This is a genomic window from Xanthomonas sp. LF07-6 (genome assembly GCF_034105445.1).
Classification (GTDB): Bacteria; Pseudomonadota; Gammaproteobacteria; order Xanthomonadales; family Xanthomonadaceae; genus Xanthomonas_A; species Xanthomonas_A sontii.
In genome coordinates this window covers 1-57,671 of the sequence record NZ_JAXGGI010000012.1, presented here as the reverse complement: position 1 = coordinate 57,671, position 57,671 = coordinate 1, and the positions used below count along the sequence as shown (strand labels likewise).

The 57,671-nt window shown below is 66.7% G+C and carries 33 protein-coding genes and 1 pseudogene; 11 read left to right on the top strand and 23 right to left on the bottom strand.

Annotated elements, in window-relative coordinates; genetic code table 11:
• Positions 1–390: 390 nt before the first annotated feature.
• Positions 391–2,817 (top strand): AAA family ATPase, encoded by a 2,427-nt coding sequence (locus SLW56_RS16450; RefSeq protein ID WP_320695181.1) that lies wholly within the window; start codon positions 391–393, stop codon positions 2,815–2,817.
• Between the two features lie 266 nt (positions 2,818–3,083).
• Complete coding sequence (locus SLW56_RS16445) at positions 3,084–3,578, top strand: gluconokinase (RefSeq protein WP_320695200.1); 495 nt, start codon at positions 3,084–3,086, stop codon at positions 3,576–3,578.
• 240 nt (positions 3,579–3,818) lie between these two features.
• On the opposite strand, the gene SLW56_RS16440 is transcribed toward SLW56_RS16445, so the two are convergent.
• From SLW56_RS16440 to SLW56_RS16400, 9 genes are all read right to left on the bottom strand, one after another.
• Positions 3,819–4,433: a DNA-3-methyladenine glycosylase gene (locus tag SLW56_RS16440; RefSeq protein WP_320695180.1), complete on the bottom strand. Its 615-nt coding sequence runs from the start codon at positions 4,431–4,433 to the stop codon at positions 3,819–3,821.
• 384 nt (positions 4,434–4,817) lie between these two features.
• Positions 4,818–6,965, bottom strand: a complete 2,148-nt coding sequence (locus tag SLW56_RS16435) for a S46 family peptidase (RefSeq protein WP_320695179.1) — start codon at positions 6,963–6,965, stop codon at positions 4,818–4,820.
• Positions 6,966–7,237: 272 nt separating this feature from the next.
• A complete protein-coding gene (locus SLW56_RS16430) occupies positions 7,238–7,684 on the bottom strand; it encodes a hypothetical protein (RefSeq protein WP_157835421.1) in 447 nt (148 codons plus the stop codon).
• A complete protein-coding gene (locus SLW56_RS16425; protein ID WP_320695178.1) occupies positions 7,681–8,673 on the bottom strand; it encodes an RHS repeat-associated core domain-containing protein in 993 nt (330 codons plus the stop codon). Before SLW56_RS16425 ends, SLW56_RS16430 begins: the two co-directional genes overlap by 4 nt.
• Positions 8,674–8,809: 136 nt before the next feature.
• Positions 8,810–9,118, bottom strand: a complete 309-nt coding sequence (locus tag SLW56_RS16420) for a hypothetical protein (RefSeq protein WP_152238365.1) — start codon at positions 9,116–9,118, stop codon at positions 8,810–8,812.
• A 66-nt stretch (positions 9,119–9,184) separates the two neighbouring features.
• Positions 9,185–9,613, bottom strand: coding sequence for a hypothetical protein (locus SLW56_RS16415; protein ID WP_152238364.1), 429 nt, complete (start codon positions 9,611–9,613; stop codon positions 9,185–9,187).
• A 10-nt stretch (positions 9,614–9,623) separates the two neighbouring features.
• Positions 9,624–13,835 (bottom strand): RHS repeat domain-containing protein, encoded by a 4,212-nt coding sequence (locus tag SLW56_RS16410; RefSeq protein ID WP_226977731.1) that lies wholly within the window; start codon positions 13,833–13,835, stop codon positions 9,624–9,626.
• 102 nt (positions 13,836–13,937) lie between these two features.
• Complete coding sequence (locus SLW56_RS16405; RefSeq protein ID WP_320695177.1) at positions 13,938–17,780, bottom strand: translocation/assembly module TamB domain-containing protein; 3,843 nt, start codon at positions 17,778–17,780, stop codon at positions 13,938–13,940.
• Positions 17,777–19,558: an autotransporter assembly complex family protein gene (locus SLW56_RS16400; protein WP_267093154.1), complete on the bottom strand. Its 1,782-nt coding sequence runs from the start codon at positions 19,556–19,558 to the stop codon at positions 17,777–17,779. The genes SLW56_RS16405 and SLW56_RS16400 overlap by 4 nt, the downstream gene beginning before the upstream one ends.
• A 215-nt stretch (positions 19,559–19,773) precedes the next feature.
• On the opposite strand from SLW56_RS16400, the gene SLW56_RS16395 reads away from it, so the two are divergent.
• Both SLW56_RS16395 and SLW56_RS16390 read left to right on the top strand, forming a co-directional pair.
• The gene (locus tag SLW56_RS16395) at positions 19,774–20,310 is read left to right on the top strand and encodes a GNAT family N-acetyltransferase (RefSeq protein WP_320695176.1); all 537 of its coding nucleotides are present in this window, start codon (positions 19,774–19,776) and stop codon (positions 20,308–20,310) included.
• Positions 20,311–20,312: 2 nt separating this feature from the next.
• The gene (locus SLW56_RS16390) at positions 20,313–20,855 is read left to right on the top strand and encodes a DinB family protein (RefSeq protein WP_320695175.1); all 543 of its coding nucleotides are present in this window, start codon (positions 20,313–20,315) and stop codon (positions 20,853–20,855) included.
• Between the two features lie 160 nt (positions 20,856–21,015).
• On the opposite strand, the gene SLW56_RS16385 is transcribed toward SLW56_RS16390, so the two are convergent.
• The 8 genes from SLW56_RS16385 to SLW56_RS16350 all read right to left on the bottom strand — a co-directional run bounded on the left by SLW56_RS16385 (position 21,016) and on the right by SLW56_RS16350 (position 39,577).
• Positions 21,016–21,666: a DUF480 domain-containing protein gene (locus tag SLW56_RS16385; RefSeq protein WP_320695174.1), complete on the bottom strand. Its 651-nt coding sequence runs from the start codon at positions 21,664–21,666 to the stop codon at positions 21,016–21,018.
• 19 nt (positions 21,667–21,685) lie between these two features.
• Positions 21,686–22,192 (bottom strand): hemagglutinin repeat-containing protein, encoded by a 507-nt coding sequence (locus SLW56_RS16380; protein ID WP_320695199.1) that lies wholly within the window; start codon positions 22,190–22,192, stop codon positions 21,686–21,688.
• A gap of 84 nt (positions 22,193–22,276) precedes the next feature.
• The gene (locus SLW56_RS16375; protein ID WP_320695173.1) at positions 22,277–22,558 is read right to left on the bottom strand and encodes a colicin immunity domain-containing protein; all 282 of its coding nucleotides are present in this window, start codon (positions 22,556–22,558) and stop codon (positions 22,277–22,279) included.
• Positions 22,559–22,676: 118 nt separating this feature from the next.
• Complete coding sequence (locus SLW56_RS16370) at positions 22,677–22,931, bottom strand: hypothetical protein (RefSeq protein ID WP_320695172.1); 255 nt, start codon at positions 22,929–22,931, stop codon at positions 22,677–22,679.
• Entirely contained in the window at positions 22,928–23,176 is a 249-nt protein-coding gene (locus SLW56_RS16365) for a hypothetical protein (protein WP_320695171.1), read from the bottom strand. Before SLW56_RS16365 ends, SLW56_RS16370 begins: the two co-directional genes overlap by 4 nt.
• Positions 23,177–23,311: 135 nt before the next feature.
• Positions 23,312–23,656: a hypothetical protein gene (locus tag SLW56_RS16360; protein ID WP_320695170.1), complete on the bottom strand. Its 345-nt coding sequence runs from the start codon at positions 23,654–23,656 to the stop codon at positions 23,312–23,314.
• A gap of 53 nt (positions 23,657–23,709) precedes the next feature.
• Positions 23,710–37,857, bottom strand: coding sequence for a hemagglutinin repeat-containing protein (locus tag SLW56_RS16355; protein ID WP_320695169.1), 14,148 nt, complete (start codon positions 37,855–37,857; stop codon positions 23,710–23,712).
• Positions 37,858–37,936: 79 nt separating this feature from the next.
• A complete protein-coding gene (locus SLW56_RS16350; protein WP_320695198.1) occupies positions 37,937–39,577 on the bottom strand; it encodes a ShlB/FhaC/HecB family hemolysin secretion/activation protein in 1,641 nt (546 codons plus the stop codon).
• A 343-nt stretch (positions 39,578–39,920) separates the two neighbouring features.
• Between SLW56_RS16350 and SLW56_RS16345 the strand changes: the two genes are divergently transcribed.
• The 3 genes from SLW56_RS16345 to pyrF all read left to right on the top strand — a co-directional run bounded on the left by SLW56_RS16345 (position 39,921) and on the right by pyrF (position 42,280).
• On the top strand, positions 39,921–40,544 hold the full coding sequence (locus SLW56_RS16345; RefSeq protein WP_320695168.1) for a hypothetical protein: 624 nt from the start codon (positions 39,921–39,923) through the stop codon (positions 40,542–40,544).
• 90 nt (positions 40,545–40,634) lie between these two features.
• Positions 40,635–41,549 (top strand): 5'-nucleotidase, lipoprotein e(P4) family, encoded by a 915-nt coding sequence (locus SLW56_RS16340; protein ID WP_153751376.1) that lies wholly within the window; start codon positions 40,635–40,637, stop codon positions 41,547–41,549.
• Positions 41,546–42,280 carry an orotidine-5'-phosphate decarboxylase gene (pyrF, locus tag SLW56_RS16335; protein WP_152238352.1) on the top strand — a complete coding sequence of 245 codons (735 nt, stop codon included), beginning with the start codon at positions 41,546–41,548 and terminating at the stop codon, positions 42,278–42,280. Before SLW56_RS16340 ends, pyrF begins: the two co-directional genes overlap by 4 nt.
• A gap of 187 nt (positions 42,281–42,467) precedes the next feature.
• Here the strand turns inward: pyrF and SLW56_RS16330 are convergent, their stop codons facing one another.
• From SLW56_RS16330 to SLW56_RS16315, 4 genes are all read right to left on the bottom strand, one after another.
• A complete protein-coding gene (locus tag SLW56_RS16330) occupies positions 42,468–43,985 on the bottom strand; it encodes a tryptophan halogenase family protein (protein WP_320695167.1) in 1,518 nt (505 codons plus the stop codon).
• 118 nt (positions 43,986–44,103) lie between these two features.
• On the bottom strand, positions 44,104–47,133 hold the full coding sequence (locus tag SLW56_RS16325) for a TonB-dependent receptor (protein ID WP_295909569.1): 3,030 nt from the start codon (positions 47,131–47,133) through the stop codon (positions 44,104–44,106).
• 90 nt (positions 47,134–47,223) lie between these two features.
• Positions 47,224–48,267, bottom strand: a complete 1,044-nt coding sequence (locus SLW56_RS16320) for a LacI family DNA-binding transcriptional regulator (protein ID WP_295909755.1) — start codon at positions 48,265–48,267, stop codon at positions 47,224–47,226.
• 14 nt (positions 48,268–48,281) lie between these two features.
• Complete coding sequence (locus SLW56_RS16315; protein ID WP_320695166.1) at positions 48,282–51,347, bottom strand: discoidin domain-containing protein; 3,066 nt, start codon at positions 51,345–51,347, stop codon at positions 48,282–48,284.
• Positions 51,348–51,725: 378 nt separating this feature from the next.
• Here SLW56_RS16315 and SLW56_RS16310 point away from each other — a divergent pair, with 378 nt between their 5' ends.
• The 3 genes from SLW56_RS16310 to SLW56_RS16300 all read left to right on the top strand — a co-directional run bounded on the left by SLW56_RS16310 (position 51,726) and on the right by SLW56_RS16300 (position 56,394).
• Complete coding sequence (locus SLW56_RS16310) at positions 51,726–52,664, top strand: hypothetical protein (protein WP_295909571.1); 939 nt, start codon at positions 51,726–51,728, stop codon at positions 52,662–52,664.
• Positions 52,664–55,336 (top strand): glycerol-3-phosphate 1-O-acyltransferase PlsB, encoded by a 2,673-nt coding sequence (plsB, locus tag SLW56_RS16305; protein ID WP_295909573.1) that lies wholly within the window; start codon positions 52,664–52,666, stop codon positions 55,334–55,336. The genes SLW56_RS16310 and plsB overlap by 1 nt, the downstream gene beginning before the upstream one ends.
• Positions 55,337–55,551: 215 nt before the next feature.
• Positions 55,552–56,394 carry a DUF2884 family protein gene (locus tag SLW56_RS16300; RefSeq protein WP_320695197.1) on the top strand — a complete coding sequence of 281 codons (843 nt, stop codon included), beginning with the start codon at positions 55,552–55,554 and terminating at the stop codon, positions 56,392–56,394.
• Positions 56,395–56,464: 70 nt separating this feature from the next.
• Here SLW56_RS16300 and SLW56_RS16295 read toward each other — a convergent pair whose 3' ends face one another.
• Both SLW56_RS16295 and SLW56_RS16290 read right to left on the bottom strand, forming a co-directional pair.
• On the bottom strand, positions 56,465–57,043 hold the full coding sequence (locus SLW56_RS16295) for a DUF488 domain-containing protein (protein WP_267098896.1): 579 nt from the start codon (positions 57,041–57,043) through the stop codon (positions 56,465–56,467).
• On the bottom strand, positions 57,040–57,243 hold the full coding sequence (locus SLW56_RS16290; protein WP_017908896.1) for a DUF465 domain-containing protein: 204 nt from the start codon (positions 57,241–57,243) through the stop codon (positions 57,040–57,042). Before SLW56_RS16290 ends, SLW56_RS16295 begins: the two co-directional genes overlap by 4 nt.
• Before the next feature lie 165 nt (positions 57,244–57,408).
• Here SLW56_RS16290 and SLW56_RS16285 point away from each other — a divergent pair.
• A pseudogene (locus SLW56_RS16285) lies at positions 57,409–57,671 on the top strand (hypothetical protein); the annotation flags it as partial.

The following is a 57,671-nucleotide window of genomic DNA, read 5'->3' as shown; positions in this document are numbered from 1 at the left end:
CCGCGGAAGGGGCATCCTGCCCCTGCCGCGGACGGCGTACATCCATGTACGCCGCCCTTCGGGTTTTTCCCCGCGCTGGCCGCCGCTTCGGAAGGGAACCCGATAAGGCAAAGGCAACAACCAAAGCAACCGCAACCGCCATCATGGAACTGCAAGCCCCGCGTAGGAGCGGCTTCAGCCGCGACGAACGAAGCCGCGATGGTCTAAAGACCCCACGTGCGCCTCGCGCCCTATCTTTCTCCAAGATTCGTCCTCCAATGGCAGCGAACGCTTCACGCGCCAGCCTGCCGTGTCCAGCAAGGGCAACATCCAACCTGCCTCCAGCCACCGCAGCCCCACCGGCGCTCGGGCTAAGATGCGCGCGGTGACCACCTGCGCCCGCTCCCGCTGATGTCCGGCATCCCGGCCGCCGTGCCGACGCCCCCACCGTCGCTGCAACAGCAGACGCAGCGCCTGCTCGCGCAGGTGCAGCAGGCGCAGGCGCGGCAGGCACAGGCCGAGGCGGAGGTGGAGCGGCATCTGCCGGCGGTGGACCAGGCGGTTGCCGCGATCCGGCGCCGGTTCGCTGCGCACGCCAGGATCGCGGCGCGGGCGGCGGTACGGCGCGAGCGCCGCCGCGCCTGGGGACCGGCGCTGCTGCTGCGGCCGCTGCTGCCGGACTGGCGCTGGCGCGCGGCCTTGATCGGCATGCTGGTGCTGGTGCTGCCGTGGACCAGCGCACACTGGCTGGGCGAGACGCGCAGCTTCCTCGTCTGGTGGCGCCAGGTCGGCCTGCACGGCGATGGCGGCCTGCTGCTGCAAAGCCTGCTGCCCTCGTTGCTGGCGTACGGTCTGCTGGTCGTCGCCGGTGCGCAGTTGCTCGCCTGGCACCACAGCCATGACGAGCGGCGCGCGCTGCAGACGTTCGCACGCCTGCCGCTGGCGCTGGTACAGGTGGCCGATGCTGGGTCGCGCGATGCAGGGACGACGTATACGGTGACCCGCGCGCCATGGCCGCAGCGCGCCCTGCACGGGCGCTGGTCCATTCCCGCCACGCAGGGCGACCTGTCCGCTGCGCGGCTGCTGGCCTTGCACGACGGCAGCGAGGACCCGCGCCTGCAGGCGCTGATCGTGCTGCCCGATGCCCGCCATGCAGCGGCCCTGATCCTCCTCGACGCCGATCTGGCCGCCGACGCTGCGCCGTCGCTGCAATCGCTGGCGCTGGCACTGGCCGAAGACGCCGCCGTCGATGTCGCACCGATCGCTGCGCTGCACGACCACGTGCAGGCCTGGGAGGTCGCGCGCGGCCAGCAACGCGCGCTGCAGCAGCGGCTGCAGAGCCTGGATGCGGTGCAACGGCACTGGGCCGACGTCGCCCTGCCCGACGCCACGCTCGACCAGATCCTGAAACTGGTGGACCTGTTCGTGTCCGGGCGCCAGCCAGCACCGAAAGGCATGCTCCTGCACGGGCCGCCGGGCACCGGCAAGACCCTGATCGCGCGCAAGCTCGCGCGTCATGCCGGCTGTCATTTCGAGGCGCTGGGCGTGGCCGACCTGAAGGCTGCGCACGTCGGCCACACCGGCCCCAAGGTGCAGGCGATCTGGCAGCGCTGCCGCGAGTACGCACCGGCGATCCTGTTCATCGACGAATGCGAAAGCGTGTTCGCGCGCCGCGGCGGCGCCGACAGCGACAGCTTCGGCGCCGAACTGGTGCAGACCTTTCTTGCCGAATGGGACGGCTTCCATGCCGCGCACGGCCAGGTGCTGGTGATCGGCGCGACCAACCGCCCGGCGCTGCTGGACGACGCGATCCTGTCGCGCTTCACCGCCAGCATCGCCATCGGCCTGCCCGACGCCGCGGCGCGCGCGCGCATTCTCGGCGCCGAACTGCGACGGGCCGGTTTCGCGCTGGAGCCGGACGCGCAGGCGATCGCCGACAGCACCGGCCTGTCCGGTCGCGACCTGCACACGCTGGTCGCGCGCGTCGCCGCCGAGTGCGTGGACGGCACGCTGGACAACGCCACCCTGCTCGCGCACCTGCGCGCGCTGCGCGGCAAAGGCTCCACTGCCGTCGCCACGCTCGGCTGGGACGACATCGTGCTGCCGGCGGCCACCGTCGAGGAGTTCGTCGGCCTGGGCAAGGAACTGCGCAATGCCGAGACCCTGGCCACGCTCGGCGTGCCGGTGCCGCGCGGGATCCTGATGGTCGGCCCGCCGGGCACCGGCAAGACCCAGGTCGCACGCATCCTCGCCAGCCAGTCGGGCCTGGCCTTCATCGCCCTGAGCAGCGCCGACCTCAAGGCCGGCTACCTCGGCCAGTCCGGCCAGCGCGTGCAGGCGGCGTTCGAGCGCGCGCGGGCGCAGGCGCCGTGCATCGTGTTCGTCGACGAACTGGACATCGTCGCGCCGGCGCGCGGTGCCGACGGCGACGACGCGTTCACCCGCGAGATCGTCGGCCAACTGCTGCAGGAACTGGACGGCGTCGCCAGCCACGCGGGCCAGGTGTTCCTGCTGGCCGCCAGCAACCATGCCGCCGCGATCGATCCGGCACTGCTGTCGCGGCTGGACCGGCAGATCGTCATCGCCCTGCCCGACCACGCGGCGCGCGTCGCCATCGTCGCGCGCCTGCTGCGCGGCAAGCCGCTGGACCTCGATGCCGACGCTGCGGCGGCCTGGGTCGCCGAGCGCAGCGAGGGCCACTCCGGCCGCGACCTGCACAACTGGATCAGCCGCGCGATGCGTCGCGCCGTTCGCCGCACCTTGCAGCACAGCGACGATGCGTCCGGCACGCGACTGCAGTGGGACGATCTGGTCGAGACGGCGAACGCGACGATGTAGACGCCGAGCCGGAAGAGCCAAGCGCGCGCTGTGCGATCGGAAGAGCTGGCCGAAGCTCCTGTGGGAGGGGCTTCAGCCCCGACGCCAGGATCCACACAGAACCCAGTTGCCACGGCGCACATCTCAACAACAGCGCAAGACCCAGTACAGAAGCGCTGACGTCCACACAACGCCCACGCTGGCATCATGCGGGCGACCCCACGGGACCGCAGCACGTGACTCACATCCCCTCATCCCCGCCGCCGCGCGCCGAAGCCATCGTCGTGATGGGCGTGTCCGGCAGTGGCAAGACCAGTGTCGCCCGGGCACTGGCGGCGCACTACGGACTCACCTTCCTGGACGCCGACGACTTCCACAGCGCCGCCGCCAAGGCGCAGATGGCGCATGGCATCCCGCTCAGCGACTCGCAGCGCGCGCCCTGGGTCGCGGCCCTGGCGCAGCGCCTGCGCGCGTCGGTCGATGCCGGGCAGAGCGTCGTGCTGGCCTTCTCCGGGCTACGCAAGGCACATCGGCAGCAATTGCGCGACACCGGCGTGCCGATGCGCTTCGTGTTCCTGCACGCAGCCGCGCACGTGATCGCCGAACGCCTGGCCGCGCGCCACGGCCACTTCATGCCACCAGCCCTGCTGCAAAGCCAGCTCGACACGCTGGAACTGCCGCTGGACGAGGCAGACGTGATCTCGGTGGACGTGGACGCACCGTTTGCCACGGTCGTGGCCGATGCCATCGCGCAACTGGATGCGAGCGCCGCGATCGCCTAGCGTGTGCCTTGTCGGCATACCCTCAGCCATGCGCCCGTTTGTGGCGATGGTGACGCAGGTTGCCCACCGTAGGAACGGCGTCAGCCGCGACGAACGAAGCGAAAGTCCCTGAGGAAATGCGTTCGTCTCCGGGCCAAAGCGCCTTCCGTCACGACCGCATTGCGGCCTTTCACTCGTGACGGCGGGCGAGGCGCCGACTCTCTTGCAGCGTGTAGTGCGACGATGCCTACAAGCGCCACGCTACCCGCGGCGCTTCGCCCGACTTACCACAAAGCGCGACACGTTCGGCTCGTCGGGCACATGCCAGCGCCACGGCGCGTCCATCGCCTTGCTGATGCCGATCCGTGTGGTGACGACCGGCGCGGCAGGCGGCGGCGTCCCGTCCTGCCCCAGCCACAGGCGCGACTGCCGCGTGGTCAGGTCCAGCCCGTTGTCCGCGCCCGACACGCCCAGCGCCTTGGCCAGCCGACCCGGCCCACGCGTAAGATCGGCCACGCGCACCGCACCGCGGGCCAACTGCATCGCCTCGATCCCGGCCACAGGCGCCAAGGCGCGGATCAGCACCGCATGCCCCGGCGCGCCACCGCATACCGCATTGAGCGCCCAATGCATGCCGTAGATGAAGTACACGTACAGATGTCCAGGCGGGCCGAACATCACCCGCGTGCGCGGGGTCATGCCGCGAAACGAATGCGCCGCCGGATCCTCTGCACCGCAGTAGGCCTCCACCTCGACAATGCGCCCGCAGCGACCATCGGCTGTGACAAGCAGCTTGTTCAACAGCTTCGGCGCCACCACGCGGGCATCGCGGGCATAGAACGCACGCGGCAAGGGCTTGGCGACAAGCAACTCCATGCGATCAGTCTAAGCCCTGCAGCGAGGTCGCTTCGTGAGTCACCACCGGTGCATCCGCATCTCCACGGTCTCAATCGAACACGTCATCTCGCCAACCGCAGCGCATGCTGCCGCTTGTGGGAGGGACTTCAGTCCCGACGCATGGAGGTTTCCAGGACCACGATCATCTTCCTGGTCTCCGATCGCGGCAGCGCAGCGCGGTGAGCGGTGACGAATTCCTTTATTGAGACAGCGCCCGAGCCGCAGAGCATGTTCGGCGCTGTGACGGCGAGCGGACTGCACCAGGCCATGTGGCCGTCGCATCAGGACAAAGCACATCACATGCCCTACCCTATTCTGCTCGAAGCAACGCCAAACGACGCCCGCATCCCCAACCTGCCCCACTCACTCCTGCGGAACGTTCAACTCCTTCAGCAACTGCGGCGCCGGATACACCTTGGCCATCAACCAGCGCAGATAGCGCATGTCCACATGGATCGCACGTTTGTAGCGCGGGTCGTACCACCAACTGGCGCTGACCGCCTCCCAGTTGCTGTCGAAGTTCAGCCCGATCAATTCGCCGCGCGCATTGAGCACCGGCGAGCCGGAATTGCCGCCGGTGGTGTCCAGATTGGTCAGGAAGTTCACCGGCTGCGTCTTCGACTGCGGATCGACCGTGCTGCCGAAATCGCCCTTGGCGATCGCCGCCAACAGCGGCTTGGGCGCATCGAACGGTTCCTTGCCGGTGTTCTTCTCGACGATGCCGGCCACCGTGGTCAGCGGCGCGAAGCTGACCGCATCGCGCGGTGCCAGCGGCTCGACGCGGCCATAGCTGATCCGCAGCGTGCTGTTGGCGTCCGGATACACCGCACGACCCTGCTGCCTGCGCCAGGCGAACAGCGCACGCATGTAGGCCGGGCGCAGCCGCAACTGCTCGCCCTCGCGCGCCTTGCGTTCGTCGTCCAGCCGCAGCTGCGCCGGCACCAGCGTGGCGGCCAGCGCCAGCAACGGATCGGCCGCAGGCGCCTTGCCTTCGCGCGCAGCGGCGAAGCGCGACAGCCGCTCGGCCTCGGTGCCCAGCGCCGTGCCGGCATAAGCCTTGTCCAGCGCCGCCTGCAATTGCGCCGGGGTCCGCCCGAACGCCGCATCGAACTCCGGCACCCGCTGCGCATCCGGCAACTGCTGGTAGCGCGTCAGCAGCGTGGTCAGCAGCGCCTTCTCCACGGCCGGCGAATAGCGCCGCTGCACCTGCTTGAGCATCCCTTCGATCAGCGCCAGGTCGCGCTGCTGGTAGCCGCTCTCGCGCCGATCGTCGGGCTTACCCGCCTCCAGTCGCAGCCGCTCCAGCGTCAGTGCCGAGCGCAGCGCCTGGGTCTGCGTGGCGATCAAGCCCAGCAGCAGATCGCGCTCGCGCAGCGCCGAGGCCTGGCCAAGTACCTTCTGCAGCGCCGCGATATCGCGCGCATCGCTGCCGCGGGTCGCCGCAAGCATGCCGCGCTCGTCCTCCGCACGCAGCCGCACCGCATCGCTGCGCTGCAGCCCTTCCAGCTCACCGGCGGCCCGCTTACGGTTGTTCTTCAGCGACTGCAGCTGCGACGCGTAGCGCGTGCGCGCTTCCGCGTCGGCCTTGCCCGATGCTTCGATCACCTCGATCAACTGGTCCAGTACCGCTACCCGCTGCGGCAGCGTCGCCTCCACCTGCTCGGCGAACTCGGCCGCCGTGCGATGCCGATAGGTGATGCCGGGATAGCCGGCCAGCATGGCGAAATCCCCGGTCTTCGGCCCATCGGTGGCGATCTGCAGATGCGCCGGTGGCTGGTAGGGCACGTTGTCGGCGCTGTAGTCCGCCGGCTTGCCGTCCTTGCCCACGTACGCGCGCAGCAAGGTGAAATCACCGCTGTGCCGCGGCCACATGAAATTATCGATCTCATCGCCGTAGTTACCGATCGCCCGCGGCGGCGCATACACCAGGCGCACGTCGCGTAGTTCCAGCTGGCGGATCCGGTAAAAATCGGTGCCGTAATACATGTTGGCGACACTGCAACGCACCCCGGCCTCGCGCTCGCAATCGGCGACGATGCGCTTGCTCGCCGCATCCACCGCATCGTAGTAAGCGCGCCCGGTCTTGCCCTTGGCCGACCCCAGCACCTGATCGGTGACCTTGTCGAAACCCACCGTCACCAGCACCCGGAAGTCCGGATTGGCCGCGCGCTCGTCGGCACGATCCCGCGCGATGAACCCATTCTCGATCAGGTTCTCCTTCGCCGACGTGTTGTACTGGATCACCCCGTAGGCGACGTGGTGATTGGTCAACAGCAACCCGTCCGCGGACACGAACGCCCCGGTCCCGCCGCCGACCTTCACCACTGCACTCAGCGGCGGCTGCGTCACCTCGGCCAGCGTCTGGGGATCGCCTTGGAAGCCTGCCTCATGCAGCGGCTTGGCCAGCTCCGGCATTTGCGACGGCATCCACATGCCTTCGTCGGCGTGGGCGGTAGTGGTGAGGGCGAGGCTTAGGGCAAGAGAGGCGGCAAGGGAATTGGGCAAGGGCATGCGGAAATGGAGGCAAAGAACGTAACCGCGACCTTAGCCGGCCAATGCGATCGCAGCAACCAAGACGCCGATCCATTCATCGGTGGATGTGATCTTTACCAAGAAAGGTCCAGAATGCTCCCGACAAAAACGAGCGCACGGTCAGCTCACTTCCTACGAACATATATACAGATGCATACCATTGAATAAGTGATCCTACCCCGTCACCAGAAAGCCACGACCTAACGAGCCCCCATGAACCATCTAAAATAATTTGTCTGAAATGCAAAAAATTATTCGTCTCTACTAGAGCGCAGCTCAGTCAGTATCCTGTCTGCCTCTGCCTTATCTAATTCCCGAAAACTTTTTACATCTGTGAGGGTCACCAAGTTTTTATTTGGATTGACCCTCACCAGTCCATCAAACTCAAACATGCCGCTTTTTTTTGATACAGACGCGTAAACCGCCATATTAAATTTCTTGATTCTCATGCTGCGTTCCTGTTCCGTGGGACTAGGCGCATCAAAGCTCCAAAAGTTAAATGCTGGTTTCATACATTTGGTGGAAATAGCAATGCTTGGATGATAAATATTACCGTAGATTTTCAGGCCATGAACCTCAACATTCTGAGTAGAAAATCTTGAGTGGATTGCTTTACAAAAATCCTCTCCTTCACCGCTCTTGGAGCATGAAGAACACGATGCGGCAGCAAAGAAAAAGACCGAAAACAAAAATTTCATGGCTTGTAACCAGAGCAGCTTGAACTTTGCTTACCATTACACGCAGATTCCCACGACTGTTTTGCACTTTCCCATATGCGCTGTTCCCGTTCCTGGAGTGACATTCCCGGAATATTAACGCCATTATTTATTCTTAGAACGTTGCCAATAGCTGACGTCATCCCATATGCACGTAATTCAGTAAGCATTCGCTCAAGCCCGGTAGCCGGATAAAAATTCCTGTTGAATCCCGGCTGCATTGAGTCCAATTTATGGGAGCCCTCATGCCCAATTATTCCGGCAGCCAGCATTTTCGCTGAAATATTGAGTCCAGACGCGACTGCTGATATTTGACTAGGATCTAAATCCATGCCCTTAGCCGTCAATTCCCCCAAATGGTCATCACTAAGATTAGTTAAATTTATTGAAAATCCATTTCCATCGTTGGCTGTGCCTACCATTCCAAGAATCTTCCCAAGTCGATCCTTAGCAGCGCCTTCTGCCATTTTTTGATAGCTTCTCTGCGCCGTGGAGACATAAGATTCAGCAATTTTGGCATCGTGGAAATTGCAAGTTCCGCCTTTTCGGGTGCACTCATAGCGACCGTCTGGATCTACAAATAGGTAGGGGTTATTCGCTGCGTAATTATATCGATTAAAATTTTTCCCGGGCTTGCTGTACGGCGTGACCGGATCAACTGAAAGAAATTTACCAATTTGGGGATCATAATACCTTTGCTGCATATAATTAAGTCCAGTCGCAGCATCGTTCACATGGCCCGTGTATCCAGGCCCATCCGATATTGGATGATTCAGTAAATTTCCGTAGGGTTCATATTCACTACGTTCAACAATATTACGATTATTGTCTGTCACCAGCACAACAGACCCTAATCCGTCCGTATGAACATAGCGGACAGTTTGCGCCGATGCAGTGAAAGCAACTACAGAATAGAGAGCGGTAGCGGCCATCAGACGCAATATCGCACGAATCCCCTGGAAATTTGACATCACTCGTCCTTGCGAGTTGGAACCATCGATACGCGATGTAGAGTCGACTTTTCTCGTAGAAGCCGGATCGACAACGCTTCCCATAGCAACATTTCGGTACAACGGAATCTACGGAGCAGACTCCGCCAGAGCAGGCTTACTTCAAGTAGATCTCGACAATGTCGCAGCCATTGGTCTGCACATCGATCTTGCGCTTGTTCACCAGTGCAGTCATCAACACTGCCAGCAGCGCCTTACCGCCGGGCTGGTCGTCTTGGAAATGCAGGACGTGGTTTCCGGATGTGGCCTTGCATTCCGCTGGCGTGTCCGACAGCCAGACAAAATGATCGGTATGAGCTTGATACGTTCCCAACTGCACGACGTCGACATTCTGCATCGATTCGTTTGCCGATGCTTGCCAGCTCAGCAAAGCGAGCATCAACGGCAGGCCCATTTTATATTTCATATTTCTTCTCTTCTTGAAACTGGATCAATCTGCGCCGTGCAAAAAAGCGCGACGCCCTCCAGATCATTACTTCTTCAGCCGTATGGAAATGACTTTGGTGCGATTACCGAAAATGCATACGCCCGAGTCGACCAGGAGTTCAACATCCGAATTACTGGTGTATGCAGCCAGCGCCATCGCCGTCAGCTCCTTGTACGACGGATGATCCTTGTCGATCGCGAAGTCGTTCAGGGGAGCCGAACACCCGGATGGGCCATCGTTGGAGGTATGAATCACCATGCCTTCGCCGTACCAGCCGTTCTCGACGTAGGTGATTTTCCCCGTCCAGACCACTTGCATGGCGGCGTCCGCCTCGTAAGAAAAACATGATGCTGCAATTGCCAACAGCAACCCCATCATCTTCAAGCTCATTTCATCCCCTTTTTTTATCCGTTGTTCGTCGCTTTTAATGCCTACAGCTTTTCTGGCCGCGACAGCAAAGAGCTCAACCGTCACCCAGCTGGACCTAGCCGTTCAACAGCAGCTGATACAGCAACGGCACGATGTCCACCGCAGGTCGCTGGTCGTGCGTCACGTTCGAAGCCGCGGTGCAGTTGCCGTCCGCCGTGCAAGCGGTCACCCGGTACGAATAGGTCCCTGCCGGCCTGGCCAACGAGGTCCAGTTGCCCTGGCCGCCGTCGTACACCGAGGTCCAGGTCACGCCATCCACGCTCTCCTCCACCACGTAGCGGGTCGCGCCGGAGACCGGGCTCCAGTTCACGTAGTCTTTGACCGAAGCGAGCTGCCCCAGCGGCCAGTCGGCTTCGGCGACCAGGCTGCCGCCCAACAGGATGTAGTCGGTGGACTTGGACTGGCGCTGGTTCTTCTGGAAACGCAGTGCGCCGGACTGATCGTACAGCGAGCCGATGTTGCCGGCGCTCTGCAGCGCTAGCGTGCGGCGGCCGTTGCCGTCGTAGCGGTAGGTCTCCTTGCCGGTCGCCTGGCGCAGGCGGTTGCCGTAGTCGAACACGAAGGCCTGGCCGTTCTTGTTGCTGAGGTTACCCTGCGGGTCGTAGCTCATGCCGATGACCGTGCTGCCGCCGCAACCACCGGTCTTGACGTTGGTCAGCTGCCAATTGACGTCATAGCAGTAGTAGTGATCCCGGCCGGGGGCTACGACGTGGGTCAGGTTGTCGAGGACGTCGTAGCTATAGGTGGCGGTTCCGAACATCGGCGACTCGGCCTTGGTCAGCCGATCCATGCCGTCGTAGGTCATGGTGCGGTTGCCGCGCTGGTTGCGGCCGGTGGCGCCGTCGCTTATACCTGCGACATTGCCATTGGCGTCGTAGTCGTAGCCATCGCTGAGGAACGCCGTGCCGCCGTAGGCATCCTGGCTGGTATCCGGCAACTGACGTGCGTTCTGCGTCATGGTGTGGACGATGCCGTTGCCGTAGGTGAACTGCTTGATCGCGCCATTCGGGTAGTAGCTCACGCCGGTGGCATAGCTGCCGGCCTGGGTCGGTTGACCCAGGGCATTGGGCGCGTAGTCCACCGTCTGCCCCGACGGATAGCGATGCGCGGCAAGGTGGCCATTGGCATCGTAGGCGTAGCCCAGCGCCCAGGTCTCGCCATCGGCCTGGCCCTGGCTTTCAGCAATCAGCAGGCGACGCTTGTTGTAGGCGTAGCTGTTGTAGGTGGCGACGCCGTTGTTGGTGGTGGTGATCTGCTTGACCGCCCCGTCCGGCCAGTAGCTCCAGGCCTGATTGCCGTTGCCGTCAGGGAAGCTCAGCGCCTTGATCCGGTTGCGCACGTCGTAGCTGCGATCGACCCGGCGGCCGGAGGCAAAGGCCGAGTCCGCATCGCATGAGGTGGTGCTGGGCAACGACAGGCCCGCCGCACTCCAGGCGAGATTGCCGGCAGCGTCGTAGCCGTTGGCGGTGGCACCGGTTTCCGGTTCCACCGTCTTGCACAGCTGCTGGTAGGTGTCGTAGACGTAGCTGCGGGTCACCGACACGGTGCCGTTGGCGTCGTGGCGGCGGATGGACAGCGGCTTGCCGAAGATGTCGCGGTTGATCTCGGTGGTGGCGCCTTCCGGATGCTGGATCCAGACCGGCGTCTTGTAATCAGGCTGATCGAACACTTGGTAGCCAGCTACCGTCTTGTTGCCACGCGGATCGGTAACGCGCGTCTGATTTCCCGCTAGGTACTCGGTCAATGTTGTCAGCGTGCCCAGCTCTGAATCCAGAGACACAGACGTCGTCCGACCTAATGTGTCGTACTGCGTTCTAGTACCGGCGCTGAGGGCATCAGTGGTTCCCGCGAATGACGCAAAGGCCACTCGACCCTTATAGTCATAAGAGAAACGTTGATAGCGCCCAGTTGCTCCTGGATTACCGGCGTCATATTCATATGTAACAATCGGCCGCAGAAATCCATCGAAATACAGGACCTTCCGCGCATTTCCAGTAGCGGTTGTTTGCCGCCAGTGGCCGGCAGGCAAGCCATATTCCGACGACCCAACTTGCTCGAAGGTCGCCGTTGTCGTGTTCCAGTTCTGACTATCCCCTGTCGGATAGGTGACGCTCGTCAGGCGCCCCATCACGTCGTAGCTATAGCCTGTCGTCGCGCCTGACTCATCGGTAACGGATGTGATCCAGCCATAGTCGTTTACATTCGCGCTGATAGCCGCTCCATTAGCGAAGCGGATAGATGTAGGCACCCCCCGTTTCCAATTCGAAAAGCTTGTGGAATTGTTAGCCCCGTCAACGGAAGAGGAGAGTGTTCCATCAGAGTTGTAATAGAACTTCTGCCGTAACTTTCCATACTCATAGGAAATTGCAGGCAGACTGGTTAACGGATCGTAGTCGACCTGCGACTCCACTAACCCAGTGTCACTATTAGTGCGCTTGGCTACCTGGCCCAGGATCCACTTCTCGTAGTTATCGCTGTAATCCAAACGATCGGATCGCTGGTGCCAAGGGCTGTAGCGATTAGCAGCCGACATCCGGCCAAAGACGTCGAAACTAGTCACTTTATAATTATAGGAAGAACCAGATTCAGTGATGGCTCGACCTGAGACCGGAGAAATCGTGCCGACCTGAGCGCTATTGATATTATCGAGTAGCACACTTCCTATTACTTTGGGCCACGGGCCTGTCGAAGGTGACGCATATGTCGAGTCTTCACGACGCAGCAGTGTCGATCCAACTGCACCGTCATAAATTTCGGTGCTCAATAGTTGACTTTCTGTAGAGTCGTAACGATTACTGAAGGTATACCGGCTTACCGCTCCCGTTGGCGACTTAAGATCTGTCCAGACAGTGGTAGCGCAGCCAGATGCGCAGTCCTTGGCCCAGCTCCCCTGGGGGGCCGAGTAGCTATATGTCCAAGTCTGCTCCGACACACCGGGACCGGAAATGCGCTCAGACAGAATGTTGATACCCTTTGTAATATTGGGGATTTCGAGGGTCAACTTTCCAGGGGAGCTAGAGTCACATAAAAACGGAACATAAGAGCGCCCGCGGATCAAAGTTCCAACACTAAAGTTCCCTATCAATCCGGAAGGATGTTTCAGCGAGATGTTTGCGGAGCCCCCACTTTGACGATAACTGAACGAAGAACACCCGTCATAAGCATCATAAGTGATGGTTGAAAGATCACTAAACCTCGCGAGCCCAGAGACGTCCATCGCCCAAGAGCTGCCATCCGGGAGGATCGCACTGGTCAAGTGCACCTTGGAGTCAGAAAGCGTGGCATACGAGTAACTCCAGGTTCTGGACGGAGCGTCAGAGGCCTGAAGTGTCGCGGTGGTTATTCTGCTTCCTACATCAGACGTATTATTTCCGGTCCACGTTTCATAATTCAGGACCAGCGAACGCCCATCACTCGACTGGATCTTTACGAGATTTCCGTTAGCGTCGTACTGATAAGAAAGGCTGTTACCAAAGCGGTCCTCAATGCGGGACGTCATCATCATCGCCATCTGGCGGGCAACGCCCCCGAATCCGGGTTGCGCGAATCCGACATTGTCGTAACCTCGGTAGATCAGCCAATCCATCCAGTATTTGGTACCATCGGGCGAAACCACCAGGAATCCCTGCCCGCCTTGCCCATTGGAAGTCTGCGCAAGGCAAGTGACCATCCAATGTTGTCGCGTGACGATCGGGAATGACATTTGATTGCCACTGGCATCTTTCATCCGCGGCGAAAGCGTATTTGAACTATCTCGGCGCAGCAGATCCTGGCGCCCCATTCCGGGAATAATGAGCTGGTAGCCGCCCCACCATTGCTCGGCAGTATAGATAACCGGTGCTTGACGGCCGACATTGAGCACCACTGCAGGCGCTTTGGTAAAATTCGAGCAACGATCACCACGAAAGAATTGATTTTCGTTCGTGGTCAGCGTTTGAATACTAGGAAGTTCCAGCCGCCAATCGGCAAAGGCCCGTGCCGCTCCTTCTCTTGGGCTTGAGTCGGACGGATCGAACGTACGTATCAGTTGAATCGGCAACCCAATACCAGGCTGATCGATATCCACCTGCCTGAAGGTCAGTGCGCCGTTGTAAAGGCTGATTTCTTCGCCAAAAGGCTTGTCGCCCAGGGGCTGTATCTCACGAGATGTCCGAATGCGCTTGTCGAACTCGTCTTCCGGCGTGACCGCCAGAGCGTTCTGCAGACCAGATACGGACAGACACACGAATAGGACGACGGTGCGCCATCCCTGCCGCTGAGTGAACATTGATTGCCCCTGTAGACGTGCCAACGCGACGCTGGCAGCACTGTCAATTACACAGTACCGCCGGAATTTGTCAAGGCAGTTTCATCGTCGCAGGGCCGCGCACTACTTCTCCTTCCGCCAATTCACCGACCCACGGTTCTCCACCGTGCTCGATTCCACCTCGGCGTCGAAGCCGCGGCCCAGCAGATATTTCAGCGTCAAGACCGAGCCGCTGCCGATCAGCGACACGCCGTAGCTGACGTAGAGTTTCGGCGAGAGATATTTGCCGAAGCCCACCACCGAGCCGCCGAGGGTGCGCGACTGGCTGACGCCAGCGTCGTCGAAACCGAGCCTGGCGCCGAGTTGCGAGGCGAGCAGGCCGCTGCCGGCCGACAGGGCGCTGGCCGCGGCGGTGACCTGGTCGGCCTCGGCGCTGCTGGTGTTGCTGAGGCTGCGGCCCAGCACCAGGTAGGACATCGCCTCCGATTGCGACATCGACGGGTCCGACCACACGTCCGCATGCGGGGCGGTGGCGCGGCCGGTGACGTCGATGCCGGCGGTGACGTCGCCGACCTGGCGCTGCGCGCGGATGTTGATGCGCGGGTCGGAGACGATGTTGTTGCTCCAGGTGAGTTGGCCGCGGGTGATGGTCAGGTCCTGCCCGTACGCCTTGTACTTGCCGCTGACGTCCAGCCCGCCGGTGGCGGTGGTTTCGCGGCCCGGCCGCGAGCGCACCTGCATCGCGCCGGTCAGCGCACCCTTGAGGCCGAAGCCGGCCATCCTGACCTGGTCGCCCAACGTCACGCGCAGGTCCATCTCCAGCGGCGAGGTCGGCGTGGCCTCGGGGTCGGCCGGGTCCAGCACCACCACATCCTCGGACAGCGAGGTGCCGCGATCCAGCCGCTCCAGGTCGATGTCCGCCGAGGGCACGGTGACCTGGCCGCTCAGCATCATGGTCTTGTTGGCGATGCCGAACTGCAGGTCGGGATTGGCCACCGCGCGCAGTTCGGCGGTATTGGACACCAGCACGTTGGTGCCGCGGATGTTCAACTGCAGCGGCGTGCGGTCGCCGTACCAGGAGAGGCCGCCGTCGACGTTGAGCGTGCCTTCGCCGGACTTCACCGAGGCGACGATGCGCGCCGAGCCGTCCGGCTGCGCGTCGAAACGGCCCTTGCCTTCGCTCAGGGTCAGGCCCAGCGCCGGCAGTTCGCCGGTGAAGTTGCTGAGCGTGGCGTCGCCGCCCATCGCCGGTTGCGAGCGGGTGCCGCGCAGGCTGACGTGGCCTTCGACCAAGCCCTTGGGCCGGACCAGATCGGGCGAGAACAGCTCCAGCCAGTACAGCCGCGCCATGTTCATGTAGATCTCGCCGTTCAACGGCGCATACGCATCCCAGCCGGTGTCGACGGTGGCGTCGACGAAGCCGTCGCCCTGGAAGCCGATGCCGAGCTTGGAGTGGATGTGCTGCGCGCTGAAATCGGTGACGAAACTGAACTGGTCGTAGCGCAGCAGTTCGCCGCGGGCGTTGTCGCCCAGGCGCAGGCCGCCTTCGCGCGAGGCCAGGCGCAGCGAACCCTGCCAGGCATTGCCGGCCGGCTTGAAGTTGCCGTCGATGGACAGGTCGCCGCGCAGGTACATCTTGCGGCCGCTGTTGGGCGGCAGCCACGGCTGCACCAGGGCCAGCGGCAGGGCGTCGCCGCGCAGGGTCAGGCCCTGCTTCGGCCAATCGGCGGACACGCACAACGCACCGCCGCTGCCCGGGGCCAGGCAGCTCTCGGACAGGCTGAAGGCGCTGCCTGCCACGCTGAAGTTGGCCGCCTGCCGCAGCTGCCACGGTTCGCCCTTGGCCGGGGCGATGCGCAGCGTGTTCAACGCGCCCTGCCAGCGCGCGCCGTCGCGGCGCACCTGCCCGGCCAGGGCCAGCGCGCCCATGTCGTTCTCGGTCTTGGCATCGAGTTGCAGGTTCTCGACCGCGCCGCGCGCATCCACGCTCAGCGTCTGCAGCAGCACGCCAGCATTGATCGCGCTGCCGCGCAGGGCGAGTTCGCCGCCGTTGCCGCGCCAGGGCAGGCGCCCGCGCAGGCTGAGACTGTCGGCGCTGTAGCTGTCCCACTTCAGGCCGCTGCCGGTGAGGTCGGCGGTGAGATCGGGGGCATCGCGGCGGCCCTTGATCTGGACGCTGCCGCGCAGGCTGCCGGCGCCGCCGGGCAGCAGGTCGGCCAGTTGCAACGGCTGCAGTTGCGCGTCCACGTCGAGCTGGTCGCCGACCTTGCCCTGCGCCTGCAGGCGGCTGTCGCCCAGGCTCAGTTGCAGCTTGCCCTCGCCCTGGCTGCCCTGCAGGGCGAGCTTGGCGTTGGCGTCGAGCGGGCGGCTGCGCAGGCGCCCGTTCAAGCGCGGGATGTCGAGCGTGGCCTGGTAGCCGGCGGCGCTGCCGTCCGGCCGCGCCGGCAACTGCTTGCCCTGCGAGGCGAAGGTGCCGGACAGCTTGCCGTCCCAGCCCGGTGCGAAGTAGCCGGGATCGAACCCAGCCAGCGTCCCTTGCACGTCCCAGTTCAACTCCGGCACCCAGGCAACGTTGCCGCCCAGGTCGAGCGTGCCGCTGGGCATGGTCGCGCGCACCTGCTTCAGCTGCGCCTGGCGATCGTCGCCGCGCACGTCCAACTGCAACTTGGCGCTGTCCTTGCCGCGGGCGACGGTGGCTTCGCCGTAGGTGGCCCACTGTTTCATCGTGCCGGCCACGCCCAGGTTGGCCTCGACCAGCTTGATCGGCACCGCCGGCGCGTCCGGGGTGGACGGATCCGGCGCGGTGGCGAAGCTCATGCCGCTGGCGTTGACCGCGAAGCGCAACTGCGCGTTGTCCGGGTCGCGCAGATCGGCCGTACCGCGCAGGCGCAGTTGCCCGTCGAACGCGCGCAGCTGCAGCGGCGCGACGGTGAGCACCTGGTTGTCCAGGCTCAGGTGCGAGGGATCAAGAACAATTTTCTGCCCGTCGCGCGACAGTTCGCCCTGCAGGTCGGCATTGCCGCCCTTGCCCTTGGCGCGCAGGTCGAAGGCCAGCGGCACGGACGCCGGCGCATCGTCGGCCGGCGGCACCAACAGCGACGGATCCAGCGCCTTGCTGCTGGCGGCGAACTCCCACACCGGATCGGTGCGGCCGGTGAACACCAGCGTGGCGCGCAGCGGCGCCGGTGCGTTGCCGGCGATGGCCACTTCCATCTTGTCCAGATCGCCGCGCGCGACCAGGCCCAGGCGCGCCGGGGTGCGCCCGCGCGCGGCCGGCAGCACGGCGCTGGCGGTGAGGTCGGCCTTGTAGTCCTGGCCCGGCAGGTAATCGCCATTGATACGGAAATCGCCGCGGTCGCTGGTCACCACCACCTGGGTGGCACGGAACTCACCGTTGGCCACTTCCACGCCGCCGCGCAGCGTGCGGATGTCGATCATCGGCTGCTGCGCCTGGGTGATGCGCAGGCCGTCGATGGCGATGCGGTCGGCCTGCAGCGCAAGCGGCACTTCGATCTGCGGCAGCGACTGCGGCCAGCGCGGCAGTTCGAACGGTTCGTCGCTCTTGGCCAGGTTGAGCGTGGCGTTGGTCAGCTCCAGCGCGTCCAGTTGCAGCTTGCGTCCGAGCAGCGGGCGGATGTCAGGATCCAGGTAGGCGCGCTCGGCGGTGAAGTGGATCTCGTTGTAGCGGAAATCCAGGTTGTGCAACGTCAGCGGACCGGCCAGCGGTCCTTCGGCGCGCTCCCAGGTGAGCGTGGAGCCGGCCGGCAGCCGCGCCACCACCTGCGCCAGCAGCACGTCGCGCCCGGCCACGGTCTGCAGCAGCCAGTACAGCGCGATCGCCGCCAGCAGCACCAGGCCGGCGACGGTCAGCGCCGAGCCCCACCAGAAGCGCTTGCGCCGGTAGAAACGCGGGCGGCGCGGCGGCGGCGGTGCGGTGGGCGACGTCGGCTCGATCGGCGCGCTCACAGATTGGCTCCGATGTTGAGATAGAGCTGGAACTGCGAGTCGGGATCGTTCAAGCCATGGGCGATGTCCACCCGCACTGGGCCGACCGGCGAGCGCCAGCGCAGGCCGAAGCCGACGCCGGTGTGCCAGTCCGGCGTGTCGTCGAAGGCGCTGCCGCTGTCGACGAACACCGCACCACCCCACGGGCCGCCCTTGAAGTAATGCTCGTACTCGGCGCTACCGGTGAGGATGTGCTTGGCGCCGAGCGCGAAGCGGTCCGGCCGCGGCGTGCGCGGGCCGACCTCGCGGAACGCATAGCCGCGGATGCTGTTGTCGCCGCCGGCGAAGAACCGCAGGCTCGGCGGCATCGCCACCAGCGCGTCGGTCCAGGTGCTGCCGGCTTCGCCGCGCAGGATCAGGCGGTCGTTGTCGCCGATGCCGTGGAACCAGTTCACCCGCATGTGCGCCTGCACGAAGCTGGCGTCGGACCCCACACCCTCGGCGCCACCGCGCAGGCTGATGTTGCCGCTGAAGCCCTTGCGCGGGAAAACCTTGTCGTCGACGCCGACGTAATCGGCTTCGATCTGCGGATAGAACAGCGTCGAGGTCTGGTACAGCGCGCCGTCGAACACCTCGTCGGTGGCGTAGCGCCAGCGTTCGCGCAGCGCGTTGATCGAGGCGATGGCGGTCCAGTGCTCGTTGATCTGGCCGCTGCGGCTGCCGGTGAGCTTGACGTTGCGCAGGTCGATATAGTCGGTCTGCTCGTCGTAGACGCGCAGCGAGGTGGTGTACCAGCCGTCGAGCCAGCGGAACGCCGGAATCCGGTAGCTGGTGATGAAGCTCTTGCGCTTCTGCGCGTAGTCCAGCTGCGTGCTGAGCTTGTGCCCACGCGCGTTGACGTAGCGGCGGTCCACGCCCAGGCGCACACCGGCGCCGCTCTCGCTGCCGTAGCTGAGGCCGGCGGTGTAGATGCTGCGCTTGGCGCGGGTGAGGTTGACGTCCACCGGCACGTCGCCGTTGGCGTCGGCTTCTTCCGGCTTGGGCTGGATGTCGATGACGCTGAAGTAGTCGAGCTTGACCAGCGACTCGCGCAGGCGATCGAGCTTGCCCTCGTGGTAGTAGCTGCCTTCCTTCCAGTACACCAGCGGATCGAACAGCTTCTGGTTGAAGTAGTCCTGGTGAAAGCGGATCGGACCCATGTTGTAGCGGCGGCCGCTGTCCCAGCTCAGGTCGATGTCGGCGGCGTGGTCGGCGCGGGTCACCTCGACCTTGCGCTGGGTGAAGTCGGCATCGAAGTAGCCGCGCTCGGCCAGGCGCCGGGTGATGGTGACCTTGCTGGTCTCGTAGACGCTGCTGACGAAGATGTCGCCCTTGCGCGGCCGGAAGTTCTTCAGGTCCTCGCCCAGGTAGCGGTCGTCCTCTGCCGGGCCGGTGATGCCCACCTGGAAATTGCGCACCCGCACCGGCTCGCCCTTGTCCACGTGCACCACCACGGTCAGCTTGTCGTCCTGGCGTGGCGCGTCGACGGTGATCTTGGGAGTGAAGTAGCCGAACGGCTCCAGCGCCTGCCGGGTCTGGCTTTCGGCCTGGCTCAGCAGATACTCCAGACGCGACTCGCCCTGGTCCTTGCCGATGGCATCGTACAGCGACAGCGAGACCTGGATGTTCTCGATCATCGCCGCGTCCTCGTCCTTGTTCAGGCCCTGGATCTGCACCTTTTCGATGACGCCACGGGCCTCGGCAAGGCCGGCCAGGGAGAGCAGGGACAGGAAGGTGGCGAGACGGGGGATGGGTCGCATGGGCGTCAGAATACCGGCACCCCATGTGAAGCTGTTAACTAGACGTTTGTTACATGTGACCGGGGTGTCGGGTGCACGGCATTTGCGCAGGGGCATCCGTGCTTTCCGGAGTCACGGCATTCGGAGCGTCTACGCCGGGAACCGCGCTGCGCCTGCGCCCTTGCGAAGCCACGGCGACGGCGCCACGCTGGCGCCCCGACCCGCAGGAACGCCGCATGTCCACCGTGATCGCCACCGCGCGCCTCGTACTGCGCCGACTGGACCCCGCGCGCGACGCCGCGCCGATGCTGGCCCTGCTCAACGACCCCGGCTTCCTGGCGCACATCGGCGACCGCGGCGTGCACGACGAAGCGCAGGCCAGCCGCTACCTCGCCGACGGCTCGGTGCGCAGCTACGCCGAGCACGGCTTCGGCCTGTATGCGGTGGAGCGCCGCGACGACGGCGCCTGGCTTGGTGTGGCGGGTCTGGTGCTGCGGCCGACCCTGCCCGCGCCTGATCTGGGCTATGCCCTGCTGCAACCCTATGCGGGCCAGGGCTACGCCAGCGAGGCGGCGCGCGCGGTGCTGGATTACGCGCGCACCGTGCTCGCGCTGCCGCGCGTCTACGCCATCGTGGCTCCGGGCAATGCGCGCTCGCTGCGGCTGCTCGCCGCGCTGGGCTTCGTCGCCCAGGGGCGGGTGCGCCTGAGTCCGGAGGCGGCCGAGGTCGAACTGTATCATTGCGAGCTGGGTGCACCCGAGGAGCACGCCTGAGCATGGACACCTTGCACACACTGCGGCTTTTCGCCAACTACAGCCAATGGATGAACCAACGTCTCTACGCCGCGGCCGCGACCCTGCCGGACGCCGCGATCACCGAGCCGCGCGGCGCCTTCTTCGGGTCGCTGTTGGGTACGCTCAACCACTTGGTGGTGGCCGATACGATCTGGCTGCAGCGCTTCGCCCAGCATCCGGCACGGCACCCGGCGCTGCAGGCCATCGCCGCCACGCCGGTCCCCACCGCCCTGGATGCGCCGCAGGCCGACTGCCTGGCAGACCTGCGCACGCAACGCGAGTCCCTGGATGCGACGATCGCCGAGTGGATGTCGCAACTGCATGCCGACGACCTCGACGTGGCGCTGCGCTATCGCAACACCCGTGGCGAATCGCACGGCCGGCGCTTCGGCGACCTGCTGCTGCATTTCTTCAACCACCAGACCCACCATCGCGGCCAGGTCACCACCCTGCTGAGCCAGGCGGGTGCCGATGTCGGTGTCACCGATCTGCTGGCGGTGATTCCGCAAGCGGAGATGGGGTGATCCTGCGATGGCGGGGCGCTGCGCTTGGTGCGTGCCTTGATGTTTAGGGTACCGTAGTAACGCGCCTTGCCGCGGTTTTGCGGGGGGTCTGCCGCCGCTCCTACAAGTGAGCGTTCTTTGGTTAACCAGGGGCTTCGTTTAGAAGCCCATCCACGCAGCGTCACTCGTGCACGCGCTGCGCCTGCAACTGCGCCACGATCTCGCGCAGCTCCGCCACCTCGGCCTCCAGCGCCTGCACCCGGCCTTCCAATTCGTCTTGGCCCGAAGCGGTCGGACGTGCCTTGAACGTGGCCGCCAACGCCTCCGCATCCACCGGACCGGCCAGCAAGTGCATGTAGCGGTCCTCGCGCTGCCCGCTGGCACGCGGCAACTGCACCGCCAACTGACGCTGCGCCAGCCGTTCCAACTGATGCCGGACGTCGTCCGCATCAGCGAGCCGCGCCATGCGCTCGGCGCGTGTCAGCAACTCATTGACCGTCTGCGGGCCGCGCAACAGAAGCAAGCCAAGCAACGCTACCTGTTGCTGGGTCAGATCCAGCGCCGACGCCAGCCGATGCTCGTAGCGCTCGGCCCGCGAGGAGAACTGCTGCCGCACCAGCCCGCGCCCCTCCAATTGCCGCAGCGCGTGCTGCACGTCGCCCGGGCTCAACGTCATCACCGGCTCGCGCGAGGTCTTCTGATTGGCCGCCACCACCGTCGCATTGACCGTGAGCGGATACGCATCCGGCGTGGTGGCCTCTTTCTCGATCAGGCAGCCGAGTGCGCGGGCTTCGATGGCGGAGAGAACGGGGATGGTGGGGGTGTCGGTCATGGTATTGGCTTCTTGCTGGTCAGGGGCGAAGCATACTGCTTGAGAGTTTCGGCTTTGCGGGCTGCTGCCGTACCGATCCTGGTGCCGTGTCCTTGAAGCGCTTGCGCGTCTCCAGGGTGGTGCTGCTGTCGACCGTGGTCAGCGTGGTGCTGTTGAGGTCGTTGCCGGCGACCACCGCCAAACCCTTGCCGGCGTCGAGCTTGGCGGCGGTCAAGTTGACGTCGTGGCCCGCGCTGAGCACCAGGTTGCCGCCGGCGGTGAGCGCCTGCTGGTCGAGGTCCTGGGTGGTCGTGGTGGTGACGACCTTGGTCTTGCCCTGGCGGCTCTGGTCGGTGACGGTGCGACTGTCGCCCAGCAGCGAGGTCACGTCGAGGTCGTGCCCGGCCGCGGCGATCAGGTCGCCGCCGGCCTTCACCTGCGCCTGCCGGATGGTCAGGTCGTTGCCGGCGGCCAATTGCAGGCTGCCGCCGGTGGCGATGCTGGTGCGCACCGTGGCCTTGCCGTTGGTGTCGGTGACCGGGGTCAGCGACAGGTCGTGCCCGACCTGCAGGGACAGTTTGTTGTCGACGGTTAGGCTGGTGCCTGCACCATCATGCAGTATTAAAAATAGTCAGCCATTGAATTTTTCAAACCTATTTATTTCCTCGCAAACTTTACTAAACAAGCCAGCCTCATCTAATTCGAAATTTTGTCTTGCTTCAGCATCTTCACTGTACATGTCAGCGAAACAAAAAATACTAGACAAGCACTCACTCAACGGAGCCATATCTTCCCGTAAAATTCCTCTGTCGCGCTCTATTCTCCAAAGCTCTATGTATGCCTCAGAAAAAACGCGCGCATCCAATCTACCTAGCGCGAAAGACCTTGCGAAATCAAACAGAACAGTACTCATCTAAGAATGGCTTTCTTTTTTCTAAAAATTCGCCTGCAAATGAAATTTTGCGCCGGCGTATAGCCATGATTCAAGCACATCTAATTCCTCAGGAAAACACGTTTCGCAATCTTCATGACTAATCCATCAGCCCAAGATTTTCAGGCAAGCTCAATATAAAAGATGAAAACCTCTCATCGTAATGACTCGATATTTCGTTAAAAATCTCACAAACACTTCCTTTCTGGCTCTCTGAGAGGCCCTGTAGTTCATACGCAATTTTCTCCATCATTTTAGTTGCAGCATCAGGATCTACAGCACTTGAATCCGAAAACTCGAAAAATAAACAAAAGTCTATAACGATTTTTGCCAAGGCAGTGCTCAACTCATTCATAGCTTGACTACCTTCAATGTTATATTTTTAATTCCAAGTTCATCGAAAATTTTCTTTGCCCTGTTTTCTTGCGCTTGTTTCGGAACCTCCCAACGGCCGGCAAGGCCATTTTCTGATAATGCCTGTGACTTTCTTAGAGCTTGATCCTTCGCTTTTGGAGTGGTGACAACAGAAGTTGTTCGATCAACAAGCACCTTGCCGTCAACACCATCAAATTTGACCTGCCTTTCGATTCGATCTGGCATATGATCTACGCAGAGCGATGGCCCTAGCATCGGCTTGCCGGCTATCACTGGCTACGACTGTGCAAAAAGATCGTGCTAACTAGGTCACTTTTCGAGAAAAAGCAATTTTTACGACTTTTAAAGTTAATCGAATGACTAGAAACCAGGAGCCGGACGCCAATGGATTTCCACAGGAAGATCCTGTCCTTTCGAAAAACAAACAAATGCGTCTACTACCTTTTGAGCGGATATCCACTCATCTGATTTCATTGGGATCTTTCCACCACCGAAAACAAGTAGCGTTCCATCAGGAAAACATTCCAAACTACTTTCGCTAAATGCTCTAAATCTTTTTTTAATATCCGCTCGATATAGCTCCAGCAAACACGTCACCCCCCCCCCTGCAACTTGCAGATAAGATCCCTGATCGTTAGTAATTGATGCGTAAGATGGAACACTATAACTACGCAGCGACATAATCACCTTGCTAATCAACTTCACACTCGGTTGAAAATCCTTTTGTTTCCCCTCGCATTCTAAATACATAAAAACTCTCAAGGCAGGTAAATAGTGATGTTAGATTTGACGGCTTCACCGGAAATTCTGCCTACTCCTCTAGCGCCAAACTGATTTACAAACATATCTGTAAAATCTTGATAAGGAGTTTTCTTTGCCCCTCCTGTTTTTATTTCAATACCTTGCAAATTTCCTGCAGCGTCGCGAACGACGATATCATACCGCCGATCTCCCAATGGACCTTTAACGACCATTTCTGTGCCGACAACGTCAACTCCGTTTCTACTCAAGAAATCTGCAAAATCTGATGCAGACTTTGTACCTGGAGGCGCCCTTCCCCCTATACTTGCGAACTTTCCGTCAGGGGTTCTAATGCTTCCATCGGGATAGACCTTAACATTCCCCGAAAGAATCGGCGAATCTGGAAGTCCTTTAGAATTTATTTTTTGGTGGAGGGCAGAAGCACTTTCACCAGAATTATTCTGAGCTATGCGTTTCAATGCCGCAGCTTCGTAGGCCAACGTACTTGTCGTGTCAACAGAGTTGGACTTTGGCTTCTCAGCCACCACATTAATTGCGTCAAGCGTTGGAACACTATCTCTAGTTGAGCTGTATCCAGCCGAGCTTTCGATTTGACCTGAAGACTCATCTACAGATGAACCTTTCCCAGATCGTGTGCTGCGTGGACCCAGGACCTCAACGGCACCCGCCACGTCAAACATACTTGCGCCAAACTGATTCGCCGCGGCGACTTGTTCCGAGCTACCGCCAAAGAGGGCCGTCAATCTCGCTGGAGATCCAAAGATGCCCAAAACCGCTGTATCTAACCGGTTCCTGTCTTCAAGCGAACTCCCACCAATAAGCGCTTTAACTTGCTGCCCATTCCAATCCCTCTCTGTCAGCAGCTGATAGTCAAGGCTGTAAGACGATCCAACGCCGATTGTGCTTTTTGAGGTAGCTTGCGCTACGCCAGCCGCAAGTATCGCGTCATATTCTTGGGTGCCTGGCTTAAGACTCAGCAGTGCTGCTTGCTGCTCTGGAGTCAGGTAGTCGAAGTACCGATCCTTCATCTCACGGCTTTGCGCAAGACTAACGTCATCCCACTTCCGCTCTACATTCTCTCGACATTCTTCCGTCGTGCACTTGCTAAGTTCACGCGCCTTTTCATCGCGTTGCGGATGACTGAGATAGTTGTTCACCACCTCATTGCTAGCCGTCGCGGCACCCGCGGTGCCGCCCGCCATCGCTCCCGCCGCCGTCGACGCCAAGGCAGTCAACGTATCCGCCAACGGCCCGGTGACGCCTGCCTCCCGCAACGCGGTTGCCACGGCGGGCGCAGCGAGCGTGCCTGCAGCGGCACCCGTCGCACCCTTTAGCCCGCCCGTGAGTCCCCCGACCACGGTGTGCGCCAGCACGCGCAAGCTGCCGTTGGCGCCCCACTGGCTTTCCAGTTGGTCGGCCTGTGCGGTGAGTTGCGCTTTCTGTTCCGGATCTACCGTGCTGTCAGCCTGCAGCCTCAAGGCCGCTGCTTCCGTCATCTTCTTTTGAGCATAGTTGCCAACCGCTTGCGTGGCCTGCTGCCCAAACGTCGCCGTGATCTGCGCCTGCGCCGCCACACGCTCCTGCAACTTCTGCCCATCCCATTGCTTGGTCAGGCCATTGGCGCCATCGCCGGTGACGACATCCCGCTTCAGGCCCGCCAGCGTGTCGGCCACGCTCTTGCCGGTCTTGGCTTGCTGCCCCGCTTCGTCGGTGATGACCAGCGCTCCGCCACTGATGCCGGTGTGCGTGGTGGATTGCGCATCGCCGCTCTCATGCCCGTAGCCGGCCGCGCTGCCGTTGGCCCCGGTGTTGTAGTTCTGCCAGGACCACTTGGTGCCATTGTTGGTGGTGGAAGGTGTCTGGCCCTCACTACCCTTGGACTTATCGTCGCCGGTGCCGACGCTGTAGCCGCCCGACAGGCTGAAGCCCTTGGCGTCATAGCTGCTCGTGTTGGCGATGTCGCTGTACGTCAGCGTGCCGGTGCTCAGGCGGTTCTTGCCTTGGTCGATCGCGTCCTGGCTGCTCGCGATCACCGCGCCCTTCAAATCGGTGTTGCCACCCACGGTGATGTCGAAGCCGCCTTTGCCGGCCTGGATACCGCTCTGCTCGGTGACGCTGGCGTAATCGCCATTGACCTTGTTGCTGCTGTAACTGGCGCTGGCACTGAACCCCATGCCGAACGTGACGCTGCCACCGATCGACTTGTCCTTACTGGCGTAGGTGCTGGTGTCCTGCAGGCTCTCGATGTTGAGGTTGCCACTTACGTCGGCGATCACCTTGTCCGCGGAGACCTGGGCGCCCTTGAGCGTGGTGTCGTTGCCGCTGATGATCGTGGCATTGTTGCCCGCAGCCACATGGCTGTTGGTGTAGCTGACATCCTCGCCATTGGCCTTGCCACGCGCCCCACTGGCGCTCAACGTCACGCCCGCCGCGAACCCATCAGCGCCATAGGTGATCGCAACGCCGACCGCAGCGCTGCTACTCTTGCTGGTGCTGTGCTGTTCGGCCGTGTTCTTCGCCGCCTCGATGGTGACATCGTGATCGGCGGCCAGCAGCAGGTCGTGGCCAGCGGTGACGTCGCTGCCGCGTACCAGCAGGTTGCTCGCATCGCCGCCGCCAGTAGCGATCAGATTGACGTCGCCGCCTGCCTGTAGCTTGGAACCCTTGGCCTGGTCAGCCGACTGGGTACTCTTGCTCTCGCTCTTGCTGCCACCCACCGTCACGGCAATGCTGATGTTTGCCCCTTGCGCAGCGCTTGCGGCGCTGCCGCTGGCCAGCGCGCTTCCGGTCTGACTCAGCGAACTGGCGGCTCCGTAGGCACTGTAGGCCGCAGACCCCGCCGCCAGCGCCTGCATGCGCGCATCGCCACTGACTTTGGAGCCAGCCTTGGCCGTGTCGTAAGCGGACTGGGCCAGGTTCAGTGCTGCGGAACTTAGCGTGATCGACAGGCCACCTTGGCTGAACTTGCTGCGCTGCTCGGCATCGGTGGTGTCGTGGACCTCGGTGATGGCGATGTCCTTGGCCTTCACCGTGATGTCGCCGGCATTGGCCAGCACGTCGCTACCGGTCTGTGCATAGCGATTGCCCGCGACCAGCGTGACGTCGCCCTCCACGCTGCCGACCGTGCTGCCGGCATGCGTAATGTCGGCGGTGTCGGCATTGTTCTGGATCTTCTGCGTGCCGAACGTCACGCCGATGCCGCCGCTGCCGAACATGCCGGACTTCTTCGTTTTCTTCTCGTGCTCCTCGCTGTGCGTGTTCTGCGCCGTCTCCAGCGTCAGGTCGTTGCCCGCAGCAACGACCACATCGCCGGTGCCGGCGACCTGCGCGCCTTGCGAGAGCAGGTCGTGACCGGCGGCGATCTGCACGGTGTCGCCGCTGAGCGTGGTCGCCACCGCGGTGCTGTCGTGCCACTCGTCGTGTGTGGTGGTGGTCTTGCTGGACAGGAAGCCCTTTTTCTTTTTCTGCATGTCCTGCACGGCGTCGTGCTGCTCCTGCTCGGCGAGCAGGTTGACGTCGTTGCCGGCGGACACCGCCAGCGCACCGGCTTCGGTAAACGCCTTGGCCGCGGTTAGGTTCACGTCATGGCCGGACTGCAGGGCGATGTCGCCGCCAGCGGTGAACTCGCTACCGTGGACGGTCTCGTCGCGGGTGCTGGTCGTCTGCTTGAAGCGCTTGCGCGTTTCCACGGTGGTACTTGTATCGACCGTGGTCAGGGTGGTGCTGTTGAGGTCGTTGCCTGCGACCACCGCCAAACCCTTACCGGCATCGAGCTTGGCGGCGGTCAGATTGACGTCGTGGCCGGCGCTGAGCACCAGGTTGCCTCCGGCCGTGAGAACTTGCTGGTCGATGGTTTGGATGTTGCTGGCCGAGACGACCTTGGTCTTGCCTTGGCGGGTCTCGTCGGTGGTGGTGTGGCTGTCTCCCAGCACCGAGGTCACGTCGAGGTCGTGTCCAGCTGCGGCCATCAGGTCGCCGCCGGCCTTCAGCTGCGCCTGGCGGATGGTGAGATCGTTGCCGGCGGCCAGTTGCAGATTGCCGCCGACCGTCAGGCTGGATGTGTCGCCACCGCGCATCAAGCCGGATTCGTCACGCAGCGCTGTGGGTTGCAGCAACAGGTTGTTACCTGCTTGCAACGCGGCATTGTTGCCGGCCTGCACGGTGGTGCCTGTGAGGCTGAGGTCGCGGCCGGCCTGCAGCAGCAGGTTGTTGCCGGCAGTGATGCCCGAACGCAGATCGCCGCCGGCGAGGGCGTCGCGGGTGGTGCTGGTGAGGTCGCGACCGGTGCTGAGCAGCACGTCGCGGCCAGCGATCTGGCCGCCGAGGTTGAGCAGGTCCTGATTGGCCTGCAACTGCACGGTGCCGCTGGACACGATGCGGCCCTGGTTGAGCAGGTTGCCGACGTTGGCGCTGACATTGGCGCCGCTGATGGTGCCGGTGTTGCTCAGGCCGGCCGTGGCGTTGAGCGAGACGTCGCCGTTGTCGCTGGCCAGCAGCGCGCCGTCGCTGCGCAGGGTCAGCGCGGTCTTCGACGACAGGTACACCACCGGCACCAGCACCTTCTGGCCCTGGACCTCCTGTTCCACCATCCACACGATGTCGTGGGTGAGCGCGGCGACCTGATCGGCGGTCAGCGCCACGCCCACGCTCAGGTGCAGCGTGCCGGCCTCGGCGACGCCGCCGTCGAGCAGAGCGCGGTACTGGGCCACGCCGTCGGCGTAGTTGCCCAGGTAACGGCGGCCGGTGAGCTGGGTGATCTGGTCCAGCACCAGGCGCTGTTCGTAGAAACCGTCGCCCAGGCGGGTCTGGGTCCACTGCGGATCGACGCCGAGCTTGTCGAGCAGGTAGTCGCTGCTGATGAAGTTGTCGTAGTCGACGAAGCGCGGATCGGTCTCGATCAGGTAGCGGCGTCCGGGGGCGCTGGTGTTGGCCTTGATCCCGCCCAGGCCGTTGGCGGCACGACCCAGCGTGTTGACGCTGGCGCCGTTGCTGCCGACCAGGCGGTACAGCCCGCCCATCGGCAGCACGATGTTGCCCAGCGGTGCGCCGACGCCGCCGACTACCTGCGGAACCTGGCCGGTGCCCGGGTCGATCTGCTGGTACTGGGTCGGCACGCTGCCGGCGGTCAGCACCGCCTGCGCGGTGCCGGCCTGGACCTGGCTGCGGCTGCCGCTGCCGGCGCCGCCGAGCTGGGCCTGCACGCCGCTGGTCTGGACCTGGGACGCAGTGGCGCTGCTACCATCGGCCAGGGTTGCCTGGCCGTCGTCGATGCGGATGGCACCCAGGCTGGCGGTGGCGATGTGGTTGCCGACGTTGGCCTTGGTCGGCGCCGCAGCGGTCTGCGCCTGCACGGCGATACCACCGGCGCCGTCGGCGCTCATCGTGCCGTACTGGTTCAGGGCACCGCCCTGGGCGACGTTGAAGGACGCGCCGCCGATGCTGCGGCCGTCGCTGCCGACCGCGCCGTTGCGGATGGTGGCGCCGCTGATCGATACGCCCTGGCCGCCGGTCATGTTGGCTGCTAGGGCAATGTAGCTATTGTCTATTACGCCAGAACCTATTTCGTTTGTCTGCACTGCATAAGTACATCCTTGGTCCGTATAGCCTCTCGCGCAATCTCCATCCTCTAGAACAGCTACTGTCTCGATGTCCGTGTACTTAGTTTTCTGACTAAGAGCCAAAGCGTTGTTACTTATAACCTCCCCATGATTTATAAGGCTGTCGCTCAACCCAGCGGACCCGGCCTTGTTGATTTGTAACGCTCCAGCAGCAGCAACTGTGGAAGCAGCGTTATTAAAACTTCCCGAAATTAAAATGTTTCCACCAGAAACAATACGTCCCTCCGCACTTGCGGAGATGAGCTTGTCTCGGCTCATCACATCATAGGTTCTCGATGCGCCTAGGCGGATCTCCGCTCCATGATTCCTACCGTCGCGCGGCGGCATCTGGTCTCCAACATAGAGAACCTCATCAGGCGTGCTTCTATTGATTTCCTCTCTTTCTGAATCTGAGAGAGGTGTAGTTACTGCATTGACCACCCGCCGCCGATTGTTGATCTGATTGGCCGCGATCAGGATGCTGCCATCGGCCTCGATGCTGCCGGAGACGTTGTCCAGCGTGCCGGTGCGCGCGGTGAGCGTGCCGTTGCCGTCGCGCGCGGCGCCGATGGCGATGTTGCCCAGGCTGAAGATCTTCGCATCGCGGTTGACCAGTTGGTCGCGCACCAGCAGGGTCATGCCGCTGGTGGCGCCGATCAGCGCACTGCCGTAGGCGGCGTTGTCGGTGGCGCCACCCAGGTCGGCGCCGTTGACCAGGGTGCCGGTGTCCACCAGCACGTTGCCGCCGACCAGGCTGCCGGTGTTGGACACCGACCCGGCAGTGACCTGCAGGTTGCCGCTGGCGGAGAGGTCGCCGGCGTTGGTGACGCTGCCGCCGGTGTTCAACTGCACGTTGCCCGAGCGCATGCTGGCGCCGGCCACGTTGTTGATGCTGCTGGCATTGATGCCCAGGCTGCGTCCGGCCTGCAGCGCCGAAGCGTTGACGAAGTTGCCGCCCACCGCCAGGCGGAAGTCGCCGTTGCTGGTGATGTCGGCACCGGCGCGATGGGTGTAATCGCTGCGGATGGTCAGGTCGAGCAGGTTCTGGCCGAGGATGCTGCCGCCGCCGTCGAAGCCGACGGTGTCGATCACCACGTCGCCCGCGCCGCCGGTGCTGCTGCCGGCGCCGATCTGCCCGCCGCTGTTGCTCAGGCTCTGCAGGGTCAGGCGCACCGCCTGTTCGGCCTTGATCCTGCCGTTACGGTTGTCGAGCGTGGCGCCGCTCCGCTGCAACAGCATGCTGGCGCCGGCGTAGACGCTGCCGCCCTGGTTGTCGAGCGCATTGGTGTTGGCGACCAGGTCGCCGCCGGCCACCAGTTGCCCGCTGCCGTTGGCGATGCTGGCGGCGTCGAGCACGACGCTGCCGCGCCCGCCCAGGCTGCCGCCGACGTTGCGCAGGTCGCCGCCGGTGGTGAGCCGGGTCAGGCCGCCGCCGTTGTTGACGACGCTGCCCTGGCTGTTGTCGATGCGCCCGCCGGACAGGGTCATGGCGTTGCCGCTGTCGAGCTGGCCGCCGCTGTTGAGCAGCGCGCCGGTGACGGCGACGCTGAGGTCGCGGGCGGCGCCGATGCGGCCGCTCTGGTGATTGTCGAGCTGGCCGCGCGCGGTCAACGCCAGGTCGCGCCCGGCCTGCAGGGTCCCGCCACTGTTGCTCGCGTTCTCCGCGTTCAAGGTCAGATCGGTGCTGGCGCCGATCACGCCCGCATCGTTGTTCAACGTATGCGCCAGATCAATGCGCAGGTCGCCACCGGCACCGCCGCTGCCGACCGACTGCAGGGTGCCGCCGCGGTTTTCGAGGCTGTCGGCGCGCAGGACCAGACTGCCGCCAGCGGCCTGCACCACGCCCAGACGATTGTCGAGCGCACCGTTGCCCAGTTGCAGGTTCAAACCGCGCCCGGACACGCTGCCGCCGATGTTGCCCAGGCCGGCCGCGGTGACGCTGGCATCGCCGGCGGCGGCGATGGCGCCGCCCTGGTTGTCGAGCGTGTTGCCGGCGCTGAGCTGCAACTGGCCCCGGGTGAGGATGCGACCGCCGGCATTGCCGAGCGCGCCGGCGCTGCCGACCGTGAGCGTGCCGCTACCGGCGTGTTCGATGCGCCCTTGCGCGTTGGTGATCGACGCAGCGCTCAGTTGCAGGTCGCCGCCGTTGCTGACCAGCCGGCCGCTGGTGTTGTCGAACGCGCCGCCGATGGCCAGGCGGGTGGTGCCGCTGCCGCTCTGCACCAGGCTGCCGCTGCCGTTGCGCAGCGTGCCCGCGCCCAGGTCGAGGCCGGCGGCCTGCAGTTGCCCACCGACGCCGTTGAGCGCGCTGTTGTCCAGCGCGCCGCCGGCGCGCACGGTGAGCAGGCCACCGGCCAGCAGGTCGGCGCCGCGATGGTCGAGGTCGCCGCTGGCGGTCAGCGCGACGTCGCCGCCGACCCGCGCGGTGCTGCCGGCCAGCGCGAGTTGCGCGGCATCGGCGGCGAGGGTGCCGGCGGCGATCAGGCGGCCGCTGGCGCTGAGCGTGCCATCGGCATGCAGCGTCAGCGCGCCGCTGTTGCCCAGGCTGCCATCGGCGCGCACGCCCGCCGCGGCCACGCCGCCGATGGCGACGTTGCCGCCGCTCAGGCGCAGGTTGCCGCTGGACAGGGTCTGCCCGGCGTTGTCGATGCGCTGGCCCTGCAGCGCGACATCCGCACCGCTGACGGTGCCGCGCTGGAGCACGCCGGCGTCGCTGCCGAGCACGACCTGGTTGGCGTTGAGCGTGCCGGCCACGGTCAGGTCGCCATGCGCCTGCAGTTGCAGCGTGGTCGCCGCGCTCAAGGCGCCGCTCTGGTTGAGCGCGCCGCCGGCCTGTGCGCTGAACGCGCCGGCCGAGGCCAGGGTGCCGCCGAGAGTCAGATCGCCCTGGCTGACCAGGGCCACCTCACCGGTTTCGCTGCCGAGCTGGCCGCTGCTGGCGATGCTGGCCGCCTGCACGCGCAGGGCGCTGCCGGCGATCAGGTCGCCACGATTGTCGACGGCGCCATTGGCGGTCAGCGCCAGGCGCTGCACGCCATAGCTGCGCCCGGTCTGCTGCAGCGCGCCCACGTCCAGTTGCAAGCGCTGGCGCGCACGCAGCGCGCCGGCGTTGCTGAGCAGGCCGCTCACGGTGAAGGTGCCGTTGCCCAAGGCAGCGAGCAGGCCGCTGCCGCTGTTGGTGACGCTGGCGGCAGTGACGCTCAGGTCGGTGCCGGCGACCACCTGGGCGGCGTTGTTGAACGCGCCAGTCGCCTGCAGGTCGACGGTGGAGGCGGCCTGCACCAGGCCGCCGAGGGCGAGATCGCCCGTGCTGGTCATCGCCAGGGTGGTGCCGGCATCGACGGTGCCCTGGCTGTCGATGGCCGCGCCGTTCAACTGCAACGCGCCGGCGCTGTGCAGCACGCTCTGGCTGCCGCTGCGCAGGGTGCCGCCGGCCTGCAGGGTGGCGTCCTGGCCGGCGCTGACGCTGCCGTCCAGTTGCAGGTCGCGCTGCGCCTGTGCCTGCAGCCCCTGTGTGGTGGCGAGCTGGCCGCCCAGGGTCAGGTCGCGGCCGGCGCGCAGGTCCAGCGCCTGTGCGCTGAGCGTGCCGGCCTGCAGCAGATCGCCCTGCGCCTGCGCGCTGAGTGCGGTGGCCGCGGCCACCGTGCCGCCCAGCGTCAGGTCGCCCTGGCTGGTCAGCGTGACCTGCCCGCGCTGGCTGCCGAGCTGGCCCGTGCTGGCGATGCGCGCGGCGTCGAGCTGCAGGTCGCGCTTGGCGATCAACTCGCCCTGGCTGTCGATGGCGCCGCTGGCGTGCAGGGTCAGCGTGTCGCCGGCGTACGCCTGGCCGCTGTGCTGCAGATCGCCGACCTGCAAGGTCATGGCCTGGCCAGACTGCAAGGTGCCGGCGTTGGCGAGGGTGCCGGCGGTGGTCAGGGCCAGTGCGCCCTGCGCGGCAAGGCTGCCCCCTTGGGCGTTGGCGATGCCGGCGGCGGCGACGCTGAGGTCGCGCTTGGCCAGCACCTGCGCGGCATTGGTCAACTGGGTGCCCGCGGTGAGCACGACATCGCGCCCGGCCTGGGCCACCCCGGCCACGGACAACGCGCCATCGCTGCGCAGGGTCAGATCGGTGGCCGCGTCGAGCGTGCCGCGGCTGTCGAGGCTGCCGCCCTGCAGGGCGATCGCGCCGGCCGTGCTCTGCAGCACCGCGGCGTTACCGGTGGCGACGCTGGCACCTTGCAGTTGAAGGTCGCCGGTGGTCAGGGCCTGGCCATCGATGCGCAGCGCACGTTGCGCCTGCAGCGTGGCGTTGGTCGCGCTCTGCAATCCACCGGCGACGCCGACATCGCGCCCGCTCAGGGCGATCGCGCGCGCCTTGGCCACCCCGTCCAGGCGCAGATCGCCCAGCGCGGTGGCGTTCAATGCCTGCGCGGCGATGACGCTGCCGCCCAGTTGCAGATCGCCCTGGCTGGTGAGCGTGACCTGGCCGTTCCGGCTGCCGAGCTGGCCGCTGCTGCTGAGGCTGCCCACGTCCACCAACAGATCGCCGCCGGCGATCACATTGCCGCGGTTGTCCATCGCGCCGCTGCTGCGCAGCGTCAGCGCCTGGCCGGTGGAGAGCGTGCCGCTGTGCTGCAGGCTGCCGGCCTGCAGCGTCAGCGCCTGCTCGCCGCGCAGCAGACCGGCATTGTCGAGCAATCCAGCGACGTGCAGATCCAGCCCGCGGCCGGCGGCCAGCGTGCCGGCGGCGCGGTTGACCGCGCTGCCCGCCTGCACCTGCAGATCGCGCCCAGCCACCACGCGGGCGCTGTTGTCGAACGCACCGGCGGCGGTCAGCCGCACGTCGTTGCCGCCCTGGGCGATGCCGGACAGGCGCAGCGCGTCCTGGCTATGCAGGATCAGGTCGGTGCCGGCGTCGAGCGCGCCCTGGCTGTCGAGGCTGCCGCCCTGCACGTTGATCGCGCCGGCCGTGCTCTGCAGCACCGCGGCGCTGCCGGTGGCCACGCTGGCGCCCTGCAGTTGCAGGTCGCCGGTGGCCAGGACCTGGCCATCGACGCTGAGCGCACGCTGCGCCTGCAACGTCGCGCCGGTCGCGCTCTGCAACGCACCGGCGATGCCCACATCGCGCCCGCTCAGGGCGAGCGCGCGCGCCTTGGCCACGCCGTCCAGACGCAGGTCGCCCAGCGCCGTGGTGTTCAATGCCTGCGCGGCGACGACGCTGCCGGCCAGTTGCAGGTCGCCGGCGCTGGTCACGCTCAGTTGGCCATCCTGGCTGCCGAGCTGGCCGCTGCTGGCCACGCTGCCGGCGCTGATCGCCACGTCGCGCTTGCCGATCAAGTCACCGCTGTTGGTCAGTGCGGTGGACGCCTGCACGCTCAACGTGTCGCCGGCATAGGTGCGGCCGCTCTGTTGCAGGCTGCCCACGTTCAAGGTCGCGGCCTGGCCGGCCTGTACCAGACCGGCGTTGTCGAAGTCGCCCTGCACGTTGGCGTCGAGCGTCGTCTGCGCGAGCCACTGGCCTTGCGCCTGATTGTTGGCGCTGGCGGCGGTGAGTTGCAGCGCACGCCCGGCGAGCACCTTGGCCTGGTTGTCCAGGGTGCCATCGGCCAGCACCGCGACGTCGCGCCCGGCCTGGGCGAGACCGGCCAGCTGCATGTCGCCCGTGCTGTGCAGGCGCAGATCGGTGCCCGCGTCCAGCGCGCCCTGGCTGTCCAGCGCGGCGGTGTCCACCTGCAGGGCGGTCGCGCTCTGCAGGATGGCGCCGTTCCCCAGCGCGACGCTGGCGGCGTTGACGCCGACCGCGCCGCTCGCACTGGCCTGGCCATCCACGCGCAGCGCACGTTGCGCCTGCAGTTGCAGGGTGTCGGTGCTCTGCACGGTGCCGGCCACACCCAGGTCGCCCGCAGCGGCGAGCTGCACGCCAGCCGCACGCAGGCTGCCGCGCTGCTGCAGATCGCCCAGCGCCTGCGCGTTCATGGCGCCGGCGGCGGCGACCACGCCGTCGAGCTGCAGATCGCCGCGGCTGTTCAGCACGACCTGGCCGTGCTGGCTGCCGAGCTGGCCGCTACTGGCGAGACTGCCGGCCTCGATCTGCACATCGCTGCCGCCGACCAGATCGCCCTGGTTGGCGACGGCGCCATCGACGGTCAGGGTCAGCGTGGTGCCGGCATTGGCCGAACCGGTCTGCGCGAGGCTGCCGGCGCGCAGGCCGAGCGCGCCACCGGCGTACAGGTGGCCGTCGTTGGACAGCGCGGTGGCGCTGGTCAGGCTGGCATCGCCGAGGGCCGACAGGCTGGCGCCGGCAGCGTTGCTGAGGCTGCTGGCGTTGGCGCCGAGCGCGCCGCCGGCCACGACCTGGGCCTGGTTCTGCAGTACCCCGGCGCTGCTCAGCGCGAGGTCGCCACGCGACTGCACGGTGCCGGCCAGCGACAGGTCGCCGGCGCTGCGCAGCGCCAGGGTCGTGCCGGCGTCGAGCACGCCGGCCTGGGCGATGCTGGCGCCGTCCAGCGCCAGTGCGCCGCCGCTCTGCACCTGCCCGCTCTGCAGCAAGGCGCCCTGCGCGTGCAGCGTGGCGTTGCCGCCGGCCGCCAGGGTGGCGCTGCTGCGCAACTGGCCGTCGGCGCTCAACTGCAGATTCCCATCGGTGCGGACCACACCGTCCAGCGTGGCATCGCCCACCGCCTGCAACTGCGCGCTGCCTGCGCCCAGAGTGCCCGATTGCAGCAACGCGCCGCCGGCTTGCGCGGTCAGCGCGCCCTTCGCCGCCACCTGCCCGGCCAGGGCCAGGTCGCCGCGGCTGCGCAGGGCGACGTCGCCGCCCTGGCTGCCGAGTTCGCCGCTGCTGCGCAGTTGCGCCGCGTCCACGCGCAACGCCGCGCCGGCCACCAGGCTGCCGCTGTTGCTCAGCGCCGCAGTGCTGGCGAGCGTGGCGTTGCGCCCGGCGTAGCTGCCGCCGGTGTTGCCGACGCTGGCCGCGTCGATGCGCAGGTCGCGGCCGGCATACAACGTGCCGGCGTTGTCGAGCGCGCCCGGCGTCGCCAGCGCGATGTCGCCGCCGGCCGACACTACCGCCCCGGCCGCATTGCCGATCGCCGCCGCACCCAGGTCCAGGCGCCCGCCGGCGCTGAGCTGGCCGAGCGTGTCCAGGCGTCCGCCGGCCTGCACGCTGGCGTCCTGCCAGGATTGGGCAAGGCCGGACAGGCGCATGTCGGTGTCGCTGCGCAGGCGCAGGCCGGCGCCGGCGTCGAGCACGCCGGCCGCATCGATCCGCGCCGCCTGCACCGCCAGGCTGCCGGCGCTCTGCACGGTGCCGCCTTGCTGCAGCCAGGTCGCTCCGGCCTGCAGTTGCGCCGCGCCACCGGCGTAGGCGCTGCCGCTGCTGCGCAATTCGCCGCTGGCACTCAGCGCCAGATCGCCGCCGCTGTAGAGGCTGCCGCCGGCATCCAGTTCCGAACCGAACAGGGTGATGGCGCCGGCGCTGCTGCGCCCGCTGTGCGCCAGCGCGCCGCTGGCGGCGGCGTCGAGCAGGCCATGGGCGATGGTGTCGCCGCTCAGCGCCAGTTGCGCGGCGCGCAGGCGCACGCCGGCCTGCTGCGAGCCGAGCACGCCCTGCTGGCTCAGCGCGCCGGCCGCGCGCAGGTCGACGTCGTCGCGGGCCACCGCGGTGCCGGCCAGGCTGAGCTGGCCGGCGCTGTCGATCTGCAGGCTGCCGCTCTGCGCGGACAGGGTGCCGCGGCTGACCACGCCCACGCCGGCCTCGGTGGCGATCAGGCGGATGCGGTCGGCATACATGCCGCCCAGGTACGCCACGTCGATGCCGATCGCCGGCGGTGCGCCGTCGCTGCCCGGCAGCACCTCCAGCAGCATGCCGTCGTAGCCGATGCGTTGCGCACCGGCGCTGGCCAGCAGGTCCTTGGCCCACACCGAACCGCCCACGCTCAACTGCCGCGACAGCAGGTCCAGGCGGTCGACGTTGTAGGCGTCCAGGCCGTTGCTGCCGACGCTCAACGCGCCGCCGGTGATGGAGAAGCCGTTCAAGGCGCCATCGGCGCCGAGCAGCGGCGTGCCGGTGGCCAGGGTGACGCGCGAGGTGTTGAGGAAGCCGCAGCCGTCGCAGACGATGCCGTTGGGGTTGGCGATCACCAGTTGCGCCTTGGCGCCGGCGATTTCGGTATAGCCCTGCAGGCGGCTGGTGGTGGAGGTGACCTCGTTGAGGATCAGCGTGGCCGCGCCGCTGTTCTTCAGGTTGTCGTTGCCGGCGATGTAGCCGCCCAGTTCGGTCTTGGAGATCTGCGCGCTGTTGTTGAGGATCAGGCCGTTGCTGCCGACGTCGAAACGCGAATAGCGGTTGTGCGAGACACCGCGTGCGTTGGGGGCGACGATGTCGACCACCGGCACGCCGTTGGCGGCGGCCTGCTGGCCGGGCTGGCGCCCGTCAGGATTGGCGACCGGCGCGACCTGCGCGTACAGCGGCAGCGAGGTCCAGGTGACGGTGCAGCACAGCAGTGCGGCGAGGCCGCGCTTGAGCGGCTCGAGCAGGCGGTGGCGGCGGTCGTCGGTACGGTCCATGTGCATCGTCGTCTCTCTCGTGCCGCGCACCGCGGCAAAACCCATCGCGTTGCCTGCCGCCGGCCGGCGGCAGGACGTGTCAGAACTGGTAGATCAGGCGCACGCCGTAGGCCGGCTGCGCACTGTGGAAGTCGCGCGGCGCGTGCAGGTCCCAGCCGGCGAAGCCATCCCAACTGAGCCCGCCGTGCGCGCCGCGCACGCCGACAAAACCGCCGACCAGGCTGCGCCCGGCCAGGCCGGCGGCGCTGGGCCCGGCGATGCGGCCGGCATCCACGCCCAGGTACGGGGTGATGCCCAGGCGCTGCACCGGCAGGTTGAGGCTGTTGCGCCAGTACGCGCCGCGCTCGGCGCCGAGGGTGCGTTCGCCGTCGAAGCCGCGCACGCTGTAGCGCCCGCCCAGGGTGATGAATTCCGAACCCAGCAGCAGGTGCGGCGAGGTCTGCGCATGCAGGCTGCTGTCCCAGCTCATCGCCACCGGGCCCAGCGCGAACGGCAGGCCGGCGCTGACATCCAGCGTCGTGACGCCGTAGCGGTAGCCGGGGAAGCCCACTGCGGGGTCGTAGCCGGTCCACTGCCCGTCGAACCACGGCGTGCCGCGGCGGTGGCCCAGGCGCGTGTCCAGCTGCAGCTTGCCCAGGTAATGGCGATGGCTGAGGTAGAGCTCGGCGCTGGTGGTGTGGCGGCGCTGGATGCCGATCTCCACACCGTCCAGATAGCTGCGTGCGGCGCGCTTAGCCACCACCATGCCCAGCGTGGTCTTGCTGGTGCCGGTGCGGTGGATCACCCGCTGCAGATCCAGTTGCGCGCTGTCGGAACTGCCGCTGGACTGGAAGCTCTGGCGGAAGCCGTCCACCTGCTGGTGGTAGCGATACGACGACAGCGACAACGACAAGGTCCACCAGCCCCACGGCACGCTGTAGGACAGGCTGTTGCCGCGGGTGCCGCGCGCGGCGCCGTCGTCCACCAGGTCGTGGTTGTAGCCGATCGAAAGCAGGTCGTTGATGCCCAGCGGCGCATCCAGGGCGAAATCGACGCCGCCCTGGTAGCGGCCGGTCGCCTGCACGCCCGAATCGTCGGCGTTGAACACCGCGCGCCAGCGCTTGCTGCGCTGCACGGTGATCAGCAGGTCCGACTCGCCCGGCTGCTCGCCCGGGGCGATGTCGATCTTGGCGTCCTGCGACGGCACCCGCTTGAACTGCTCCACGCCCTGCTCGATCGCGCGCAGGTCGAGCACGTCGCCCGGCCGCAGCGGCAGCGCGCCGCGCCAGAACACACGGCCGTCCGCCGACTGCACGCGCACCTGGCGCAGGCGCCCGGGCAGCAATTCGAAGCGCAGTTCGCCGCGGGACAGGTCCTGCGCCGGCACGCCGATGCGAGTGGTGACGAAGCCGCGCGCGACCAGTTGGTCCAGCGCGCGGCGGCGGATCAGGTCGATGCCGGCCGTGCCGATGCAGCGGCCTTCGTAGCGGCGCAGCGACTGCCACAGCCAGGAAAAGCGCGCCGCGTCGGGACCGGCGCCGCTGAGGCGGACGCGCTGGATCGGGAAGCACAGCGCTTCGGTCGGCAAGACGGTGCTGCGCATGTCCGCCGGCGCTTCGGCCTCGCGCGGGCCGACGAACGGCGCCTGCCGGTCCTGCTCCTGCTGGCGCTGGACCTGCTCGGCCTGGCGCAGCTGTTCCTGGCGATCGAGCGTGCTCGGCGGTTCCTGCGCCTGCGCCATGGGCACGCTGGCAAGCAGGCATGCGGCCAGCACAATGCGAGAAGCTCCTTTTCTCCGGCGATCCACTGCGACGTCCCCTGTGACGCTTCCCGCGTTTGCCTGCGGTGCAGGCGCGATCGTGTCGCAGCGCACCAGGCGCCGCGTCGCACGGTTTTCCATACTTGGAAGTGTGGTGGAAACCACAGTGCGGCGGCATCGGGAGGCTCCCGACACGCTGTCGGTAAATCCCCTGCAAAACAGGCGCTTGCGAGAATTTCGTCACCTTCGCAAAGGACGCACGTCACAACTGGCGCGCGATCCACGGCGGCTGCCACACTCTTGGCTCACACCTCGAAGGGCTCGCATGCTGCCGCTCCTCCTCCTGCTGGCCCTGGCCTCGCCCGCTGCGCCCGGCGCCGTGCCCGCCCCCAGCGCCGCGACGCCGACACCGACGGACTGCCGCGCGGCATCGGCCGTGCCGTCCGATACCGACGTCTGCGATCCACGCCGCGGCCTGCTGCATCTGGCCTATCGCGCGGGCCGTGTGGTGCTCCAGCTGCCCGGACGCACACCCGCCGTGCTGGAGACCATTCCGCGCGCCTACGCACCGGAGCGGATCGGCGCCGAACGCGCCATCCGCCTGCTGCCGACCCGGTTGCAGCCGTATCTGGCGCGCGACCGCCTGCTGTACCTGTCGGTGCGCCGTTCCTCGCCCGGGGATGGACACGGCTACTGCGGCACCGGTGCGGAGATGGCGCTGACCGTGGTCGATCTGCACGGCACGCCGTCGATCCTGGCGCGGGTGCCGGTGTCCAGTTGCCTGGACAACATCGATCTGGACGCGCCCGACCTCGACGACCTGACGCCCTACACGGTCCGCGACGACCGCCTGCGCATCCGCTTCAGCGCCTATGCCGGCCACGACGATGCCGACCCCATCGAGGCGGTGCTCGCCCCGGACCTGCACGGACTGACGTTCGCGCCCTGAGCGCGGCAGCCCGCCTGCGCCACCGCGCGCCGCGCCTGTCATCGCAACCGGCTAAAATCCGCGGTTCATTTGCCCAGGTTCCCACGCCCGATGACGCCGATCGCCCGCACCGCACTGGCCTGCGCCGTGCTCGCCCTGTCCGCCTGCAAGCCGCAGGCGCAGGTCGCCGACCCAGCCGCCAAGCCGGCCGCCCCTGCAGCTGCCGCCACGCCCGCAGCTGCCACGCCGGGTGCGGCCGACGACAATCTCAACGCTGTGCTGTGGATGCAGCGCTCGGCCGAATACCAGGCCCTGGCCGAGCAGACCTATCGCGCCGCCGCCGACCGCCTGGATGCGGCGCTGAAGGAGCCGAACTGGGACGCGCTGGTGCCGGAGGAGCGCGGCAACGCCGCCGCCGGGTTGAAGCCAGCGGTGGTGATGGACGTGGACGAAACCGTGCTGGACAACTCGCCGTACCAGGCGCGGCTGATCCGCAACGGCAAGGAATACGACGAGGTCACCTGGGACCAGTGGGTCGCCGAGAAGAAGGCCAAGCCGATTCCCGGCGTGGTCGATTTCGCCAAGACGGCCGACGCCAAGGGCATCACCGTGCTGTACGTGACCAACCGCGCGGTGCACCTGACCGACGCGACCCTGGCCAACCTGCGCAGCGCCGGCCTGCCGGTGGCCGACAACAGCGTGCTGCTGGGCCTGGGCACGGTGGTCAAGGACTGCGAGCAGAACGGCTCGGAGAAGAACTGCCGGCGCAAGCTGGTCGGCCAGCAGTACCGCGTGCTGATGCAGTTCGGCGACCAGCTCGGCGACTTCGCGCAGGTGGTGGCCAATACCCCGGAAGGCCGCGCGCAGTTGCTGCAGCAGTACCACGACTGGTTCGGCGAGCGCTGGTGGATGCTGCCCAACCCCAGCTACGGCTCCTGGGAGCCGGCGCTGTTCAACAACGACTTCACCCAGTCGCGCGCCGCACGCCACCAGGCCAAGGTGCAGGCGCTGGAGCTGGCGCAGTGAGTCGCGCGCCGCTGGCGCTGGCGCCGCACGAGCGCCTGATCTTCGCCCTCGACGTGCCCGGGCGCAGCGAGGCGCTGGAGTGGATCGAGCGGCTCGGCGATGCGGTGGCGTTCTACAAGATCGGCATGGAACTGCTGGCCTCGGGCGAATACTTCGACGTGCTGGACACGCTGGCCGGGCGCGGCAAGCGGGTGTTCGTGGACCTGAAGTTCTTCGACATCCCGGCCACGGTGGGCGGGGTGATCCGGCGGCTGTCGCAGTGGCCGGTGGACTACTGCACCATCCACGGCTGGCACCCGCCGATGATGCAGGCCGCGGCCGAGGCCAACGGCAGCGACATGCGCCTGCTGGCGGTGACCGTGCTGACCTCGATGGGCCGCGCCGACCTGGCATCGATGGGCATCGACCGCGCGCCGGAAGACGTGGTGGTGGAGCGCGCGCTGGCCGCGCAGGCGGCCGGCATCGACGGCGTGATCGCGTCCGGCCAGGAAGCGGCGCCGATCCGCCGCGCCACCGGCGCCGGCTTCTCCATCGTCTGCCCCGGCATCCGCCCGGGCGGCCCGGTCGGCGACGACCAGCAGCGCACCGTCGGCGTGGCCCAGGCCTTCGCCGACGGCGCCGATGCGATCGTGGTCGGCCGGCCGATCCGCCAGGCGGCCGATCCGCGTGCTGCCGCCGAGGCGATCCAGCGGGAGATCGCGCTGACGTTGGCCGGCGGCGCTGTCAGTTGATTTCAGATCAATGACTTAGAAGGCAACTTCTAAAGCATTGCTTTAGCTTCGGCGTGCCGGTAGCATGCCCAGCGTCCGGCTCTGCCGGAGATGTGCCATACCGTTCTCCGGCTTCGGTCGGATTTGAAGAGGCCCGCGCCTGGTGCGCGTGGCCTTTTTTTTTGTGCCCGCGCGGCGCGGGCCGTGCTTACACAGGCTTCGCCGCGCAATAGCGGTCGATGAAGGCCTGGTGCGGCGGCATCGCGTCGGCGCAATGGCCGATGGTCTGCTCGACGCTGGCCATGAAGCGCTCCAGATCGGCCTGCGGCACCTGGTCCACCAGCGGATGGTAGGCGCGCGGCAGGATGCCCTGCCCGACCATCACCTGCACCCAGCTGATCTCGGCGAACATTTCCTCGCCGTTGCGGTAGAAGCGGCCGCTGTCGCGGAACAGCGCCAGCGTCTCCTGCAGTTCCGGGGTGATCGGCATGCTGCGGCAGTGCCGCCAGAACGCGCTGTCGTCGCGCTCGGTGGCGTGGTAGTGCAGCAGCAGGAAGTCGCGGATGCGGTCGAACTCGAAGGCGATGCGCTCGTTGTAGCGCCGCACCAGTACCGGGCTGATGCCCTCGCGCGGGAACAGCTCCAGCAGCTTGGAGATGCCGGACTGGACCAGGTGGATGCTGGTCGATTCCAGCGGCTCCATGAAGCCGCTGGCCAGGCCCAGCGCGACCACGTTGCGGTTCCACACCTGCTTGCGGCGGCCGGTGACGAAGCGAAGCGGCCGCGGATCGGCCAGCGCCGGGCCGTCGAGGTTCGCCAGCAGCGTGGCCGCGGCCTCGTCGTCGCTGATGTGCGCACTGCAGTACACGTAGCCGTTGCCGGTGCGGTGCTGCAGCGGGATGCGCCACTGCCAGCCGGCCGCGCGCGCGGTGGCGCGGGTGTACGGCGTGGGCGGGCCGACCTTGGCGCAGGGCACCGCCAGTGCACGGTCGCACGGCAACCAGTGGCTGAAATCGTGGTAGCCGGTGTGCAGCGCCTGCTCGATCAGCAGGCCGCGGAAGCCGGAGCAGTCGATGAACAGGTCGCCGGCGATCGCCTCGCCCGATGCAAGCCGTACCGAAAGCACGTCGCCCGATTCCGGATGCAGCTGCACCTCCTCGACGATGCCCTCGCGCCGGGTCACCCCGCGCTGTTCGGCGTAGCGGCGCAGGAAGCCCGCGTACAACGCCGCATCGAAGTGGTAGGCGTAGGCGATGTTGGCCAGCGGCGAGTTCGGCGGCACATCCGTGGCCGAGGTCATGAACCGGTCGCGCTTGGCGGCGACGGTGTTGAGCGTATAGGCGCCCAGCGGCCTGGCCTTGCCGGCCAGCGCCTGCTTGAACCAGTACTGCTGGAACGGCAGCAGCCCGAGCGGATGCCCGATCTCGGTGCCGAAGCCGTGCACGTAGGACGTGCCCGGGCGTTGCCAGTCGGCGAACTCGATGCCGAGCTTGAAACTGCCCTGGGTATGGCGCACGAACTCGGCCTCGTTGATGCCGAGCAGATTGTTGAAGGCCTTGATGTGCGGCACGGTGGCCTCGCCGACGCCGACGATGCCGAGCTGCTCGGACTCGATCAAGGTGATGCGGTAGTCGGGGCCCAGCACACGCGCCAGCGCGGCAGCGGCCATCCAGCCAGCGGTGCCGCCGCCGACGATGACCAGGTTGCGAAGAGGGGCGGCGATCATGCGTGCAGGGTCCTGTACCGGAAAAAGAGGCGACCGCAAACGCGGACGGGGCCACGCGGCCCCGTCCGTTGAAACCCCACGCGCGCCGGTCGGGCACGCGCGTGGGTCATACGGTGGATCAGAACTTGGCGCCGATCTCGAAGGTCACCGTCCGCGGCACGTACATGATGTCGCCGGTCTTGTTGATGGTGATGTTCGGATCGAAACGGCCATTGGAGCCGAAATCGTTGTACGAGTACGACGCGTAGTTCTTGAAGTTGAAGGCGTTGAGCAGGTTCACGCGCGCCGTCAACTTGAAGTCGTTGTACACGGTGAAGTCCTTGGTCGCCTGGAAGTCGACCGTGCGGTAGCCCCAGATCTTGCCGCCGACCAGGAACTTGCCGCTGCCCGGCGGCACCGCCGCCACCTGCTGGCAGGTCGCGCCATCGGGATCGGTCTTGCCATAGCACGCGATGGTGTTGATCGGCTCCGGCGTGGCCAGCACCACCTTGGCACCGAAGGTCAGGCCCCACGGGCCGTCGATCGAGCCGGAGGCGACGAAGCGGTGCGCCGACACGGCATCGGACTTCACGAACGGATAGTCGTGGATGGTCGCCTTGTCGAACGCGTACGGCTCGTCGATGTTGCGGTTCTGACGCGCGCTGGTGTGGGTGTACGACAGGGTCAGACCCCAGCCCGATTCCTTGGTGTACGGCTTGTCGGCCGACAGCAGCACCTGGCTGCTGCGCTGCTCCAGGCCATTCATGCCCAGGATCGTGTTCTGGTAGCCCGGCACCGGCTGGCCCCACGGGGCGCTGCCGTTCTGGAAGTAGGAACCATCCGGGTAGCGGTTGATCAGCGACATGGCGAAGCCGTCGTAGCTGAGCACGCGCTGGAAGGTCACGTCGGTCTGCCAGTCGCCGACCTGGTTGGTGATGCCGATGCTGTACTGGTCGCTGTACGGCGTCTTCAGGTGGTTGTTGAACATGAACAGTTCGGCGCTGCCACTGACGCCGGGGATGGTGTTCAACTGGTCAACGCCATTGAGGTAGCGCGGATCCCACGCGGTGCAGACGCGGTCGCCACGGTAGCACTGGCCGGTAGCCGGGTTCTGGAAGTACACCGCGACCGGCGACAGCGCGGCCTTGCTGGTTTCCAGCGCCAGCTGTTCGAACAGGTTGCGATCGTAGGAGCGGCCGGCGCCACCGTGCAGCACCGAGCTCTCGTCGCCGAAGAAGTCGTAGGAGAAGCCCAGGCGCGGTGCCCAGCCATCCTTGAAGTTCTTGCGGTTGCGACCGGTGCTGATGTAGTCGGCGACATTGATGCCGCTGGGCAGCAGGCGGTTGGCCCAGGGCTGGCCCGGGTTGGCCGGATCGTTGGAGTACAGCGCGTTGACGAAGGCCTGCGAGGTGACGAAGTCGGTGTAGGCCGGGCTGTCCTCGTAGTCCCAACGCACGCCGACGTTGATCATCAGCTTGTCGGTCGCCGCCCAGTCGTCCTGGATGTAGATGCCGTACTGCTTGGACGGCGACTCCACCGTGGCCTTCTGGCCGGGGGTGTTGTACGGCGCAACGTAGTCCACGCGATACGGCGTGGCGGCGACGCCGTTGTTGTTGACCGCATAGCTGAACTGCGGGTTGAGCGCAGCGGCATCCTGCGAGGTCAGCTTGATGTCCTTGTAGCTGACGCCCATCTTGATGGTGTGCTCGCCATGCCACTGGAAGCTGGTGAAGGTCAGGTCGTTCTGCAGGAACCAGCCCTTCTGGCTCTTGCGCTGCACGTTCAGACCGCCGGCGGAGCCGGTTTCCAGGAAGGTGTATTCGTCTACATCGGTGGAGCCGGCGCGGGGCGCCAGATACTTGTAGACGACGCCGTTGCCGATGCTCTTCGGATTCGGGTTGTTCTCCGAGTCCTCGGTACCGACGATCAACTCGTTGAACCAGTTGTCGGCGCTGTGCTGCCAACGGATGTTGGCGCGCTTGTCCTTGTTGATCTTGTTGGTGCCGTGTTCCGGCGTGCTGGTGCCGCCGACGTTGCCGGTCTGGGTCTCGTCGCGGTACTGGCCGCTCAGTTCGATGCGATCGCGATCGGTCGGTTCGAAATCGATCTTGCCGAAGTACAGGTCTTCGGTGAACGGCATGTTGGCCGCACCGAACTGGCTCGACAGGTTGGACGGCAGCAGGCCCACGTACGGCTGCGCCGTGTTGTCCGCCTGCACGCTCTTCGGCACCACGTTCTCCTTGCCTTCGTAGGCGACGAAGAAGTGCATGCGGTCCTGGATGATCGGGCCGCCCAGGGCGAAGCCGTATTCCTTGGTCTGCGAATCGATCTTGCCGTTCGCTTCGTCGGGACGCTTGTCGCGCAGATCCTGGTCGGTGTAACGGTAGAAGGCTTCGCCGTGGAACTCGTTGGTGCCGGACTTGGTGGCCGCGGTGATCGCCGCGCCGCTGATCTGGCCGTACTCCGCCTTGTAGTTGGAGGTGATCACCTTGTACTCGCCGATCGCCAACTGCGGGAACGGGTTGCCCTGGGTGTCGCTCTGGCCGGCGATGCCGCCGCCCTTGACGTAGCTCTTCTGACCGACGCCGTCGATGTACAGGTTGCCGGCGCTGGCATTGGACGCACCGCCGCGCAGCTTGGTGTTTCCGTTGCCGTCGATCTGGAACACCATGCCCGGCACGGTGTCGGCGAACTCCAGGAAGTTGCGGGTGGCCTGCGGCAGCTGCTGGATCTGGTGCAGCGACACCACGTTGCCCACTTCCGAGGTCTTGACGTCCTTCAGCAGCGGCGCGCTGACGGTGACGGTGTCCAGGGTGGTCGCGTTGCCGCCAGCGGCGGTGGTACCGGCGTCGAGATCGACGGTGGACGAGGACGCGACCTGCAGGGTCACCGTCTTGGTGACGCCGTTGGCCTCGACCTTGTAGGTGCCCGGCGGCAGGCCGACCACGGTGTAGTTGCCGTTGGCGGCGATCGGCGCGCGACGCACCGAGCCGGTGGCGACGTTGGTGACGGTGACTTCGGTGCCGGCCTGGGCGGCGGCGACCTGGCCGCGCAGGGTCGCGCTGCTGGACTGGGCCATCGCCGGCATCGTGGCGAACAGGCAGGTGGCCAGCGCGCAGCACAGCAGGCTGCGTGCGGGCAGGTTGGAGGCGGAACGCGATTTCTTCATGACTAAAGCCCTCCCAGGGCGGTCAACGGGATCATTGTTGTGTTCTTCTAGGTGGTGCAAAAAACGACATCGGTGCTGCATGCGTCGGTGTCAGTCCATGGCGGTCCCTCGCTGGGCACTGGAAGCACGAACGATCAGTTGCGGAGCGATCGCATTGGCCGCTGCCGCCGACGCCCCCGGAGCGGCATGCGGCTCCAGCGCACCGAGCAGCAGTTGCATGGCGCGGGCGCCGAAGCCGGCGATGTCCACGCGCATGGTCGTCAGGGCCGGATGCACGTAGCGTGCCATCGGCACGTCGTCGAAGCCGGCCAGGGCGATGTCTTCGGGCACGCGCAGCCCCGCATGGGTGAAGGCGAACAGGCAGCCCAGCGCCATCATGTCGTTGGCGGCGAACACCACGTCCGGCCGCTGCCCCTGCAGCAGGGCTTCGCCGGCGCGGTAGCCGGAGGCCTCGTCGAAGGCGCCGGGCAGCACCAGCGGCGCCTGCTGCGGGCAGCGCTCGCGCAGTTCATGGCGGTAGCCGCGCAGGCGTTCGCGCGCATCGAAGTTGTCGTCCGGCCCGGCGATGAAGGCGATGCGGCGGTGGCCCACGTCCAGCAGGTGGCGGGTCATCGTACGCGCGCCGCCGTAGTTGTCGACGTTGAGCACCTGCGCTTCGCCGATGCGCTCGGCGCAGTTCATCAGCACCGCCGGCAGCGTGCCGGGCAGCATGTCGGCCGGATCCTCGGCATCGCTGGCCAGGGACGGCGACATGATCAGCAGTCCGTCGACGCGTCCGGGCATGCGCCGCACCGCCAGCCGCTGCTGTTCCGGCTCGCCGTGGTAGCTGGACACCAGCAGGTGCAGGCCGCGCTCGCGCGCCACCGTGTCGATGCCGCGGATCAGTTCGGAGAAGAACTCGCCGTGCAGGTCCGGCAGCACCACGCCGATGGTGTGGGTGCGGCGGCTGCTCAGGCTGCGCGCGGCGTGGTGCGGCACGTAGTGCAGGGTGCGCGCGGCTTCCAGCACGCGCGCGCGCACCGACTCGGCCACGTGCTGATGGCCGTTCATGGTGCGCGACACGGTGGCCACCGAGACGTTGGCCAGGCGCGCCACGTCCTTGATGGTGATGTTGGCGCGCTGGTCCGGCGCCATGACGGGGGGCGGGCTCACCAGCGTGCCTCCAGGGTCCGGAACGGCTTGGACAGGGTCACGCCGCCGGCGTCGTAGTGGTCGATCCGGCGGCCGTCCACGCGCACCTGCGCCGGCCGCGTGCGCGTCGGCCAGACCACGCGCACGGCGGTGCCGGCGCGCAGGCCGCTGTCGAGTTCGACGCGCAGCCGCCCGTCGCGCTGGCGCGCGCGCAGGCCGAGCGTGCCGTAGGCGGTGGGCAGGCGCTGCACGGCCAGGCCATCGTCGGCGAGCCAGGCCGGCGGCACGCCGGGCAGCAGCACCAGCGCGTCGTCGCCCTCGTGCATGAGCATGCCGAACAGGGTGCGCGCGTACTCGGCGCCGATCCAGGTGTGCGGCATGTCGCCCAGGTAGCGCGGGAAGCGCAGCCGCGACTGCACCACCTCGGCCAGCACCTGCCATTCGAACGGGCGGCGGTCGCGCAGCAGGTCCTGCAGCAGTTCGTCGGCCACCTGCGGCTGGTCCAGATGCACGTAGGTCAGCACGTTGCGCATCTCGTACGGGGTGTAGGCCCACAGCGCATTCGGTTGCTTGCGCTGGCGCACGTCTTCCAGATAGCGCGCGAAGGTGGTGCGCAGCGCCGCCTCCGGCAGCAGGTCCTGCTGGCCGGTGGGATCCAGCGCGATCGAGACGCTGGTCGGATCGCCGTCGCCCAGGTCGGCCGCAGCGGGAATGTAGTCCGCGCCCTTCCACGCCATGGTGGCGCGGATGGACGCGGCCAGCGAGCTGCGCAGCGCCGCGTACTGTTCGCGCGCCCAGGCGGCGGTGGCGGCATCGCCCAGCGATTCGGCCAGCCAGGCGCCGTCGTGCCAGCCCTTCAGCGCCCAGTAGTCGTCCCAGTAGCTGTGGGTGGGGCTGGAATAGCCTTCGTGACTGATCGACGGGGCGAGGATGCCGCGGAAGCGTTCCGGCGCCGGCTGCTCGGCCATGTAGCCCGGCACCAGGGTGCGCTCGCGCAGTTCCTGCAGGAACTGCATGGCCAGCTTCACCTTCGGCAGGTAGGCGCGCACGCTTTCCGGGCCGCCGTCCAGCCGCGCGACGTCGGCGACCAGGGTGATGTACTCGCCCTGGCTGTCGTACTCCAGGTCCGAGCCGAAGCCATCGTTGACGCTGCCGTCGTCGTTGAGGATCGGCGAGACCAGCCCGTTCGGGTGCACCGCGTGGTCGCTGTACCACTGCAGGTAGTCGCGCGCGACCTGCTCCTGGCCCATCCGCAGCAGGATCGCCGAGGTGGCCATACCGTCGCGGATGAAGGAGCGGTTGTAGTTGCGCGGCCCCGGCTGCATCGCCGGGCCGGTCTGGTTGATCAGCATGTACGCGGCCTGCGCGCGCAGCATGTCCACCAGGCTGGCGTCGGGCAGGCGCAGGCCGACGTTGCCCAGGCGCTGCTGCCAGTCCGCGGAAACCTGCTCGGCCAGCGCGTCGAAGCTGCGGCCCGCATCGCCGCGGCCGGCGGCGAGCAGGGCGTCGCGGTCCAGCGGCGGCGCCGGCGGCAGGCGGCCCTGGGCGTCGGCGCTTGCGGTGCCCAGCGGAAACGCCAGCACCACGTCCTGTTGCGCACCCGGCACCAGGCGCACCGTGTAGTTCAGCATCGCCGCGGCCAAGCCGTCGGCGTCGCGGGCCTGGCGCTGCGCCGGCAGCGTGCCGGCGGCGACGTGGCGGGTGATCTCGGTGGCGCCGTTCGCGCCGAACGCTTCGGCGCCGCCGCCGCTGGGCGCGCTCAGCGAGGTCAGCAGCGCGCGGCCGTCGACCTGCACGACGTTGCCGTCGACGGCGACGTCGTGGATCGGCGACAGGCCGCCGTTCTGCCACGGCGGATTCATCTGCATCGGCCGCACCAGCAGCGACAGGGTGCCGCTGACCGGGGTGGTGCCGGTGTTGCGCAGGCGATGGCGCAGCAGCGTCACCGGCTGGCCGTCGCGTTCGATCGCGAAGGTCTCGCTGCGCAGTTCCAGCCCCGGCTGCGGCGACCAGCGCACCGACGGCATCGGCTTCCAACCGTCGCGCAAGGCGTGGGTGAGCGCATGGCCGTCGGCGCCGGCGGCGGTGCCGGAGGCGTCGCGCCACAGCGGCTGCACCAGCGGCGCGCCCTTCCACGCCTCCAGGTTGCCGTACTCGTCGAAGATCGATTTCTGCCGGCCGGCGTGGATGCCGACCGCGGTCCAGTAGGTCTGCTGCATGTGCAGCGAGGCCGGGAACAGCGCGCGCGTGGCGCCGCGCTGCGCGGCGACCTGGTAGCGCTTCATCGGCGTCATCACCGCCTTCGGCCCCAGCAGGCGCAGGCGCGCCAGGGTCGGCGCGACGCCACCGGGCGCGGCGTCCACGCGCAGGCGCAGCGCGCGCACCGGCAGCGGCGCCGTGCCGGCCAGGTAGGCGCTGTCGCTGTCGCCGGCCTGCGGATCGTCGGCCAGCGTCCGCCAGCGGCCCGCGGCGTCCTGCGCCTGCAACTGCGCCGCGCCATGCGCGCCGGCGAACTCGACGATCAGGCCGGCGCTGTCGAACGCGCGCGGGAAGGCGATATCCAGTTGCCGCGCCTGCGCGCCCTTGCCCGGCATCGCCACCGCGGCACCGCCCTGCCACAGCGCCGCAGCGTCGGCTGCGGACACGCCACGCAATTGCGCAGCGTCGGCGCCCAGCGGCTGCATCTCGTAGATCGACACGCCCCAGTCGGCGCTGCGCGCGGGCGCAGCCAGGCGCAGGTAGCGGGCCAGATGCGGCGCGAAGAACACGGTCTCGGTGCCGCCCAGCGAATCGGCCATCGTGTACACCGTGTCCCAGCGCTGGCCATCGCGCGAGGTCTGCAGCAGGAAGCCTTCCGGATTGGAGGTGTCCCATTGCAGGCGCACGCCGCCGACCTGCGCGGCGCGGCCCAGGTCGATCTGGAACCAGTGGCCGGGACTGAAGGCGCCGGCGGTGCGGGTGCTAGCGTCGCCGTCGATCAGATAGCCGATCGCCTGCGCCTTGACCTGCTTGGAGGAACTGGACGCCTGCCATTGCGCACGCGGCGGCAGGCGGCCGTCCTGCGCCTGCACCGGGGCCGTCATCGCAAGTCCGTACAGGACTGCGGACAACACCCAGGCGCAGCGGCGCGCGCCACCGTGACCGAGCACTCGGATGATCTCTGACGAATATCGCACTGGGTCCCCCGGCCAGCACCGCCTCAATCGAGGTGGGCGGACGTTAGCAGCAACTGCAAGCGGTTACATGATGCGTTGCAACATCCGCAATCCACTGGCACATCTGGCCATATGCCGACATGCCTGTCCCGACAGCCCAACGCCGGGTCATGAAATGTCCCGCCGCGACAAGCCCAGCCCCCTGGCTGCCTGCCGGTCGTCCCCGCACCGCCGCCCCGCCCGGCTTGCCGGAATCGCCCGCGCCCAGCAAGATGCGGGACGTTTTGGGGAACGAGCCCGCATCGTATGTCGTCCTGCCCGACCCGGGTCATCTCCTCGCGCGCGCTGTGCGTCCTGCTGTTGGCGATGCTCGCCCTGGCCGTGGGCGGATGCAAGCGCACGCCCGCCGAACTGCCCGGCGCCAGCGCCGAGCCGGCCGCCGCGGTGCGCACGCTGGCGCACGCGCTGCAGCGCAACGACCTGCTCGGTTACGCCCGCGCCGCGGTGCCGCCGGCCCAGTACCAGCGCCTGCAACAGGCCTGGAGCGAGGACCGCAGCCGCTGGCCGCTGACCGAGCTGCCGCTGGCCGAACGCCTGCCCGAGGTGCTCGACACCCTCGCCGCGCCGGACGCCGAGCGCCAGCTGCAGCGCGCCTTCGACGCGCAGTTCGGCGGCCAGGCGGCGAGCCTGAAGCAGGCGGCGCACTCGCTGGGCCTGTTCGGCGTGCAGTTCCTGCGCAACCAGGGCCACTACACGCCCGAACAGCGCGGCCACTACGTGCAACTGGTGCAGGCGCTGAGCGCCTGGGCCGCGCGCGCGCCGTTGTCCGAGCGCAAACGCGCCCAGGCGGCGCTCGCGCGGCTGTGCGCGGGCGCGCGCCGCACCGGCGTGCGCAACGATGCCGACCTGCGCACCCTGGGCATGGACGAGAGCCTGCGCCGGCTGGGCCCGTTCGTGGCCGACCTCAAGGCGGTGCTGGCCGACTACGGCCTGGACCTGGATGCCAGCGCCGGCGCGCTGCGCACCGGCCTGGTCAACCAGCAGGGCGACCAGGCGGTGGTGCGCATCCAGTACCCGCTGGACGGCGAACAGATCGACACCACCGCGGTGCTGGTGCGCCGCGACGGGCACTGGTACCTGCGCGACACCCTCAGCGAGGTGGATGCGCTGCTGGCGGCCAGCGCCGGCACCGCCACCGCGGCCGCGGCACCCGCCGCCGACCCCGTCCCGCCGGCTAAGCGATAATGGCCCAGATGCCAGAACAGAATCCCCTCCCGTTCCCCGACGACGCCGCGGCCGCACGCGCGGCCGACGCGGCACGTGCGCCCGCCGACGCGCCCCCCGCCGACCCCGGCGCCGCGCCCTCTTCGACCGTCGTCCCTTCCACCCTGCCCGTGGCCGCACCCGCCGCGCGCCAGGCCAAGGGGCCGCTGTGGGCGCGCCTGCTCGGGCGCCTGGCCGACCCCTGGCTGGGCCTGAAGATCGAACCGGCCGAGCCGGGCCAGTACAACGACGGCCGCCCGGTGGTGTACGTGCTGGAGGACTACGGCCTGTCCAACGCGCTGATCCTGGACAAGGCCTGCCGCGAATCCGGCCTGCCCTCGCCGCTGGTGCCGCTGCCCGGCGACCCGCTGGGCCGCAAGCGCGCCTACCTGGCGCTGTCCCGGCGCAGCAGCAACCACGCGCTGCTGCCGGAGCAGCGCGGCGCCAAGACCCACTCCGATTCGCTGGCCAAGCTGCTGCAGGCGCACCGCGAGCGCCCGGAGCTGGACATCCACTTGGTGCCGGTGTCGATCTTCGTCGGCCGCGCCCCGGACAAGCAGAGCGGCTGGTTCGCCGTGCTGTTCTCGGAAAACTGGGCGCTGGTGGGCAGCTTCCGGCGCCTGCTCGGCGTGCTGCTCAACGGCCGCAGCACCATCGTACGCTTCGCCCCACCGGTGTCGATGCGGCAGACGGTGGAGGAAGGGCTGCCGCCCGAGCGCACCGTGCGCAAGCTGCAGCGCGTGCTGCGCACCCACTTCCGGCGCATCCGCGAGGCGGTGATCGGCCCCGACCTGTCGACCCGGCGCCTGCTGGTGGACCAGGTGCTGGCCGCCGAGCCGGTGCGCGAGGCCATCGCCGCGCAGGCCAAGCGCGACAACAGCAAGCCGGTGGACGCCTGGCGCAAGGCGCACGCCTACGCCTGGGAGATCGCCGCCGACTATTCCAGCCCGGTGGTGCGCTCGGCCAGCTTCCTGCTGACCCACGTGTGGAACCGCATCTACGCCGGCGTGCTGGTCCACCACCTGGACAAGCTCAAGGACGCCGCGCCCGGGCACGAAGTGATCTACGTGCCCAGCCACCGCAGCCACATGGACTACCTGCTGCTGTCCTACCTGCTGTACGAACGCGGCATCGTGCCGCCGCACATCGTGGCCGGCATCAACCTCAACCTGCCGGTGGTCGGCACCCTGCTGCGCAAGGGCGGCGCGTTCTTCATCCGCCGCTCGATCAAGGGCAACGCGCTGTACTCGGCGGTGCTCAGCGAGTACGTGGCGCAACTGGTCGCCGGCGGCTACTCGATCGAGTACTTCGTCGAAGGCGGACGCTCGCGCACCGGCCGCCTGCTGCAGCCCAAGGGCGGCATGATCGCGATGACCCTGCGCGCGTTCCTGCGCCAGCCGCGCAAGCCGGTGCTGTTCCAGCCGATCTACGTCGGCTACGAGAAGCTGATGGAGGGCAACAGCTACCTCGACGAACTCAGCGGCCGGCCCAAGGAGAAGGAATCGATCTGGGCGCTGCTGTGGGGCATCCCCAAGGTGCTCAAGCAGAACTACGGCCAGGTGGTGGTGAACTTCGGCGAGCCGATTCCGTTGAGCCAGGTGCTGGCGCAGCGCGCGCCGGAATGGGACGGCCAGCCGCTGGGCGAGGACGAGAAACCGGCCTGGTTGAACGGCACCGTCGATGCGCTGGCGCAGCAGATCCAGGTGCACATCAACGCCGCCGCCGACGTCAACCCGGTCAACCTGCTGGCGCTGGCGCTGTTGTCCACGCCCAAGCACGCCATGGGCGAGGCCGACCTGATCGCGCAGATCGAACTGTGCAAGAAGCTGCTGGCGGAACTGCCGTACTCGGACCGGGTCACGGTGACCCCGCATTCGCCCGAGCGCATCATCGCCCACGCCGAAGAGATCAACGTGCTCACCCGCACGCCGCATCCGCTCGGCGACGTGCTTAGCGTCAACGGCGACAACGCGGTGCTGCTGAGCTACTTCCGCAACAACGTGCTGCACCTGTTCACCGCCTCCTCGTGGGTGGCGTGCTGTTTCCAGAACAACCGCCGCATGAGCCGCGCCGGCCTGCTGCGACTGGGCCGCACCGTGTACCCGTTCCTGCAGGCGGAACTGTTCCTGCCGTGGAGCGAGGACCAGTTCGCCGAGCGCATCGAACGCACCATCGAGGTGTTCGTGCGCGAAGGCCTGCTGCTGCAGCTCGCCGAGGACGACGGCAGCGTGCTGGCGCGCAACACTGGCCAGACCGACGAGGTGTTCCGCCTGCGCGCCATCGGCCACTCGCTGCAACAGGCGTTCGAGCGCTATTACATCGCCATCTCGGTCCTGGTGAAGAACGGCCCGGGCAAGCTCGGCGCCGGCGAACTGGAGAGCCTGTGCCAGCAGGCCGCGCAACGTCTGAGCCTGCTGTACGCACCGGCGGCGCCGGAGTTCTTCGACAAGACCCTGTTCCGCGGCTTCATCCAGAAACTGCGCGAACTGAAGCTGGTGTGGCCGGACGAGAACAGCAAGCTGGTGTTCGACGAACGGCTGGATGCGTGGGCGAAGGACGCGAAGTTCATCCTTGGCCGCGAACTGCGCCACACCATCGAACGGGTCAGCCCGGAAGCGGCCAAGGTGGAGGAGCCGCCGGTTCCGCAGGATTGAGGCGACAGTCGCAGCACTTGCCGTCGTGATGCGGTGAGATCCTGGCGCGTGGCGACGCGCCAAACAGAAGGGCGCCCTGGTATCACTGCGGCGCGGCGGTTGACGCCGCGGCACAGTGACTTCCGACACGCGACCATGGGCCTGCGCGGCCCGAGCATGCTCCAAACTCCCTGCTGCGGGTTCCGGCGATGCGCACAGCTCCTCTTTTCGCTCTGTTGCTGCTTGCCGCCTCCAGCGGGCCCGCGTGGGCCGACCAAGGCGACGACGCTGGCAAGCACGACCACCGGCCGCAGGTGTCCTCGCGCCAGTGCGGCCTGAGCACGCCGTTCAACGTGCTCGCCGACACTGGCGGCATCTGGCTGACCCGCAGCGATGGCGACGGGCCGCGCGAGATCTTCTTCCATGCCGGCGAACTGAGCGTGGATCACCAGGTGCAGCAGATCGGCGCAGCGGATGCGCAGCGATTGCTGGACATGGAGCGCGAGACCCGCGCGCTGATGCCGGAGGTGACGGATCTCTCGCACGAAACGGTCGACCTCAGTTACGACGTGCTCGGCGTCGTCGTCGAAGTGCTGACCGGCAATGCGGGCAATGCGCGCAAGATCGAGCGGCTACGCACGCAGGCCAACGCATACGTCGACGGCACGCTCGGCAGGGGACGCTGGGACCAGACCGCGTTCGACAGCAATTTCGAGCGCTACGTGCAGACCCAGGCCGAGAGTTTCTCAGGCAGCATCGCCCGCCACCTGCTCTGGCAGATCGTCACGGGCCGCGCTGATGCCATCGACAAGCGCGCCAACCGCATGGACGCCGCCCTCGAGGCCCGCCTGGATGCGCGCAGCAAGGGCATCGAAACCAAGGCGCAGGCGCTGTGCGCGCGGGTGGCGCGGCTGGATCAGCTGCAGCAGGCGCTGGAATACCGTTACCACGGCCAGCCGTTGCGCCTGCTCACCACCTCCGAGGACGGTACGCCTGAGCAGAGCACCGCCGCCCTCGTCGGTACCGACGATACGCCGCGGAGCAATGCGGTCACGGTGCCGTCGGTCCCAACGCATTGAGCCTGACGCCGCCGCTGGCGCGTGGCGACGCAGCCGCCGCGCTGGCGGCCTGCGGCGACGACAGCACCGCTCAGGCGTCGAACAGATCTCCGGTGCGCGGCCCCGCAGCCGCCGCATCGGGCGGATAGACCAACTGCCCCTGCGCGTCGCTGCGCGCAGCCGGGTTGAGCGTGGCCGGCTCCTGGCGGCCGACATCGATCAGGTGCACCACCGGATGGCCATGGTGCAGCAGGTGGTCGCAGACGATCTGGCGGTGGCACTGCCGCCAGTAGGCCTCGGCGCACATGACCGCGCACGCGCCGTCCTCGCCGAAGGCCTGCAACTCGGCCAGCGCCTCGGCGAATTCGGCGCCCAGCGCGTAGTCGGCGTAGTGGTGGAAGCTGACGCTGCGCCAGTGGCCGTTGCGCTGCGGATCGACGCCCGGCTGCCTGCCGCGGCGTCCGCCCAGGGCGCGGAAGTGCCGGTAGGCGATGCCCGCGGCGGCCAGCGCCGGTGCCAGCGCGCTGCCGTCGAACTGCGGGAACCGCCGCGAGTACGGAAAGGCGCGCACGTCGGCGAGCCGGGTGACGCCGGCGCCCTTCAGGATCTGCAGGAAGGTCTCCAGGCTGCGCGTGGAATGGCCGACGCTGAAGAAGGTCGCCGCGCTCACGCCGGTTCGTCGGGGATCAGCAGATGTTCCAGGCGCAGGATGCAGTCCTTCAGTTGCAGCTTGCGCTTCTTCAGCCGCTTGGCTTCCAGCTCGTCGTCCAGATTGGCCGGGATGCGCTGCAACTGTTCGTCGAGCGCGCGGTGCTCCCGACGCAGGGCGTCGATGCGCAGGGAGATCTCGGCGGGCGTCAGGGTGTCCACGAGGTTCGAGCATACACAGGCCACCGGTCCGCCGTCACCGTGCAACGCGCCGCTATGCCGGGCGCAGGCCAGCCTGCACAATGCGCGCGGGCGCCGCGGCGGAGGCGGCGCCCTCCCACCCTCGTGCCACCCGCGGCAGGATCGCCGCGCCGAAAGGAGTCAGCCATGCGTTCGTTCCGTTCCCCGTTCGTTCTCGCCCTCGCCCTGGCGGCGGCCCTGCCGCAGCTGGCCGCGGCGGCCGATGCCAAGTTCTCCGGCTTCCTGTGCTGCAACATGCGCAGCGACGGCAGCTGGATCAGCGACAGCAACTACGCCGAAGACGGCAAGCGGGTGATCCCGGCCGGCACGCCGGTGCGGGTGACCGGCTACGGCCGCTACCGGGTCAATGTGCTGATCGACGGCAAGAAGCAGTCGATCGGCAACGACTA

Coding starts and splice junctions, on each gene's coding strand:
- SLW56_RS16450 (WP_320695181.1), top strand. CDS start 391: ATGTCCGGCATCCCGGCCGCCGTGCCGACGCCCCCACCGTCGCTGCAA.
- SLW56_RS16445 (WP_320695200.1), top strand. CDS start 3,084: ATGGGCGTGTCCGGCAGTGGCAAGACCAGTGTCGCCCGGGCACTGGCG.
- SLW56_RS16440 (WP_320695180.1), bottom strand. CDS start 4,433: ATGGAGTTGCTTGTCGCCAAGCCCTTGCCGCGTGCGTTCTATGCCCGC.
- SLW56_RS16435 (WP_320695179.1), bottom strand. CDS start 6,965: ATGCCCTTGCCCAATTCCCTTGCCGCCTCTCTTGCCCTAAGCCTCGCC.
- SLW56_RS16430 (WP_157835421.1), bottom strand. CDS start 7,684: ATGAAATTTTTGTTTTCGGTCTTTTTCTTTGCTGCCGCATCGTGTTCT.
- SLW56_RS16425 (WP_320695178.1), bottom strand. CDS start 8,673: ATGTCAAATTTCCAGGGGATTCGTGCGATATTGCGTCTGATGGCCGCT.
- SLW56_RS16420 (WP_152238365.1), bottom strand. CDS start 9,118: ATGAAATATAAAATGGGCCTGCCGTTGATGCTCGCTTTGCTGAGCTGG.
- SLW56_RS16410 (WP_226977731.1), bottom strand. CDS start 13,835: ATGTTCACTCAGCGGCAGGGATGGCGCACCGTCGTCCTATTCGTGTGT.
- SLW56_RS16400 (WP_267093154.1), bottom strand. CDS start 19,558: ATGCGACCCATCCCCCGTCTCGCCACCTTCCTGTCCCTGCTCTCCCTG.
- SLW56_RS16395 (WP_320695176.1), top strand. CDS start 19,774: ATGTCCACCGTGATCGCCACCGCGCGCCTCGTACTGCGCCGACTGGAC.
- SLW56_RS16390 (WP_320695175.1), top strand. CDS start 20,313: ATGGACACCTTGCACACACTGCGGCTTTTCGCCAACTACAGCCAATGG.
- SLW56_RS16385 (WP_320695174.1), bottom strand. CDS start 21,666: ATGACCGACACCCCCACCATCCCCGTTCTCTCCGCCATCGAAGCCCGC.
- SLW56_RS16375 (WP_320695173.1), bottom strand. CDS start 22,558: ATGAGTACTGTTCTGTTTGATTTCGCAAGGTCTTTCGCGCTAGGTAGA.
- SLW56_RS16370 (WP_320695172.1), bottom strand. CDS start 22,931: ATGAATGAGTTGAGCACTGCCTTGGCAAAAATCGTTATAGACTTTTGT.
- SLW56_RS16365 (WP_320695171.1), bottom strand. CDS start 23,176: ATGCCAGATCGAATCGAAAGGCAGGTCAAATTTGATGGTGTTGACGGC.
- SLW56_RS16355 (WP_320695169.1), bottom strand. CDS start 37,857: ATGGACCGTACCGACGACCGCCGCCACCGCCTGCTCGAGCCGCTCAAG.
- SLW56_RS16350 (WP_320695198.1), bottom strand. CDS start 39,577: ATGGCGCAGGCGCAGGAACCGCCGAGCACGCTCGATCGCCAGGAACAG.
- SLW56_RS16345 (WP_320695168.1), top strand. CDS start 39,921: ATGCTGCCGCTCCTCCTCCTGCTGGCCCTGGCCTCGCCCGCTGCGCCC.
- SLW56_RS16340 (WP_153751376.1), top strand. CDS start 40,635: ATGACGCCGATCGCCCGCACCGCACTGGCCTGCGCCGTGCTCGCCCTG.
- SLW56_RS16330 (WP_320695167.1), bottom strand. CDS start 43,985: ATGATCGCCGCCCCTCTTCGCAACCTGGTCATCGTCGGCGGCGGCACC.
- SLW56_RS16325 (WP_295909569.1), bottom strand. CDS start 47,133: ATGAAGAAATCGCGTTCCGCCTCCAACCTGCCCGCACGCAGCCTGCTG.
- SLW56_RS16320 (WP_295909755.1), bottom strand. CDS start 48,267: ATGGCGCCGGACCAGCGCGCCAACATCACCATCAAGGACGTGGCGCGC.
- SLW56_RS16315 (WP_320695166.1), bottom strand. CDS start 51,347: ATGACGGCCCCGGTGCAGGCGCAGGACGGCCGCCTGCCGCCGCGTGCG.
- SLW56_RS16310 (WP_295909571.1), top strand. CDS start 51,726: ATGTCGTCCTGCCCGACCCGGGTCATCTCCTCGCGCGCGCTGTGCGTC.
- plsB (WP_295909573.1), top strand. CDS start 52,664: ATGGCCCAGATGCCAGAACAGAATCCCCTCCCGTTCCCCGACGACGCC.